The sequence below is a fragment of the Methylobacterium sp. 22177 genome, from assembly GCF_052045615.1.
Classification (GTDB): Bacteria; Pseudomonadota; Alphaproteobacteria; order Rhizobiales; family Beijerinckiaceae; genus Methylobacterium; species Methylobacterium radiotolerans.
Genome location: NZ_JBQEPK010000002.1, coordinates 395845 through 446237, shown reverse-complemented (window position 1 = coordinate 446237; position 50393 = coordinate 395845). Strand labels below are relative to the sequence as shown.

General features: G+C 73.1%; 33 protein-coding genes and 1 pseudogene. 18 read left to right on the top strand and 16 right to left on the bottom strand.

The features are described from left to right. A pseudogene (locus ACTJK8_RS04400) lies at positions 1–1274 on the bottom strand (glycosyltransferase); the annotation flags it as partial. 352 nt (positions 1275–1626) lie between these two features. Here ACTJK8_RS04400 and ACTJK8_RS04395 point away from each other — a divergent pair. From ACTJK8_RS04395 to ACTJK8_RS04380, 4 genes are all read left to right on the top strand, one after another. Further along, on the top strand, positions 1627–2259 hold the full coding sequence (locus ACTJK8_RS04395) for a PadR family transcriptional regulator (protein ID WP_012318560.1): 633 nt from the start codon (positions 1627–1629) through the stop codon (positions 2257–2259). Beyond that, the gene (locus ACTJK8_RS04390) at positions 2256–3212 is read left to right on the top strand and encodes a glycosyltransferase family 2 protein (RefSeq protein WP_083743829.1); all 957 of its coding nucleotides are present in this window, start codon (positions 2256–2258) and stop codon (positions 3210–3212) included. Before ACTJK8_RS04395 ends, ACTJK8_RS04390 begins: the two co-directional genes overlap by 4 nt. Continuing rightward, positions 3209–4165, top strand: coding sequence for a glycosyltransferase family 2 protein (locus ACTJK8_RS04385; protein ID WP_440761571.1), 957 nt, complete (start codon positions 3209–3211; stop codon positions 4163–4165). The genes ACTJK8_RS04390 and ACTJK8_RS04385 overlap by 4 nt, the downstream gene beginning before the upstream one ends. Positions 4166–4253: 88 nt before the next feature. Continuing rightward, positions 4254–5153, top strand: a complete 900-nt coding sequence (locus ACTJK8_RS04380) for a hypothetical protein (RefSeq protein ID WP_440761570.1) — start codon at positions 4254–4256, stop codon at positions 5151–5153. Between the two features lie 7 nt (positions 5154–5160). Here the strand turns inward: ACTJK8_RS04380 and rutD are convergent, their stop codons facing one another. The 4 genes from rutD to rutA all read right to left on the bottom strand — a co-directional run bounded on the left by rutD (position 5161) and on the right by rutA (position 8310). After that, entirely contained in the window at positions 5161–5943 is a 783-nt protein-coding gene (gene rutD / locus ACTJK8_RS04375; protein WP_162471043.1) for a pyrimidine utilization protein D, read from the bottom strand. Then, complete coding sequence (rutC, locus tag ACTJK8_RS04370) at positions 5940–6326, bottom strand: pyrimidine utilization protein C (RefSeq protein WP_012318565.1); 387 nt, start codon at positions 6324–6326, stop codon at positions 5940–5942. The genes rutD and rutC overlap by 4 nt, the downstream gene beginning before the upstream one ends. Positions 6327–6439: 113 nt before the next feature. Further along, positions 6440–7216 carry a pyrimidine utilization protein B gene (rutB, locus tag ACTJK8_RS04365; protein ID WP_440761569.1) on the bottom strand — a complete coding sequence of 259 codons (777 nt, stop codon included), beginning with the start codon at positions 7214–7216 and terminating at the stop codon, positions 6440–6442. Next, the gene (gene rutA, locus ACTJK8_RS04360; RefSeq protein WP_024830461.1) at positions 7216–8310 is read right to left on the bottom strand and encodes a pyrimidine utilization protein A; all 1095 of its coding nucleotides are present in this window, start codon (positions 8308–8310) and stop codon (positions 7216–7218) included. The genes rutB and rutA overlap by 1 nt, the downstream gene beginning before the upstream one ends. A gap of 389 nt (positions 8311–8699) precedes the next feature. On the opposite strand from rutA, the gene ACTJK8_RS04355 reads away from it, so the two are divergent. Beyond that, positions 8700–9113 carry a DUF4864 domain-containing protein gene (locus ACTJK8_RS04355; RefSeq protein WP_012318569.1) on the top strand — a complete coding sequence of 138 codons (414 nt, stop codon included), beginning with the start codon at positions 8700–8702 and terminating at the stop codon, positions 9111–9113. Between the two features lie 49 nt (positions 9114–9162). Here ACTJK8_RS04355 and ACTJK8_RS04350 read toward each other — a convergent pair whose 3' ends face one another. Further along, entirely contained in the window at positions 9163–9492 is a 330-nt protein-coding gene (locus tag ACTJK8_RS04350; RefSeq protein ID WP_012318570.1) for a hypothetical protein, read from the bottom strand. Positions 9493–9724: 232 nt separating this feature from the next. Here ACTJK8_RS04350 and thrC point away from each other — a divergent pair, with 232 nt between their 5' ends. The 6 genes from thrC to ACTJK8_RS04320 all read left to right on the top strand — a co-directional run bounded on the left by thrC (position 9725) and on the right by ACTJK8_RS04320 (position 18590). After that, positions 9725–11137 carry a threonine synthase gene (gene thrC, locus ACTJK8_RS04345; RefSeq protein ID WP_440761568.1) on the top strand — a complete coding sequence of 471 codons (1413 nt, stop codon included), beginning with the start codon at positions 9725–9727 and terminating at the stop codon, positions 11135–11137. Positions 11138–11225: 88 nt separating this feature from the next. Continuing rightward, positions 11226–12521 (top strand): M16 family metallopeptidase, encoded by a 1296-nt coding sequence (locus ACTJK8_RS04340; protein WP_024830459.1) that lies wholly within the window; start codon positions 11226–11228, stop codon positions 12519–12521. Positions 12522–12697: 176 nt separating this feature from the next. Then, positions 12698–15628: an EAL domain-containing protein gene (locus tag ACTJK8_RS04335; RefSeq protein ID WP_012318573.1), complete on the top strand. Its 2931-nt coding sequence runs from the start codon at positions 12698–12700 to the stop codon at positions 15626–15628. Between the two features lie 463 nt (positions 15629–16091). Further along, positions 16092–16472: a hypothetical protein gene (locus ACTJK8_RS04330; RefSeq protein ID WP_440761567.1), complete on the top strand. Its 381-nt coding sequence runs from the start codon at positions 16092–16094 to the stop codon at positions 16470–16472. Positions 16473–16501: 29 nt separating this feature from the next. After that, positions 16502–17437: a hypothetical protein gene (locus ACTJK8_RS04325; RefSeq protein ID WP_024830456.1), complete on the top strand. Its 936-nt coding sequence runs from the start codon at positions 16502–16504 to the stop codon at positions 17435–17437. A gap of 88 nt (positions 17438–17525) precedes the next feature. Then, positions 17526–18590: an SGNH/GDSL hydrolase family protein gene (locus ACTJK8_RS04320; RefSeq protein WP_440761566.1), complete on the top strand. Its 1065-nt coding sequence runs from the start codon at positions 17526–17528 to the stop codon at positions 18588–18590. Positions 18591–18674: 84 nt separating this feature from the next. Here the strand turns inward: ACTJK8_RS04320 and ACTJK8_RS04315 are convergent, their stop codons facing one another. Next, positions 18675–21209: a glycogen/starch/alpha-glucan phosphorylase gene (locus ACTJK8_RS04315; protein ID WP_063110531.1), complete on the bottom strand. Its 2535-nt coding sequence runs from the start codon at positions 21207–21209 to the stop codon at positions 18675–18677. A gap of 404 nt (positions 21210–21613) precedes the next feature. Between ACTJK8_RS04315 and ACTJK8_RS04310 the strand changes: the two genes are divergently transcribed. Continuing rightward, positions 21614–23200 (top strand): alpha-amylase family glycosyl hydrolase, encoded by a 1587-nt coding sequence (locus tag ACTJK8_RS04310; protein WP_012318578.1) that lies wholly within the window; start codon positions 21614–21616, stop codon positions 23198–23200. A gap of 348 nt (positions 23201–23548) precedes the next feature. Beyond that, positions 23549–25087: a glycogen synthase GlgA gene (gene glgA, locus ACTJK8_RS04305; protein WP_076730223.1), complete on the top strand. Its 1539-nt coding sequence runs from the start codon at positions 23549–23551 to the stop codon at positions 25085–25087. A gap of 172 nt (positions 25088–25259) precedes the next feature. Here glgA and glgB read toward each other — a convergent pair whose 3' ends face one another. The 5 genes from glgB to treZ form a co-directional block, all read right to left on the bottom strand. Continuing rightward, positions 25260–27542 (bottom strand): 1,4-alpha-glucan branching protein GlgB, encoded by a 2283-nt coding sequence (gene glgB / locus ACTJK8_RS04300; RefSeq protein WP_012318580.1) that lies wholly within the window; start codon positions 27540–27542, stop codon positions 25260–25262. After that, positions 27539–30817, bottom strand: coding sequence for a maltose alpha-D-glucosyltransferase (treS, locus tag ACTJK8_RS04295; RefSeq protein ID WP_012318581.1), 3279 nt, complete (start codon positions 30815–30817; stop codon positions 27539–27541). Before treS ends, glgB begins: the two co-directional genes overlap by 4 nt. A 164-nt stretch (positions 30818–30981) precedes the next feature. Further along, on the bottom strand, positions 30982–34362 hold the full coding sequence (locus tag ACTJK8_RS04290; protein ID WP_063110524.1) for a maltotransferase domain-containing protein: 3381 nt from the start codon (positions 34360–34362) through the stop codon (positions 30982–30984). 235 nt (positions 34363–34597) lie between these two features. Continuing rightward, the gene (locus ACTJK8_RS04285) at positions 34598–39499 is read right to left on the bottom strand and encodes a malto-oligosyltrehalose synthase (RefSeq protein WP_063110525.1); all 4902 of its coding nucleotides are present in this window, start codon (positions 39497–39499) and stop codon (positions 34598–34600) included. After that, positions 39496–41301 carry a malto-oligosyltrehalose trehalohydrolase gene (gene treZ, locus ACTJK8_RS04280; RefSeq protein ID WP_012318584.1) on the bottom strand — a complete coding sequence of 602 codons (1806 nt, stop codon included), beginning with the start codon at positions 41299–41301 and terminating at the stop codon, positions 39496–39498. Before treZ ends, ACTJK8_RS04285 begins: the two co-directional genes overlap by 4 nt. A 159-nt stretch (positions 41302–41460) precedes the next feature. Here treZ and ACTJK8_RS04275 point away from each other — a divergent pair, with 159 nt between their 5' ends. Continuing rightward, positions 41461–42465, top strand: coding sequence for a hypothetical protein (locus ACTJK8_RS04275; RefSeq protein WP_274852329.1), 1005 nt, complete (start codon positions 41461–41463; stop codon positions 42463–42465). A gap of 19 nt (positions 42466–42484) precedes the next feature. Here ACTJK8_RS04275 and ACTJK8_RS04270 read toward each other — a convergent pair whose 3' ends face one another. Both ACTJK8_RS04270 and ACTJK8_RS04265 read right to left on the bottom strand, forming a co-directional pair. Then, positions 42485–42760: a YiaA/YiaB family inner membrane protein gene (locus tag ACTJK8_RS04270; RefSeq protein ID WP_012318586.1), complete on the bottom strand. Its 276-nt coding sequence runs from the start codon at positions 42758–42760 to the stop codon at positions 42485–42487. A gap of 48 nt (positions 42761–42808) precedes the next feature. Continuing rightward, complete coding sequence (locus ACTJK8_RS04265; RefSeq protein ID WP_012318587.1) at positions 42809–43483, bottom strand: PspA/IM30 family protein; 675 nt, start codon at positions 43481–43483, stop codon at positions 42809–42811. A 105-nt stretch (positions 43484–43588) separates the two neighbouring features. Between ACTJK8_RS04265 and ACTJK8_RS04260 the strand changes: the two genes are divergently transcribed. After that, positions 43589–44215: a TetR/AcrR family transcriptional regulator gene (locus ACTJK8_RS04260; RefSeq protein ID WP_063110527.1), complete on the top strand. Its 627-nt coding sequence runs from the start codon at positions 43589–43591 to the stop codon at positions 44213–44215. A gap of 623 nt (positions 44216–44838) precedes the next feature. Further along, on the top strand, positions 44839–45879 hold the full coding sequence (locus tag ACTJK8_RS04255; protein WP_024830447.1) for an ABC transporter substrate-binding protein: 1041 nt from the start codon (positions 44839–44841) through the stop codon (positions 45877–45879). Positions 45880–45891: 12 nt separating this feature from the next. Here ACTJK8_RS04255 and ACTJK8_RS04250 read toward each other — a convergent pair whose 3' ends face one another. Together ACTJK8_RS04250 and ACTJK8_RS04245 are read right to left on the bottom strand one after the other, a co-directional pair. Then, positions 45892–47484, bottom strand: coding sequence for a DHA2 family efflux MFS transporter permease subunit (locus ACTJK8_RS04250; RefSeq protein ID WP_440761565.1), 1593 nt, complete (start codon positions 47482–47484; stop codon positions 45892–45894). An 11-nt stretch (positions 47485–47495) separates the two neighbouring features. Next, positions 47496–48680 (bottom strand): HlyD family secretion protein, encoded by a 1185-nt coding sequence (locus ACTJK8_RS04245; RefSeq protein ID WP_024830445.1) that lies wholly within the window; start codon positions 48678–48680, stop codon positions 47496–47498. Positions 48681–48770: 90 nt separating this feature from the next. Here ACTJK8_RS04245 and ACTJK8_RS04240 point away from each other — a divergent pair, with 90 nt between their 5' ends. Continuing rightward, positions 48771–49445 (top strand): TetR/AcrR family transcriptional regulator, encoded by a 675-nt coding sequence (locus ACTJK8_RS04240; RefSeq protein WP_012318592.1) that lies wholly within the window; start codon positions 48771–48773, stop codon positions 49443–49445. A 209-nt stretch (positions 49446–49654) separates the two neighbouring features. Then, complete coding sequence (locus ACTJK8_RS04235) at positions 49655–50365, top strand: DUF1013 domain-containing protein (protein WP_012318593.1); 711 nt, start codon at positions 49655–49657, stop codon at positions 50363–50365. The last annotated feature ends 28 nt before the right edge of the window (positions 50366–50393 follow it).

The following is a 50393-nucleotide window of genomic DNA, read 5'->3' as shown; positions in this document are numbered from 1 at the left end:
GCCTCGGACAGGCCGTAGCGCGCCCGGTAGAAGCCGTGGTCGAAATGCCCCGCCACCAGCCGCGCCTGCAGGTCCAGGAGCGCGTCCCGGTCGAGGGTCTCCCGCCCGATCGCCCCCAGCCAGCCGGTGTCCTCCACGGGCGCCCGCGCCGGCCGCAGCCCGCAGACCCGCAGCAGCGCCGCCAGCGTCGAGCGCCCCGGCCCGGGATCGCGCAGCTCCCGCCAGCCCGCCTCGGCGAAGTGCAGGAACGGCTCGCGCCCGCCCACGTCCGGGTAGGTCGCCCGGTACCAGTCCGCGTCCACCGCCGGCAGGTTCAGCCGGTGCGGCTCCGCGAACGGCTCGGCCCCGGAGAGCCGGGTCTCGGCGACGTAGCGGAAGAACGGGTCGTCGCTGACCGCCCGGCTGCCGGCCCGCGCCTGCACGTAGCCGGCCGGGTCGAAGTCCGGCCGCGGGCCGATCCGCGCCCGCCAGCCCTCCGCCACGTAGTGGCGCAGCAGCGCGGCGTCCGAGGCCCCGGCCAGAGCCTCGGCCTGCGGCTCGGGCAGGCGCTGCCGGTAGTGGGCGGCGTCGAAGTAGGGGGCGAGCGTCTCGATCCGCAGGGCGAGCGCGGCGTCCGGGTCGGGCCGGGCGGGACCGCCGTGGAGGACGTAGTGGACCAGCGGGTTCTGTGTGGCGAAGGTGATCCCGCGGGTGAGGCAGTAGGCCAGGGTGTCGAATTGCGGCGCCGGCTCGCGGCCCTCGCGCCAGCCCGAGGCCATGTAGTGGTCGACCGGGTCGACGCCGGCGGCGGCGAGGTCGGGATTGCCGGCGAGGTAGAAGGCGCCGTCGACGAGGCGGCGGGCGAGGCGGTGGGCCTCGGCCGTGTCGGGCCTCGGCAGGGCGGCCGCCTCCCCCTCCCCGCCCGCCCCGCCGCGCCGGCGCGCGAGGGCGTGCAGGAGCGGGTTGATGCCGGCGCGGGCGATGTGGGGATGGGCGGCGAGGTAGGCGGCGGAGTCGAAGTCGGGGCGCGGGTCGCGGCCCGCGCGCCAGCCGTGGACGAGGTAGTCGCGCACCGGGTCGGCCGCGATCCCGTACCAGCTCGCGTAGAACGCCGCGTCGACGTGCGGGGCCAGGACGGCGATCAGGCGCGCCTCCAGGTCCGCGCCGGTCGCCGCGCCCGCCCAGCGGCGGTGCAGCGCCGACGGCGTGGCCAGCGGGTCGCGCAGCCGGCCGAGGCGGCGTCGCATCCGCGTCAGGGCCGAGATCCGGCCGGTCCCGTCGGAGCCGCGGCGCATCTCAGGACTCTGCGGTGGGGCGTTCGCCGCGGGCCGTCACGGGGCGCGGGATCCGTCGGCCGCCCGCCAAGCGGGCGCGGTCGGGGCGCGGGGCTCTGATCGGGTCATGGGCGGCAGCTGGCGGGCAGCGTCGGAGGCGCGAGGCGGCGCGGGAACGATCGTCCTGTCGGACACCCGTCGCACTAACGGAACCGGCCGAGGCCGTAAACCGTGGGGCCCCATCGGCGCTGGCGCCGGAGGCCGCATCGGACGCCGCATCGGAGGCCGCGCCGCGCGACGGGCGCGACGGCCTTGCAGCCGACGGTATTTCGATATATCTTAAAATTAGTCATATCGAAATCGAGTCGAATCCATGCATCCCCGTCTCTCGGCCTTCCTCCGCGCCGATCCCTTCGACGCCTTCCGCGTCCGCGCCCATCGCGGCCCGATGGGCGGCGATCCACGCGGACGGCACGGGCCCCACGGCCACCCGGGTCGCGGGCCCGGCGAGCGCCGGATGTTCGGCCGCGGCGGCCGCGGCGACCTCGCGCGCTTCTTCGCCCACGGCGACCTGCGCCTCGTCATCCTCCACCTGATCGCCGAGAAGCCCCGCCACGGCTACGAGATCATCAAGGCGATCGAGGAGCGGGTCGGCGGCGCCTACAGCCCGAGCCCCGGAACCGTCTACCCGACGCTCACTCTCCTGGAAGAACTCGGCCACGTCACGGTGACCCCTGGGGAGGGCACCAAGCGGCTGCACACGATCACGCCGGAGGGGCAGGCCTTCCTGGACGGCAACCGCCCGATTCTCGAGGCGATCCTCGCCCGGATGGCGGAGGCCGAGGCCGCCCGGGGCGACGGTCCCCCGCCCTCGGTCGTGCGCGCCAAGGAGGGCCTGAAGCTCGCCCTGCAGATGCGGCTCGCCCGCGGCCCGCTCAGCGCCGAGCAGGCCGCCGCCATCACGGCCGCGCTGGAGGCGGCGACCGCCGCGGTGGAGCGGGCGTGACGGGCCGTCCCGCGACCGTCGCCGGGGCCTTTGCCGCACCCTTTACCGGGGCACGGCCGGTGCCCGATCCGCGGCCCGGCCGCCTCGTCCTCGGGATCACCCTGTTCCGGCCGCGGCCGGACCAGCTGGCGCGCGTCCGGGCCCTGGCCTCGGCCGGATACGCCGCGGTGATCGCCTTCGACAACGGCGGCCTCCCGGCCGGGACGGCCGATCAACTCGCCCGGTCCGGCGTGACCCTGCTGTCGGAGGGCGCGAATCTCGGCATCGCCGAGGCGCTCAACCGGATCGCCGCTTCCGCCCGCGCCGCGGGGGCCGGAACCCTGCTCCTTCTCGACCAGGACGCCGAGCCGCCCGCGGATCTCGCCGCCGCGCTGCTGACGGCGCGGGACCGGCTGCGGGAGGCCGGGATCCCGGCGGCGGTGGTCGGCCCGGTCCCGGCGCCGGCACCGGGCCACAAGGCGCCCGCCTACCCGCCGCGTCCCGGCGCGCCGGCACGCGACGACCTCGCCCCGGTGCAGTTCCTGGCGACCTCGGGCTCGCTCATCGACCTCGACGCCTTCGCGCGGGTCGGGCCCTTCCGCGGCGACTTCTTCATCGACGGGGTCGAGCTCGAATGGTGCTTCCGTGCCTGGAGCCTCGGCTACGGCTGCTACCAGACCGACGCCGTCGCGATCCCGCACCGCGTCGGCGGCGGGACGGTCCGGGCCTTCGGGATCACGATGCCGCGCCAGCCCCTGTTCCGCATGGCGACCTACCTGCGCAACGCGATCTACGCGTGGCGGCTGCCGCACGTGCCGCTGCGCTGGAAGCTCGCCCAGGCCGCCTACCTGCCGCTCCAGGCCGGGCTGTACTGGGCGGATTCGGGCTGGCGGCCCGCCGTGCTGCTCAGGCTCCTCGCGGCCGCCCGCGACGGCGCCCTCGGCCGCCTCGGGCCGCCCCGGGACCTGCCGTGACCGACCGCCCTGCCCTCGACGTGGTGATCGTCAACTGGAACGGCGGCTCGCTGCTGCGCGCCTGCCTCGCGAGCCTCGCGGCCGCGCGGGACGCCGCGGCCGTGCAGGTCACCGTGGTGGACAACGCCTCCACGGACGGCTCCGCCGAGACCCTGCCCGCCCTGCCCCGCCCGCTCCGGCTGATCCAGAACGCCGCGAATCTCGGCTTCGGCCGGGCCTGCGACCAGGGCGCCGCCGCCGGCGACGCCCCCGCGATCCTGTTCCTGAACCCGGACACGCAGGTCGCGCCCGACGCGCTCGGCGTGGCTCTGGCCGCCCTGACGGCCGATCGGCGGACCGGGATCGTCGGCGCGCGGCTCGTCGATCTGGACGGGCGGACCGCGCGCTCCTGCGCCCGGGCGCCCTCGGCGCTGGGCCTCGTCGGCCGCGCCCTGGCGCTGGACCGCCTGGGCCTCGTGCGGCCGCACTTCCTGCGCGAATGGGACCACGCGGAGGACCGCGCCGTCGACCAGGTGATGGGCGCCTTCCTGATGATCCGCCGCGACCTGTTCCGGGCGCTCGGCGGGTTCGACCCGCGCTTCTTCGTCTACTGGGAGGATGCCGACCTCTGCGCCCGGGCCCGGGCGGCGGGCTTCGCGGTGCGGCACGTGGCCGGGGCGGTCGCCCGCCATGTCGGCCAGGGTACGACCCGGCAGGTGCGGGCGCGGCGGCTGTTCTACTTCCTGCGCAGCCAGATCCTCTATGCCGGCAAGCACCACGGCGCCGGGACGGCCCTCGCCCTGGCGGCGGCGAGCTTCGGCGCGCAGGTGCCCCTGCGGCTCGCCCTGGCCCTAGCCCGTCGCTCCCCCCGGGAGGCCGTGGAGGTCCTCCGGGCGGCGGGCCTCCTGGCCGCGGCGCTGCCGGGGCTCGTGCCGGACCTCCTGCGCGCCGCGCGCGCGCGGCGCGCGGCTTGAGCGGGATGGCGATGCCGCGCGCCCTCGGCGCGGAGGCCGACCGCCCGGTCGACCCGGCCGGGGCCGCGGCGGCCCCCGGGATGCGGCCGTGAACCTGCCGGTCACCGGCGGCCGGTTCTGGGCCCGCGCCTTCCTGGGCCTCGGCCTCCCGGCCTGCCTCGCGCTGGCCTGGATCGGCCTGCCCGGCGAGCCGGCCGCCCTCGCCCTCGCCTTCGCCCGCATCGCGGCGTTCCTGAGCCTGGGGCTCGCCGCCCTGGCCCTGGCGACCCGGGGACGGGCCGCGCTGTTCGCGCTGCTGTGCTGCCCGGCCTCGCTCGCGGCCGCCTCCGGCCCGGACGGGCTCGTCCTGGCGCTGGCGGCGCTCGCGGCCGCGCTGCTCAGCCCCCGGCCGATGACGGGCCGGCGCAGATCGGCGCGCCGCGCCGGAGCGGCGCTGGCGATCGGCCTGGTGGTGCTGGCGCGGCCGGCCTGCGCGCCGCTCGCGGGGATGCTGCTGGTGCCGTTCCCACCTCCGGGGCGGCTGGCCCGCGCCTGCCGGGACCGGCTGCCGCTCGCCGTGTTCGCCCTGCTGCCGGCCCTCCCGGCCGCGAGCCTCGGACCGCCGCACCCCGCCGGCGCGGGGGGCGGATTCGGATCCCTGCCCGTCCCGCTGCCCGGGATCCTCTACGCGCTCTGGGCCGCCGCGCTGCTGGTGCCGCCCTTCGCGCTGCGGCGGGGGCCCCTTCCCCCGCTCGCGGAGCGGCTGTGGCTCTCGGGGGGCGCGCTGCTCGGCCTCTGGCTGACGGTGCTGGCGCAGGCCCTCGCCCCGGCGGCCGGCCACGGCGGGTTGCAGGTCCGGGACCTGCTGCCGCTGGTGCCGATGCTGATCCTGGCCTTCGCCCGGGGGCAGATCGGCACCGCGGCGACCCTGCGCTGGCCGGCCCTGCTCCCGGTGCTGGCCGCCGCCCTCGACGCGGTGGTGCTGCCGATGATCGCGCTGCGGGCGTAGCGGGCTCTCAGTCCCGGTCCAGGAAGTCCAGGAGCGCCCGGTTGAAGGCCTCGGGCCGGGTGACGCTGTGGGCGTGGCCGCCCTCCGGGGCGAGGGCGAGCCGGGCGTTGGGCAGCGCCGCCGCCAGCCGCTCGGACCGGGTGTAGGGCACCAGCACGTCGTCCCGGGCGGCCATCACCAGGGTCTCGTGGCCGATCGCTCCGAGGCGGTCGGCGATGGCGAAGCCCTCCAGGGCGGCGATGCGCGTCAGCACGGTCTCGGCGCCGGGAAAATGCGCCAGGGCCTGCGCCTCGTCGGCCTCGACCCGCTCGGCCTGCGCGGAGAGCCACGCCGCCGGGTACAGGAAGATCGCCTGCGCCCGCACGAAGGCCTCCGGTCCGCCCCCGGCCAGGATCGCCCGGCGGGCCGCGAAGCAGCGGCGCGTGGCCGGGTCCAGGGCGTCCCAGCCGTTGATCACCACGACCCGCCCGACCCGGTCGGGCGCGTCCAAAGCCATCTGGAGGGCGATCAGACCGCCCAGCGCGTGGCCGACCACGTCGGCCCGCTCGATCCCGGCCGCGTCCAGCACCGCGCGCGCGTCCCGCGCCATGGCGGGGACGTCGTGGTCCGGCGCGAGCCGGCCGGGCGAGCGCCCGGTGCCGCGATGGTCGTAGGTGACGACCCGGAACCGCGCGGTCAGGGCCGCCATCTGCGGCGCGAAGTAGCCCGCCGCGCCGCCGAGCCCCGGCGAGAGCAGCACCGGCCGACCGCCCGCCGGGCCCGCCACAGCGTGGTGGAGCGGGCCCATCAGCGGCCGATATGGGCGATCGCGGCGATCTCCACGCGGGCCTCGGGCTTCACGAGGCCGCACTGGATGCAGTAGCGCGCGGGCTTCTCGCCCGGGAAATACTCGGCGTAGACGGCGTTGATCGCCGCGTAGTCGGCCCAGTCCGCCAGGAAGACGTGGTTGAAGGTGACGTCGTCCATCGTGCCGCCCGCGGCCTCGACCACGCCCTTGATGGTCTCCAGCACGTGGCGGGTCTGGGCCGCCGCGTCGCCGACATGGACCACGTTGGCCTCCGCGTCCAGCGGCAGCGTGCCCGAGACGTACAGGACCCCGTCGGCCAGCGTGCCCGGCACGTAGGGGGCCAGCGGCTTGCCGGTTCCCGGCGGTATCACGACCTGCTTGGGCATTCCCCGCGCCTCCCGCGCTCGACCTGACGGCCGGGCCGGGCAGGCCGCGCGGAGGGCCGCGTCGCGGCGGTCCTCGCGCACCCTGCCGGTCACCGGCCGGGCGGGCGATGCACTTATCCGGCCAGATCGGCGCCGACCGGGGCGCGCGAGGGCACCCCGAGGGCGGACTCGAAGGCGGCGACGTCCGAGACCCAGCCGAAGAAGGTCTCGATATTGGCGAGCGCCGCGCGGTGCAGGCTCTCCGGTCCGGCCTGGTGCGTGGCGTCGGCCAGCACGATCCCGAAATACTCCCGGTGGAACCCGTCCCGCAGGGTCGACTCGACGCAGACGTTGGTGGCGATGCCGGTGAAGACCAGCGTGGTCACGCCCCGGGCCCGCAGGGTGCTGTCGAGGGGCGTGTTGTAGAAGCCGCTGTAGCGGGGCTTGCCCATCACGATGTCGCCGGGCTCCGGCGTCAGGGCATCCACCAGCGCGTAGTCCCAGGATCCCTTGGCGAGGAGCTGCGTGTTCGCTTCAGGATTCCGACGCATGGTCTTGAGGGCGTTGGATTTGTGCCAGTTCGGCGAGCCCGGGCCGCCGGCCTCGACATAGGCGGCGTCCCAGCCGTTCTGGAACCACAGGACCGGGATGCCGGCGGCGCGCGCCGCCGCCACCGCCCGGGCGATCCGGGCGATCACCGGGCCGGTGCCCGAGACGTCGAAGCCGGCCCGGTCGAGGTAGCCGCCCGGGCTCGCGTAGGCGTTCTGGACGTCCACGACGATGAGGAACGTGGTCGCGGGATCGAGGGCGATCGGCTCCGGGCGGGCCGGCAGGACGACGCCGCCGTGCCGACCCTGGGCGTCGCGGAAGCCGGCGGGCTGGTCCATCGGATAGGTCGTCGGGCGGTCCATCAGGCGACCTCGGGCAGAGCTGCCGCCGTCACGTGCCGGCGCGACCGCATCAGGGGCTGGATCCGGGTCCCGAAGGCGTCGAGGCCCTTGAGGAAATCGTCGAAGACCAGCAGCACGCCCTCCACCCCGTCGATGGTCATGACGGCGTCGAGCATCGCGGCCACGCTGGCGTAGCTGCCCACCAGGGTGCCCATGTTGAGGTTCACCGCCGAGGCCGGGTCGGCGAGCTGGCGCACGTTGGTGTCGCTGCCGGACCTGGTGTCGGCCGCGCCCTGCGCGCCGAGCCACGCGATCGCCTCGGCATCCGCGCCCGCCCTGTAGTGCGCCCAGGTCGCCATGGCGGCGTCGTCGGTCTCGTCGGCGATGATCATGAACAGCGCGAAGGCGGTCACCCGCCGCCCGGTCCGCGCGCTGGCCTCGGCGAGCTTCTCGACCACGGGCGCGAAGGCGGTCGGCGTGTTGAGCCCCTTGCCCAGGCAGAAATTGTAGTCGGCGTACTGGGCCGTGAAGGCCAGCCCGGCGCCGCTCTGGCCGGCGCAGATGATCTTCACCGGCGCCTGCGGCCGGGGGCTCAGCCGGCAATCGTTCATCTGGAAATACGCGCCCTTGCGGTCGCTGGCGCCCGTCTCCCACAGGTCGCGCAGGATCTGCGCGTACTCGGCCAGGTAATCGTAGCGATTGGCAAAATGCGCGTCGCCCGGCCACAGGCCCATCTGGTCGTATTCCGGCTTCTGCCAGCCGGTGACGAGGTTCAGGCCGAAGCGCCCGTCGGAGATCGAGTCGATGGTCGCCGCCATGCGGGCCACGATGGCGGGGGGCAGGCACAGGGTCGCCGCGGTGGCGAACAGCCGGATCCGGGTGGTGACGGCGGCGAGCCCCGCCATCAGGGTGAAGGATTCGAGGTTGTGGTCCCAGAACTCGGTCTTGCCGCCGAAGCCGCGGAGCTTGATCATCGACAGGGCGAAGTCGAGCCCGTAGCCCTCCGCCTTCAGGGTGATCGCCTTGTTGAGCGCGAAGCTCGGGCGGTACTGCGGGGCGTTCTCCGACAGCAGCCAGCCGTTGTTGCCGATCGGGATGAACACCCCGACGCTCATGGCCGGCGCCGGACGGGCCTCGGCGCTGTCGTCCGCGTGGCTTCGCATCATCGTCCCGCGCTCCGCCCGGTCGGTTCCCCGCCGGAACCGAGTCGGCCCACGGAGGCTCGCAAAACCGCGGCGGAGGGTCAAACCCGCGGCGCCCGACGGGCGCGAAAATGCCCATCTTTCCAGCGACTTGCACAACCAGGGCGCGATGTCTGCCCAACCCGTGCGCGCTTCCCGACCGGCCGCGCTTGCCCGCCGGGACGCGCTTCCGCGCGGCCCGGTGACCGGCGACGGCGCGGCGATCATCGTCGGCACCGCGGCCGACATTGTCGTGGGCGCGGCGGAGACCATCTTCATGGGACGATGACGGATCTCGGTCCGACTCTGCCGGAGTGACAGCGATGCGCGCCTGGTCCGTCCTGCTCCTCGTCCTGGGCCTCGCGGGGCCGGCGGCGGCCGACGAGGCGGGGCGCGCGGCGGCCCGGGCGGTCATCGCCAAGCAGGCGCAGGCGCTCGGCCGCGACGACGCGCAGACCGCCTACGAGCAGGCCGCGCCGGGGATCCGGGAGCTGTTCCCGAATGCCGACCTGTTCATCGGCATGGTCCGGAACCAGTACCGTCCGGTCTACCGTCACCGCAGCTTCGTGTTCGGCGAGGCGCGGGACACGGACGCGGCGGGCGTGGTCCAGTCGGTGGCGATCCAGGACGAGTACGGCGTCGACTGGACGGCCGAGTATAGCCTCGCCCGCGACGCGGACGGGCAGTGGCGCATCACCGGCTGCCGCCTGACCAGGGCGCCCGGCACGCGCGCCTGAGGGCGCCCCCGGGGGGCNNNNCGCCGGTGCGGCGGGCGCGGGAGGGGGCTCAGGGCCGGAAGGTCGCGAGCTTCTCGAGCATCTGCAGGGTGACGTCGGCGCAGGCCTTGGTCGTGTCGTCGTCGGCGCATCTCACGTCGACCCGCGCGTCGCCGCGCTCCAGCACGATGTGGGCGGCCCGCGACGGCGGCGGCGGTGGCGGCGGCGGACCGTCGGGGCCGCGCGCGCGCCGCGGCTCGCCGGGCGGCGGCGGCGGGAGCGGCGCGCCGGCCTCGGGGCCGGGCCTCGGGCCGCTGGGCGGCGGCGGCGGGGTCTGCGCGAGGGCGACGGTGCCGGACAGCAGCGCCGCGACGCCCGCGAGGGCGATGATTCGGGTCATGTCGGCTCTCTCCGAGACGGGATCCGCCCGGCAGCTCGGGGGCAGCGGGGCGGTCCGGCTCTAGGACGCGGCCGGGCAACCGGCCCTGAACCGGCCCGTTCAGCCCCGGTTAAACCGCCGGCTCCGTCCCGTGCGCGGACCGGTCCCGGGCCCGTGTCCCGGCGACGCATTCAGGGCTTTCGACAGGTCCGCCCGCATCGTGTAGAGGGGGCGCCTTCCCTCGGAGGACCCTGTGCTCCACGTCTCGACTCGCGGCGAGGCCGCGCCGCTCTCGTTCTCGGACGCGCTCCTGGCGGGCCTCGCCCGCGACGGCGGGCTCTACGTGCCGCAGACCTGGCCGCAGATCGGCCATTCGGAGATCGCCGCCCTGGCGGGCCGGCCCTACGCGGAGGCCGCCAAGCGGGTGCTGCGCCCGCTGATCGACGGCGACATCGCCGGGCCGGACCTCGACCGGATGATCGACGCCGCCTACGCGACGTTCCGTCACCCGGCGGTCTGCCCCCTGACCCAGCTCGACGACAACCTGTTCCTGCTGGAACTCTTCCACGGGCCGACGCTCGCCTTCAAGGACGTGGCGATGCAGCTGCTCGGGCGGCTGATGGACCACGTCCTGGCCGAGCGCGGCGCCCGCGCCACCATCGTGGGCGCGACCTCGGGCGACACCGGCTCGGCCGCCGTGGAGGCCTTCGGCGGCCTCGACCGGGTCGACGTGTTCATCCTCTACCCGCACGGGCGCGTCTCGGAGGTGCAGCGGCGGCAGATGACCTCGGTGCCGGCGCAGAACGTCCACGCGCTGGCCGTCGACGGCACGTTCGACGATTGCCAGAACCTCGTCAAAGCCCTGTTCCAGCACGCCGATTTCGCCGATGCGGTGCGGCTGTCGGGGGTCAACTCGATCAACTGGGCCCGGGTCGCCGCGCAGGCGGTCTACTACTTCACCAGCGCGGTGGCGCTGGGCGCGCCCCACCGGCCGGTCTCCTTCGCGGTGCCGACCGGCAATTTCGGCGACGTGCTCGCCGGCTGGGTCGCCAAGCAGATGGGCCTGCCAGTCGGGCGGCTGATGATCGGCACCAACGCCAACGACATCCTGGTGCGCACCCTGGAGCACGGCGCCTACGAGCTGCGCGGCGTGGTCCCCACCACCTCCCCCTCCATGGACATCCAGATTTCCTCGAATTTCGAGCGTCTGCTGTTCGAGGCGCTCGGGCGCGACGCCTCGTCCCTGTCGCGGCTGATGGCCGGGCTGAAGCAATCCGGCGGCTTCTCGCTGAGCCCCGAGGTGCTGGCCACGGTGCGCTCGGACTTCGATGCCGTGGCGGTGCCGGAGCCCGACGTCATGGCGGAGATCGCGCTGACCCAGGCCGCCACCGGCGTGGTGCTCGATCCCCACAGCGCCATCGGCGTGCGCGCCGGGCGCCGCCTCCTGGAGCAGGATCCGGCGACCCCGGTGGTGGCGCTGGCCACCGCGCATCCCGCGAAATTCCCGGACGCGGTCGCCAGGGCCACGGGCGGCCTGCGCCCCGCCCTACCCCCGCACCTCGCCGACCTGATGGACCGGCCCGAGCGCCTGACCCGGGTGGCCAACGACCAGGCCGCCCTGGAGGCGCTGATCCGCGAGCGCGCCCGCATCGCGAGGGGCGCGTGAGCTTGGCGCGGGTCACGCGCCCCTCCCCCTCTCCCGCACGGGAGAGGGGATCCGCGCCGCATCCGGCCCCCTCCGCGACGAGCCGTCGATGAACCAGCATTTCTCAACGCACGCCGCCTCGCCGTCCCTGCGCACCACGCGGCTTCCGAACGGCGTCACGGTGGTGACCGAGCCGATGCCCGGGGTCGCCACCGCCAGCCTGGGCGTCTGGGTCGGGGCCGGCTCGCGCAACGAGCGGGCCGACGAGGCGGGCCTGTCCCACCTCATCGAGCACATGGCGTTCAAGGGCACCCGCACCCGGTCGGCGCAGAAGATCGCGGAAGAGATCGAGAATGTCGGCGGCGAGATCAACGCCGCGACCTCCACGGAGGGGACGAGCTACACCGCCCGGGTGCTCGGCGAGGATGCCGGTCTCGCCCTCGACGTGATCGGCGACATCCTCACCGACTCGGTGTTCGACGCGGGCGAGCTCGCCCGGGAGAAGGGCGTCATCCTGCAGGAATACGCCGCCGTCGAGGACACCCCCGACGACGTGGTCTACGACGCGTTCACGGAGGCCGCCTTCCCGGACCAGCCGGTCGGCCGGCCGATCCTCGGGCGGCCCGAGACGATCCGGAGCTTCGACGAGGCCGGGATCCGCGCCTATCTCGACCGGGAGTACACGCCGGACCGCATCGTCGTGGCGGGCGCCGGCGCCGTCGCCCACGAGGCGATCGTGGCGGCGGCCGAGCGCCATTTCGGCGCGCTCCCCGCCAAGACCGCCCCCGCCTCCGTGCCGGGCGTCTACGGCGGCGGCGAGCGGCGGATGCCGCGCAAGCTCGAGCAGGCCAACGTGGTGATCGGCCTGCCGGGCCTCTCCTTCCGGGACGAGCGCTACTACGCGCTCCACATGTTCGCGCAGGTGCTGGGCGGCGGCCTGACCTCGCGGCTCTGGCAGGAGGTGCGCGAGACCCGCGGCCTCGCCTACGAGATCCAGGCCTTCCACTGGCCGTTCTCGGATTGCGGCCTGTTCGGCATCGGCGCCGGCACCGCCGGGGCGGACCTGCCCGAACTCGTCGACGTGACGCTGGCGGCCACCGCCCGGGCGGCCCGGGACCTCGACGCCACCGAGATCGCCCGCGCCAAGGCGCAGCTGAAGGTCTCGCTGCTCTCCGCCCTGGAGACGCCGGGCGGGCGCATCGAGCGCAACGCCCGCCAGATCCTGGCCTGGGGCCGGGTGATTCCCGCCGGGGAGGTGATCGACAAGGTCGACGCCGTCACGGTGGCGGATGTCCGGGCCGCGGCGGCCGCGATGCTGCAGGGCACGCCGACCCTGGCGGCGATCGGCCCGATCCGCAAGCTGCCCGCCCTCGACAGGATCGCGGGCGCGCTCCGGGCCGCCTGAGACCGACGCCGTCTCCGCGCTCGCGATGACGGAGAGGGCGGCAGAACGGCCGCCCCCGCCCCGCCCAACTTGATTTGGCCGCAAAGGGGCGCGATCCGCGGGCGGTGGACCGGCCCCGGGGCGACCTTGCCCCAGGTCGGGCCCGCGCCTATCGATCGAGGCCGCCCGGGCGGCCGATGCCGAAGCTCGCACGGCCGGAAGTCAAGACACCCTTGCGCATCCTCGCCCTCCTCCTGACCCTGGTCGGCGGTCTCGTCGGTGCCCTCGCGCTCACGCTCGCCGCGAGCGCGCCCGCCCGGGCCGTGGAGGCGGTCCGCGTCACCCTCGACGCGCCGGTGATCGACCTGACGACCGCGATCGAGCGCTACCGCTCCGACGGCGACCTGATCCAGATCTCCACGGCGCCCGGCAAGGACGGCATCGTCCGGCGCATCGTCGTCAAGGCGCGCGACGCCGGCGCCCGGCCCGACTGGATCGTGTTCGCGCTCACCAACGACACCGACGAGCAGATCGACCGCATCCTGGTCGCCCCGCATTTCCGGCTGGTCGATTCCGGGGTGATCTGGCCCGATCTCGGCGGCTCGCGCATCGCCGCCATCACGGCGAGCCAGGGCATCCGGCCCGAGCGGGACGAGAACCCGGAGGCCGACCAGTTCACCATCACGCTGGATCCCGGCGCCACCGTCACCTACGTGGCCGAGCTGCGCGGCTCCAACGTCCCCCAGCTCCGCCTCTGGGACCAGGACGCCTACCGGCGCAAGACCGCCGGCCTGACCCTCTACAAGGGCATCATCATCGGGATCAGCGGCCTGCTCGCCCTGTTCCTGACCATCGTGTTCGTGGTCAAGGGCGCGATCATCTTCCCGGCCGCCGCCGCGCTCGCGTGGTCGGTGCTGGCCTATGCCTGCATCGATTTCGGGTTCCTGCAGCGGGTCTTCCCGGTCACCGAGCTCGCCGAGCGGGTCTACCGGGCCTCCGCGGAGGCGGTGCTCGGGGCGACGCTGCTGGTCTTCCTGTTCGCCTATCTCAACCTCGCCCGCTGGCACGTGCGCTACAGCCACGTGGCGTTCTTCTGGCTCGCCTTCCTGGCGGGCCTCGTCGGGCTCGCGGTGTTCGACCCGCCGGTGGCGGCGGGCGTGGCGCGGATCTCGATCGCCGCGGTGGCCGGCATCGGCCTGCTGCTGATCGTCTACCTCGCCGCCCATAACGGCTACGACCGCGCCATCCTGCTGGTGCCGACCTGGCTGCTTCTGGTGGTCTGGGTCACGGCGGCGGGCTTCGCGGTCACCGGCCAGATCGGCAGCGACCTCGTGCAGCCCGCCCTGATCGGCGGCCTCGTGCTGATCGTGATGCTGATCGGCTTCACGGTGCTCCAGCACGCCTTCGCGGGGGGCGGCCTCAGCCACGCCCTCGTGTCCGACACGGAGCGGCGCGCGCTGGCGCTGACCGGCGCCGGCGACGTCGTGTTCGACTGGGACGTGCCCGCCGACCGCGTCTTCGTCGGCCCGGAGATCGAGGGCCAGCTCGGCCTCGCCCGCGGCACCCTGGAGGGGCCGGCGACCAACTGGCTCGGCGCGCTCCACCCCTTCGACGTGGAGCGCTACTCGGCGGCCCTCGACACGGTGATCGAGGAGCGGCGCGGGCGCATCGTCCACGATTTCCGCCTGCGCTCGGAGGCCGGCACGTTCTTCTGGTACCGGCTGAAGGCGCGGCCGGTGATCGGCGCCGACGGCGAGGTGATCCGGGTGGTCGGCACCATCGCGGACGTCACCGAGATCAAGACCGCCGAGGAGCGCCTGCTCCACGACGCCGTGCACGACAGCCTGACCGGCCTGCCGAACCGCGAGCTGTTCGGCGACCGCCTCGACGCGGCGCTCGCCTTCGCCGGCCAGGACCAGCGCCTCAAGCCCACCGTGATCGTCCTCGACGTCGACCGGTTCAAGGGCATCAACGACGCGATCGGCCTGTCGGCGGGCGACTCGATCCTGCTGACCCTGTCGCGGCGCCTCGGCCGCCTGCTGCGGCCGCAGGACACGCTGGCCCGGGTCGCCGGCGACGAGTTCGCGGTGATCCTCCTCTCCGAGCGCGACCCCGACCGGATCCTGGCCTTCGCCGAGATGATCCGCCGGGCGATCGCCACGCCGATCACCTACGCGGACCGGGAGATCTTCCTGACCGTCTCGATCGGGCTCGCGCTCTACGAGGCGGGCGCCAACCTGAAGCGCGACGAGGTGTTCAAGAGCGCCGAGATCGCCATGATCCAGGCCAAGCGCAACGGCGGCGACCGGATCGAGGTGTTCCGCGCCCACATGCGCACCGACCGCTCGGACCGGCTGATGCTGGAGAGCGACCTGCGCAAGGCGATCGAGCGCAACGAGATGCGGGTGCTGTTCCTGCCGGTGGTGCGCCTCGAGGACCGCACCGTGGCGGGGTTCGAGACCGTGCTGCGCTGGGACCATCCGAAGCTCGGGCGCATCCCCGCCTCGACCTTCCTGCCGCTCGCCGAGGAGAGCGGCTTCGTGGTCAATCTCGGCATCTTCGCCCTGGAGCGCACCGCCCTGGAACTCGCGGCGTGGCAGCGCTCCCTGGAGGTCGAGCCGCCGATCTTCGCGGCCTGCAACCTGTCCTCGCGCCAGCTCCTGCGCCACGACCTCCTGCACGACGTGAAGACCGTGCTGGCCCGCTCGGGGGCCCTGCCCGGCTCGCTCAAGCTGGAATTCAGCGAGAGCCTCGTGATGGAGAACCCGGAATACGCCGCCCAGATGCTGGCGCGGATCCACGACCTCGGGGCGGGCCTGTGCCTGTCGGATTTCGGGACCGGCTACTCGGCCCTCTCCTACCTGCAGCGCTTCCCGTTCGACACGATCAAGGTCGACGCGACCTTCGTGCGCCAGATCGGCACCGGGCAGACCGCGATCCTGCGCTCGATCGTGCGGATGGCGAGCGAGCTGAACCTCGCCATCGTGGCGGAGGGCTGCGAGTCCGAGGCCGACGCCCAGGCCCTCGCCGGGCTCGGCTGCGAGTACGCCCTGGGCCCGGCCTTCGGCGAGCCGATGACCATGCTGCAGGCCCGCCAGATCGTCGGCGCCGCCCCGGAAGCGGCCTGAGATCCGGTCCGGACCGGCTTGCCCGGCAACACGGCCGACCGACGATCCGCGCGGCGACGGGTGACGCGCCGAGGCCGGCCCAGATCGGGCGCCTGCAGCACCGTTTCGCGAAGCTGCGGCCGGCCTGAGCCGTCCGGCGGCCGCGGTGCCGGCGCTCCGGGATCTCGGGCGCCAGCCTGGCGGCTACGGCACGCGGGACGCCCACCACGCGCCGGTGGGGCGACCCGGCCGGGATCCAGGAGCCGGGCCTCGGCGCGGGGACTTCACCCCGAAGGTCCGGGGGCCTGGACCGAGACCTGCGCGCCGGTCGCCGGCGTGCGCGGCGCGTGCGGATGGCCCGAGGGCCGCCTCAGGGCTCCGACGCGGCGAAAGTCGCGGATCGGTTTAAGTCCGCCTTAACCATGTCCGATCAAGCTCCTGTTGATAGGCGGGCCCTTCAGCGCCCGCGATGGGGATGGGTCGGATGGCCGAGGCGGCACGGCGTTACCAGCAGGCAGGCGGCTCGGACCTCGTGCGCCGCCTGATGGCCCGGCCGGTCCGGCTGGAGCAGCAGGTCCGGACCCGGATGCCCCTCCGCGACCCGCGTCCCGTCGACGCGCGCGCCGAGACGTATGCCGAGACGTTCGCCGACGACGCGGAGGCGCGGGACGAGGCCGACGAGATCGCCCGCCTCGAGGCCGAGCTGCAGGTGATGAAGGCGGTGCTCCGGGCCCAGCGGCAGGAGGTCGAGTCGCTGCGGGCGCAGCGCCAGCTCCTCACCGAATCGGCCCCGACCGACGATGTCCGCGCGACCCGCGAGCGCTGGGCGGCCCTGGTCGACTCGCTCCTGATCCGCGCCCGCTGATCCGTCACCAGGGCATGCGGGGGAGAGCCATGGGCGCGCGCTGCTCGCTCGTCGTCAACGGTCGGTCGGTCCGCGTCTCGACCGGCGACACGCCGCTGGAGGCGGCGCTGGCCGAGGGCATGATCGCGCCGCTGCAGGCGCAGCCCGGCAACCTGCTCGCCGGCCAGAATCTGGCCCAGGGCGGCGCCGCGCCGTCCGGCCGCCGGCACCCGGTCCGCCGGGCCCGGGCCGAGGCCCTGCGGCCGGCCCTCCCCGGCGCCCCGATCCAGGGCCAGGAGGAGGCGCCGCCGCCGCCCGTCGCCGTCCGCAAGGGGACGGTCACGGAGATCCGCCGGCTCAGCCCCGGCATCCTCGAGATCGTCGCGACCCTGACCCGGCGCCCGACCGGCGAGCCCGGCCACCAGGCGCTGGTGACCTTCGCGGGGCTGCCGACGCGGACGCTGTCCCCGACCCTGCGGGTCGACGGCACCACCGAGATCAACGACGCGGTGTTCCACGTCGCCCGCGATCCCGAGGGCGATCCCCTCGACGGGCTCCGCCTCGACCAGCCGGTGCGGCTCAAGGGGCCCGTCGGCCGGGGACAGTACCGCCCCGGGGGCGGCCGGCTCGTGCTGGTGGCGGCCGGCGCCGGCTTCGGCGCGATCTGGGCGATCGCCCGGGCGGCCCGCTACGTCGAGCCCGCCCGCGAGATGGCCCTCGCCGTCGGCGCCCGCGACGCCCTGGACCTCTACATGCGCGAGAGCCTGGACTGGCTGCGCCGCACCGGCGTCGGCCGGATCGTGCTCTGCGCCGATCGCGGCCGCCATCGGCCGCCGGACGTGCGCTCCGGCCCGCTCAGCGCCCACCTGCCGAGCCTGCGCGCCACCGACGTGGTCCACGTGGCGGGCGACGTCTCGACGGTCGGCGCCGTGCAGGTGCTCGCCGCCTCGGTGGGCGCCCGCTGCTACCCGATCGTGGTCGACTGACCGCCGTCGCCTCGACGCGGCGGCGCCCGGCTGCTACCGGCGCCGGGCCGGCCGCACGGGGCCGATCCTGAGCCCGATCCGAGCCCCGATGGTCCGCGTCCTCTGCCTCGGCTACAGCGTCACGGAGCTGCCGGGCTACGTCGAGCGGGCCAACGCCCTGGCCGCGGCCGAGGGCCGCCCGGTCACGTTCCTCCGCAGCGGCTGGGGCGGCCATTCCCTGCCCTCCATCGCCGCCCTGATCGACGAGATCCTGGACGCGCTCCCCTGCGACCGCGTCCTCCTCGAGCTGTTCACCGGCAACGTCCGCTACTTCGACGGCGCGACGATGCGGGCCTATCTCGACGACATCCTCGCGGCGACCGCCCGGCGGGACCTGCCCGTCGCCTTCCTCAACCTCCACCAGGGCGGGGTCGACTACGCGGCCGAGCCCGTCGCCGGCCTGCTGGCGGAGTACCGCGCCCTCTACGGGATCCCCTATCTCGACATCGCCGCCCCGGTGGCGGCCGCGGGCGCGGGCGACATCACCTACCTGCTGAAGGACGCGACCCACGTCACGCCGGCGGGCGCCGACCTCTACGGCACCCTGGTCTACAGCTTCCTGCGCGCGCCGCCGCCGGGCCGGGCCTACATCGACCGGTTCCGGACCCTGCCGGGCCGGTTCGAGGCCCTGCCGCTGCGCGCCCTCCCCGGCCTGACCTGCGGGTTCGCCCTGCGCCGCAACGGCATCCCGCTGGACTTCCTGGAGATCCCGGAGGGCACGGGCGTCGCCGTTCCCCTCGGGTGCCCCCGCGACGTGATCGGGCTCCTCGTGACCTACGGGCCGCAGGCGGGCACGCTGACGGTCGCGGACCCGGCGACCGGGCGGGCACAGGCCCTCGTCGCCTACGACGCGTTCTCCTACTACACGCGCTCGATGTTCCGCAGCGTGACCTTCCCGGGGGCGCGCGCGCTGACGCTCGCGCAATCGGCGGAGCGCCCGGACATCGCCCTGCGCAAGGGCGCGCCGGATCCGGGCCCGCGGGTCGGGCGGGTGTCGCACGTCGTCTGCCGGCGCAGACTGGGCCTCGCCCCGCGCGCCGCCCGCCTGCTTCACCGGTTGCGGCGCGGCCTGCGCCGCGTCGGGCTGCGGGTCGGCCTCGTCCGCGGGGCCTGAGAGCCCGCGCCGGGCACCAGACAGGCCGCGGGGCGGGGATCGGTCCGATCCCCGCCCCGGCGGTTTGTCGGTCCGACCGGCGGTTCAGCCGAGCCGGACCCGCCAGATCTCCTCGGCGTACTCGCGCATCGCCCGGTCGGAGGAGAACCACGCCATGCGGGCGGTGTTGCGGATCGCCTTGGCCCACCAGCCGCGCGGGTCGCGCCACGCGGCGTCGATGGCGCGCTGCACCCGCCAGTAATCGTCGAAATCGGCGGTGAGCAGGTACTGGTCGCGCCGGCGCAGGTCGTCGGTGAGCGGCCGGAACCGGCCCGGCTCCTCCGGCGAGAACCGCCCCGCGGCGATCATGTCGAGCGCCGCCGCCAGCCGCGGCGAGGCCTGGATCGCCCGGGCCGCGTAGTCCGGCTCGGCCTGCCGGGCGCGGACGCCGTCGGCCTCCAGGCCGAAGATGAAGATGTTCTCCGCCCCGACATGGTCGCGGATCTCGATGTTGGCGCCGTCGAGGGTGCCCACCGTGAGCGCGCCGTTGAGGGCGAACTTCATGTTGCCGGTACCCGAGGCCTCCATGCCGGCGGTGGAGATCTGCTCGGACAGGTCGGCGGCCGGGATGATCGATTCGGCGAGGCTCACCGAGTAGTTCGGCAGGAACACCACCTTCAGCCGGTCCGCGACCTCGGGATCGTCGTTCACCGCCTTGGCGACGTCGCAGGCGAGCTTGATGATCAGCTTGGCCTGGACGTAGCTCGGCGCCGCCTTGCCGGCGAAGATCTTCACCCGGGGCGTCCAGTCCCGGTGGGGCTCGGCCTTGATCGCCTGGTAGAGCGCGACCGTCTCGACCACGTTGAGGAGCTGGCGCTTGTACTCGTGGATGCGCTTGACCTGGACGTCGAACAGCGCGGCCGGATCGACGTCGATGCCGGTGCGCTCGGCGATGAGCGCCGCCAGGGCCTCCTTGCGCTCCCGGCGCACGGCGGCGTAGCGCGCCACGAAGGCCGGATCCTCGGCGCGGGCCTCCAGGCCCCGGAGCAGCTCGGGATCGTCCAGCACGCCGGCGCCCACGGTCTCCACCGCGAGCCGGGTGAGGCCGGGATTGGCGTTGTGGAACCAGCGGCGAAAGGTGATGCCGTTGGTCTTGTTGACGATCTTGTCCGGGTCCAGCGCGTGCAGGTCGGAGAAGACCGTCGAGCGCATCAGGTCGGTGTGCAGGGCCGAGACGCCGTTGACCCGGCGCGCGCCGTGGAAGGCGAGGTGCCCCATCCGCACCCGCCGCCCGTGCGACTCGTCGATCAGCGAGATCGACGCGAGGTAGGCCGCATCCTGGCGGCCGTGCTTGGCCTGCTCCTCCAGGTGCATCCAGTTGATCAGGTAGATGATCTGCATGTGGCGCGGCAGCAGCCGCTCCATCAGCTCCACCGGCCAGGTCTCCAGCGCCTCGGGCAGGAGGGTGTGGTTCGTGTAGTGCAGCGTGTGCGTGGTGACGTGCCACGCGTCCTCCCAGGAGAGGCCGTGCCCGTCGAGCAGGACGCGCATCAGCTCCGGCACCGCGATCGCCGGGTGGGTGTCGTTGAGCTGGATCGCCGCGTGGTCCGGCAGGGACCGGACGTCGCCGCGCTCGGCCACGTGGCGGGCCACGAGATCCTGGATCGAGGCCGCGGTGAAGAAGTATTCCTGGCGCAGGCGCAGCTCCTGGCCCTCGGCCGAGGAATCGCTCGGATAGAGCACCCGCGAGATCGCCTCGGCGCGCATCCGCGCCGCCACCGCGCCGACGTGGTCGCCGCCGTTGAAGCGGGCGAGGTCCACCGGCTCGCCGGCCTCGGCCTTCCACAGGCGCAGGCCGTTGACGTGGCGGCCGCGCCAGCCGACCACCGGCACGTCGTGGGCCACCGCCCGCACGGTCTCGGCCGGCTGCCAGTGGCGCCGGATCACCCCCTCCTCCGGCGACGACAGCGTGACGCTGCCGCCGAAGCCGATCGTGTAGGTCGCCTCGGGCCGGGCGAATTCCCAGGGGTTGCCCTCGGCGAGCCAGGTCTCCGGCGCCTCGCGCTGCCAGCCGTCCTCGAAGGACTGGCGGAACAGGCCGTGGTCGTAGCGGATGCCGTAGCCCATGGCCGGGATGCCGATGCTGGCCATGCTCTCCATGAAGCAGGCGGCGAGCCGCCCGAGGCCGCCGTTGCCCAGAGCCGCGTCCGGCTCGGCCTCCTGCACGGCGTCGAGATCGATCCCGAGCTCCCGGAGCGCGCTGCGGGTCGTCTCGGTGAGGCCGAGATTGTTCAGCGCGTCCGACATCAGCCGGCCGATCAGGAATTCCAGCGACAGGTAGTAGACGCGCTTGTTCGGCACGCCGCGCTCCGAGGCCAGCGCGGCGGCCACGATCCGCTCGCGCAGGGCCAGCGCGGTCGCGGCGAACCAGTCGCGCGGGCGGGCGGTCTCGGGCGTGCGGCCCAGCGCGAAGGTGAGCTTGGCGCGGATCGCCTCGCGCAGGTCCACCACCGCGTCGCCGCTGCCGGACAGCACCGGGGCGGTCCAGGCGGCCGGGGCGGGCGCCTCGGCGGCGCGCTCGTCGCGCTCGTCGCGCGCGACATCTTGTGGCACAGGCCGGGTCAGAACATCGTTCAACACGTGCGGGTCCCCCAAAGTCGTCGCCCCGGATTCTAGCGCCGGGGGTATCGTGGGCGGATTATCTCTTTTGATGGATTGCCGCCGCATGAACGGACGGGCGATCCGTGCCCCGAAGCGTCCGACGATGCGGTCGGCTTCCGGCGAAGTCGTGGCAGCGCCGCTCCGGCGGAGCGCACGGGCACGCCGGAGCAGATATGGCACGGCGGCGTGACATTCCAGACACAGCCGCGCGCCGTCGCCCTGCGTGAGGGGCATGCGCACAGGTTTTGCGGGCCGCAGCCATTCCCTCGGCGACGCTGCGCCGCGGCGTTCCGCGCGCGGCGCGCGCTCTGAGCGCATCCATCGCCGGTCGCCAGCGCGCGGGTCAGCGGTTAAGCGTGGGCCGCCGATGCGAGGGGCGCAGCATGACCGACACCGTCTGGTGGAAGCGCGGGACCGTCTATCAGGTCTACCCGCGGTCCTTTCAGGACACGAACGGCGACGGCGTCGGCGACCTGCCGGGCATCACGGCGCGGCTGGACTACCTCGCATGGCTGGGGGTCGACGCCGTGTGGATCTCGCCGGTCTACCCCTCGCCCATGGCGGATTTCGGCTACGACGTGGCGGATTACTGCGGGATCGACCCGCTGTTCGGCACGCTGGCCGATTTCGACGCCCTCGTGGCGGAGGCCCATCGGCGCCGGCTGAAGGTGATCCTCGACTTCGTGCCGAACCACTCCTCGATCGCCCATCCCTGGTTCGCCGAGAGCCGGTCGTCGCGCGCGAGCCCGAAGCGGGACTGGTACATCTGGCGCGACCCGGCGCCCGGCGGCGGCCCGCCCAACAACTGGCTGTCGAATTTCGGCGGCCCGGCCTGGACGCTGGATGAGGCCACCGGCCAGTACTACTACCACGCCTTCCTGGCCGAGCAGCCGGACCTGAACTGGCGCAACCCCGCCGTGCGGGCGGCCATGCACGACGTGCTCCGCTTCTGGCTGGAGCGCGGGGTCGACGGGTTCCGGGTCGACGTGATCTGGCACCTGATGAAGGACGCGGGTTTCCGCGACAACCCGGCCAATCCCGACTACGCGCCGGGCTCGCCCGAGATCAACCGTTTCACCCAGGTCTACTCCGCCGACCGGCCCGAGATCTTCGACGTGATCGCCGGGATGCGGGCGGTGCTGCGCCAGTACGGCGAGCGGGTGCTGATCGGCGAGATCTACCTGCCGGTGGAGCGGCTCGTCGCCTATTACGGTCCGGACCTCACCGGCGCCGACCTGCCGTTCAATTTCCAGCTGATCCAGACGCCCTGGCGGGCCGACGCGGTGGCCGACCTCGTGGCGCAGTACGAGGCGGCCCTGCCCGAGGGCGGCTGGCCGAACTGGGTGCTGGGCAACCACGACCAGCCGCGCATCGCCGCCCGGGTCGGTCCGGCGCAGGCCCGCATCGCCGCGATGCTGCTGCTGACCCTGCGGGGCACGCCGACCCTCTATTACGGCGACGAGATCGGGCTCGGCCACGTGCCGATTCCTCCGGACCGCGCCCGGGATCCCTGGGAGCACAACGAGCCGGGACACGGCCGCGACCCGGAGCGCACGCCGATGCAGTGGGACGACAATCCCCAGGCGGGGTTCTCCACGGCCGAGCCCTGGCTGCCGCTGGCGGCGGATTGGGCAACCTGCAACGTCGAGAACCAGCGCTCGGACCCGGGCTCGATGCTCACGCTGCACCGGCGGCTGCTCGCCCTGCGCCGCGACCACGCGGCGCTCGCCGTGGGCGGCTACCGGGAGGTGCCGCTGGGGATCGCCGAGGTGTTCGCCTACGAGCGCTTCGCCGACGGGGCCGTCCTGCGGGTGCTCCTGAACTTCGGCGCGGCGTCGCAGGACCTGCCGCTGCCCGAGGGGGCCTGGACCGTGCTGCTCTCGACCCGCCCGGGGCGCGCGGGCGAGCCGGCCGGCCTGACCCTCGCGCTCGAGCCCGCCGAGGGGGTGATCCTGCGCCGCGCCGGGTGAGGCGAGCCGGCGCCCGGCCCCGGCGCGTCAGTCCGGGAACCGAACCGGGTGCCCGGCGCGCGCCGCCTGTCGGGCGGGGTCGCTCGGCCGAGCCCGCCGGGCGGGGCCCGGCGCCGTCGTCCCCGGCCGGAGCGCCGTATCCAGCGGCCGAAATCTGCCTCGGCGGCGCGATTTCTCGCTGCGATGCCACATAGGTAAGTGACGCTTAATCACCACGGTGGCCTATTTTGTGCGTCGCAACGGAACCGTCGCGGCGAAGGAGCATTGGCCGTGGTTGAGATCGTGACAGCCGTGCCTGCCCGGTCGACTGCCAGACCGGGGCATTCCGCCCGGCCAGGATCAATGCTGATGCTCGATGCGCGCCGTGGTGGTTCCTTCGCCGAGTGGTCGTCCGGCGAGGGGAACGGCGCCGGTCCCGTACCGGTTCCGGCCCGGCCGGCCTCGCTGCGCCGCCGCATCCTCTACGCGACGCCCGAGATGGCGGATTTCGTGAAGACCGGCGGCCTCGGGGAGGTCTCGGCCGCCCTGCCCCGGGCCCTGGTCCCGCACTACGACATCCGCGTCCTGATCCCGGGCTACCGGCAGGTCCGCGCCGCCTTCCCGGAGATCCCGGTCGTCGCCCGCCTCGAGGGATTCGCGGGCATCCCGGCCTGCGACCTCGGCCTGGTCGAGGCGGCCGACGGCCTGCGCATCTACGTCCTGCTCAGCCCCGACCTCTACGAGCGCGACGGCACGCCCTACGGCGACCAGCACGGCGATTTCGGCGACAACGACCTGCGATTCGCCCGCCTCAGCCTCGCGGCGGCGGACCTCGCCACGGGCGCCGATCCCGACTGGGCGGCCGACCTCCTGCACCTCAACGACTGGCAGGCGGCCCTGGCCCCGGCCTATCTCGCGTGGCGCGGCCGGCGGGTCCCGAGCGTGCTGACGATCCATAACCTCGCCTACCAGGGCCTGTTCCCCCGGGACGCCCTGCCCCGGCTCGGCGTGCCGGACGCGGCCTTCCAGGTCGACGGCGCGGAGTTCTACGGGCAGCTCTCCTTCCTCAAGGCCGGCATCTTCTACGCCTCGCAGGTCACCACGGTGAGCGAGACCTACGCCCGGGAGATCCAGACGCCCGAGCTGGGCTGCGGCCTCGACGGGCTCCTGCGCACCCGCGCCGGACAGGGCCGGCTCGCCGGCATCCTCAACGGCATCGACGAGACCTGGGATCCGACCACCGACCCGCACCTCGCCACGCGGTTCGAGATCGACGACTGGAAGGGCAAGCGCGCCAATGCCGAGGCGGTGCGCCGGCAGTTCGGCCTCGCGGTCTCCCGCGGGCCGCTCTTCGCGATCGTGTCGCGCCTCGTGCACCAGAAGGGCATCGACCTGAGCCTGCAGGCGGCCGAGACCATCGTGGCCGGGGGCGGCCAGCTGGTGGTGATCGGCCAGGGCGAGGGCCGGTTCGAGCAGGCGCTCCGGGGCTTGGCCAAGCGCCATCCCGACGCGGTCGGCGTGCATGTCGGCTTCGAGGAGGCGCAGGCCCGGCGGATGTTCGCCGGCAGCGATTTCCTGCTGATGCCCTCGCGCTTCGAGCCCTGCGGCCTCGCCCAGATGTACGCGCAGCGCTTCGGCTCCCTGCCGATCGTGCGGCGGACCGGGGGCCTCGCCGACACGGTCGAGGACGGCGTGACGGGCTTCACCTTCGGGGAGGCCTCGGCCGCGTCCTTCGGGGCGGCGGTCCGCCGGGCGCTGGAGGCCTTCGGCCAGAAGAAGCGCCTCAACGCCATGCGGCGGCGGGCCATGGCGGCCCGCTTCGGCTGGGATCAGGCCGCCGACAACTACGCGGGCCTGTACGGCCGCGCCATCGGCAACAGCGTGGGACTGCGCTGGCGGGCGGCGTAGGGTCGACGTAGGCTGCACATCGGGCCGGGATGGCGGAGCGCGACGCGCCCTGTCTCCCGCGCGGGAGAGGGGATCCGAGCCGCACCCTGCCGTGCCGCCGCGCCCGCACCCGCGCTCCGGCTTCGCCGCGCGTGGCCCGCGGGGGGCGCACCCCGCGGGCGGGACGAGGGGCTCACCCCTCCAGCAGGAAGATCATCGTCGCCAGCGGCGGCAGGGTCAGCGACAGGCTCTGCTTCTGGCCGTGGCTCGCCTGATCGTCGGTATGGCGCCCACCCTGGTTGCCCAGGTTGGAGCCACCGTAGACCCCGGCATCCGAGTTGAACGCCTCGCGGTAGAAGCCCGCCTGCGGCACGCCGATCCGGTAGCCCTCCCGCGGCACCGGCGTGAAGTTCGACACCACGATGGCGACCTCGCCGGACTGCGCGCCCTTGCGGGCCCAGGCGATGACGCTGTTGTCCTGGTCGTCGGCCACCAGCCACTGGAAGCCGGTGTGCTCGACGTCGCGGCTGTAGAGGGCCGGCGTCGACACGTAGAGCCGGTTCAGGTCGCGGATCACGCTCTGGACGCCCTTGTGCAGGGGATCCTCCAGCAGGTGCCAGTCCAGGCTGTTGTCGTGGTTCCACTCCCGCTCCTGGCCGAACTCGCCGCCCATGAACAGCAGCTTCTTGCCGGGATGCCCCCACATGAAGCCGTAATAGGCCCGGAGATTCGCGAATTTCTGCCAGCGGTCGCCCGGCATCTTGCCGAGCAGCGAGCCCTTCCCGTGCACGACCTCGTCGTGGGAGAGCGGCAGGATGAAATTCTCCGAGAAGGCGTAGAGCAGCCCGAAGGTCAGGTTGTGGTGGTGGTAGCGGCGGTGGATCGGATCCTCCTGCATGAAATGCAGGGTGTCGTGCATCCAGCCCATGTTCCACTTGAAGCCGAAGCCCAGGCCGCCCGTGTAGGTCGGGTGCGAGACGCCCGGCCAGGAGGTCGATTCCTCCGCGACCGTGATCGTCCCCGGGGCGTGGCTGTAGGTCGCCTCGTTGGTCTTGCGCAGGAAGTCGATGGCGTCGAGGTTCTCGTTGCCGCCGTAGCGGTTCGGGATCCACTCGCCCTGGCGGCGCGAGTAGTCGAGGTAGAGCATCGACGCGACGGCGTCCACGCGCAGGCCGTCGAGGTGGTAGTGCTCCAGCCAGAACCGGGCGTTGGCGGCGAGGAACGTCGCGACCTCGGTGCGCCCGAAATTGTAGATGTAGGTGCCCCAGTCCTGGTGGAAGCCCTGGCGCGGGTCGGCGTGCTCGTAGAGGTGCGTGCCGTCGAACAGGCCGAGCCCGTGGGCGTCGAGGGGGAAGTGGCCCGGCACCCAGTCGAGCAGCACGCCGATGCCGGCCGCGTGGGCCGCGTCCACGAAGGCCGCGAAATCCTCGGGCGTGCCGAAGCGGCTCGTCGGCGCGAACAGCGAGACCGGCTGGTAGCCCCAGGACCCGTCGAACGGGAACTCGGTGATCGGCAGCATCTCGATATGGGTGAAGCCCAGATCCTTCACGTAGGGGATCAGCCGCTCGGCGAGCTCCCGGTAGGTCAGGTAGCGGTTCCCCTCCTCGGGCACCCGCGCCCAGGAGCCGAGATGGACCTCGTAGACCGAGATCGCCGCGTGGCGCGGGTCCTTGGCGCCGCGGGTGCTCATCCAGCCGGAATCGCGCCAGTCGAAGTCGCCCGACCCGTGGGTGACCGAGGCGGTCTCCGGCGGGTGCTGGGCCGCGAAGGCGACCGGGTCGGCCTTGAGGGGCACCAGGGACCCGTCGGGGCCGCGGATCTCGAACTTGTAGCGGACCCCGGCCTTGAGGCCCGGCACGAACAGCTCCCAGATGCCGCCGTCCTGCCAGAGGCGCATCGGGTGGCGCCGCCCGTCCCAGTCGTTGAAGTCGCCGACGACGCTGACCTTGCGGGCGTTGGGCGCCCAGACGGCGAAGCGGAAACCGTCGATGCCGTCGAGCTGACCCGACTGGGCGCCGAGCATCCGGTAGACGAGGTTGGTGCCGACCTCGCGGAGCGCCGCCACGTCGTACTGCTCGATCGAGGAGCCGAAGCCGTAGGGGTCGTAGCGGCGGCGCTTGGCGCCGTCCCAGGACTCGACCTCGATCTCGTAGAGCGGCCGGTGCTCGCCCTCGACCCGGGCGACCCAGAACCCGTCCGGATGGCGCTTCTCGAACGGCGCGGTGCGGCCGTCCATGACCAGGGTGGCGGCCCGCGCCTCGGGCAGCACGGCGCGCACCTCCCAGGCCCTGGGCCCGACGCGGTGGGGGCCGAGCACCGCGAAGGGGTCGCCGTGATTGGCCGCCATCAGCGCGGCGATCGCGTCCGGGTGGACGCTCGGCGGCTGCGCGGCGCCGGAGCCCGGGACATCCGCGGACCGCGCCGTCGCCCCCTCCGGGTCGACCCGCGTTGCGAAGGTCTCGTCGATCGCCGTCATTCAGATGCTCCGGGCTCGTGTCCGTCCGTGTCCAGAATGGTGAGAACCCCACGGGCGGGGATTTCGATCCAGTCCGGCCGGTTGTTGGCCTCGTAGTCGACCTCGTAGAGGGCCTTGGTCAGCAGGCAGAGGCGCAGCAGCCGGGCCCTGGAATCCGCGTCGGTCACCGCCGCCCGGGAGCCCTCGACCGCGGTCTCGTAGCCCGCCAGGAACGCCGCCTCGATCATGCCGCGCCACGCGGTCGCCGCGTCCCGCGCCCGCTCCTCGGAGTCGGCGAACCGCGCGGTGATCTCCCGGATCACCGTCTCGGCGCCGTACGCGAAGGAGCGCATCAGCCCGGCGACGTCCCGCAGGGGCATCGACTTGGCCCGGCGCTCGTCGGCCGGGCGCGAGGGCTCGCCCTCGAAGTCGACGATGATCAGGTCGTTCTCGGCGACCAGCACCTGGCCCAGGTGGTAGTCGCCGTGGATGCGGGTCTTGTGGGCGCCCCGGACCGGCGCGGCGGTGAGCGACCCGATCAGCGCCTCGACCTCGCCCCGGCGCCGGCCGAGCTCCGCGCAGGCCGGCTTGCCGGCGTCGAGGCCCCGGTCGGCGAGGCCCTTGAGCGCCCGGAAGGCGCGCTCGGCCTGGTGGCGGGCGTCGCGCGCCAGCACGGCGAGGTCGTCCCCGGTGAACGGCTCGGCCGCGAAGGCCGGGTCGTCGGTCTCGATGGCGAGCGCCGCGTGCAGCTCGGCGGTGCGCCGGCCCAGCAGGTCGGCCCAGGGCCGGTGGGCCTGGAACGCCTCCTCGGGGGTCGCGGCCTCGCTCTCCGGGGTCAGCACCACGGTCTCGAAGTCCCGGCGCAGGCCCTCCAGCATCAGGGTCCAGGCGTCGCCCTGGTTCATGACGAACTTCTGCAGGACCGCGAGGGCCGTGCGGGTGCCGTCCTCGGCGACATGCTCCAGGGTGCCGAGCAGGGCCGGGGTGTTGGAGAAGCCCGCCTGCTCGGTGAGGAAGCGCCCGACCTCGATCTCGGGGTGCAGGCCCGGCTGCAGGCGGCGCAGCAGCTTGAGCATCATCTTCGAGCCGATGGCGATCGAGGTGTTGCTCTGCTCGCCCGAGAGCCGGCGGATGTCGGCCACGTCGACCGTGACGTCCGGGTCGAAGGCCGAGGTGACGGCGAAGACGAGCCGCCCGGTCTCCGTGGGGATCTCGCGGGCCTGCCGCATGTCGTCGATCAGGCAGGCGGCGAAGTCGTTGGAGCCGGCCGCGCCGTAGAGCAGGCCGGTGCGCGGTCCCCGGCGCACCCGCGCCACCGCGAAGGGCATGAGGGTCTCGTCCTCGCGGCCCTCCTCGACGCCCACGGGCACGAAGTATTCCTGGGTCTCGCCGCTGGCGAGCTGCACCTGCAGCCGCGGCAGCAGGAAGCGCGCGCTGCCGTCGACGTCCTTCAGGGCGGCGCAGTCGACGACCTTCGTGGCCTTGATCCGCGAGCCCTTGGCGCCGAACCAGCGCCGGCTCGTCAGGAACGGCGGCACCACGGTGCGCTCGAAGGCGACGCGCTCGCGCCCGCTCATCAGGGTCTCGATCCCGCCGGTGAGCACCAGGGTGAACAGCTCCGGCGGCTCCTGCTGCGGGCCGACCACCCCGGAGCGCGCGGCGCTCAAGCTGAACCAGTAGAAGCCGTAGGACGGCAGGGTCAGCAGGTAGGGCAGGTCGCCGATCGGCGGGAACTCGGTGCCGCCGGTGAGCTCGATCGGCACCGCGGTGCGCAGTTCCGACAGGTCGAGCTGCACCGCCTGCGGCGCCCGCGACAGGTTCGCCACGCACAGGATCCGCTCGTCCTCGTGCTCGCGGATCCAAGCCAGGACCTTGCGGTTCGACGGGTACAGGAACTGGATCGTGCCGCGTCCCAGCGCGACGCTGTTGTTGCGGATCGCGATCATGCGCCGCGTCCAGTTCAGGAGGCTCGTCTGGGCCTGGGTCTGCGCCTCGACGTTGATGGCGTCGAAGCCGTAGATCGGGTCCTGGATCGCCGGCAGGAACAGCTTCTGCGGGTTCGCCCGGGAGAAGCCGCCGTTGCGGTCGGGGCTCCACTGCATCGGCGTGCGCACGCCGTCGCGGTCGCCGAGATAGATGTTGTCGCCCATGCCGACCTCGTCGCCGTAGTAGAGCACCGGCGTGCCGGGCATCGACAGGACGAGGGACTTCATCAATTCGATCTTGCGCCGGTCGTTCTCGAGGAGCGGCGCGAGGCGGCGGCGGATGCCGAGGTTGATCCGGGCCCGCCGCTCGGCGGCGTAGAACGACCAGAGATAGTCACGCTCCTCGGCCGTGACCATCTCGAGCGTCAGCTCGTCGTGGTTGCGCAGGAAGATGGCCCACTGGCAGCCCTCCGGGATCTCCGGGGTCTGGCGCATGATGTCGGTGATCGGGTGCCGGTCCTCCCGGGCGATCGCCATGTACATCCGCGGCATCAGCGGGAAGTGGAACGCCATGTGGCACTCGTCGCCGTCGCCGAAGTACTGGGCGGTCTCCTCCGGCCACTGGTTGGCCTCGGCGAGCAGCATCCGGTCCGGATACTCGGCGTCCAGCGCGGCGCGGATCTTCTTGATGACCTCGTGGGTCTCGGCGAGGTTCTCGCAGTTCGTGCCGTCGCGCTCGATCAGGTAGGGGATCGCGTCGAGCCGCAGCCCGTCGACGCCCATGTCGAGCCAGTAGCGCATCACCTCGATCACGGCCTCCAGCACGGCCGGGTTGTCGAAGTTCAGGTCCGGCTGGTGGCTGTAGAACCGGTGCCAGAAATACTGCTTGGCGACCGGGTCCCAGGTCCAGTTCGACGCCTCGGTGTCGAGGAAGATGATGCGTGTGTCCTTGTACGGCTCGTCGGTGTCCGACCAGACGTAGAAGTTGCGCTCCGGCGAGCCGGGCGGCGCCTCGCGGGCGGCCTGGAACCAGGGATGCTGGTCGCTGGTGTGGTTGATGACGAGCTCGGTGATGACCCGCAGGCCGCGCTCGTGCGCCGCCTCCACGAAGGCCTTGAAGTCCTCCATGGTCCCGTAGGACGGGTTGATGTCCCGGTAATCGGCGATGTCGTAGCCGTCGTCGCGCAGGGGCGAGGGGTAGAACGGCATCAGCCAGATCGCCGTGACGCCGAGGTCGCGCACGTAGTCGAGGCGCTGGGTCAGGCCCACGAAATCCCCGATCCCGTCGTTGTTCGAGTCGAAGAACGACTTGACGTGGATCTGGTAGATGATGGCGTCACGGTACCATTGCGGGTCGCTGCGATCGATCATCGCGTCGCTGCCTCATCGGTCGGATCGGACGGGACCGGCGCGGTGACCGGCCGGGGCGCGGGCGGGGGGCCGCCGCGCGGGTGCGGGGGGTGGCGACGGGCAGGCCCGCCGCCGGATTCAACGGCCATGGCCGCGTGCCGGAGGGTCGAGTGCCACGGGCGGCCTCAGCCCGCAACCCGCCGCGGCGCCCGGAGGCGCCAGATCACGCAGGATCGCTCGGCCGGATCGAGGGCGATGCGGTGGGTCTTGCCGCGCAGCTCGAACCGGTAGCCCTGCAGCAGGTCCTCGACCTCGACGGCGCCGTCATCGGGCAGACCGAACAGCCAGAGCGGCACCTCGTAGGTGCATTCCTGGCGGTTCTTCGGGTCGAGGTTGACCATGGTGAAGACGCAGTTGTCGCGCTCCGGCGTCGCCTTGGCGTAGGCGATGATGGCGTCGTTCCAGGCGCCCGTGAAGGTGACGTTGCGGAAGTCCCAGAGGGCGGGGTTCTCGCGCCGGATCCTGTTCAACTTGACGATGTGCTCGCGGATGTTGCCCGGCCGGTCGTAGTCCCAGGCCTTCAGCTCGTATTTCTCGGAGTTGAGATACTCCTCCTTGCCCGGGTACGGCGCCGCCTCGCACAGCTCGAAGCCGTTGTAGATGCCGTAGACCGACGAGAGGGTCGCGGCGAGCGTGCCGCGGATGACGAAGCCCGCGCGCCCGCTGGTCTGGAGGAAGTAGGGATTGATGTCGGGCGTGTTGGCGAAGAAGTTGGGGCGGTAGTACTCGCCCATCTCGCCGGCCAGCTCCAGGGCGTAGTCGGTGAGCTCCTGCTTGGTGTTGCGCCACGTGAAGTAGGTGTAGCTCTGCTGGTAGCCGGCCTTGGCGAGCTTCTTCATCATCTTCGGGCGGGTGAAGGCCTCGGCGAGGAAGATCGCGTCCGGGTAGCGGCCGTTGACCTCGCCGATCACCCATTCCCAGAACGGGATCGGCTTGGTGTGCGGGTTGTCGACCCGGAAGATGCGCACGCCCCGCGCGCACCAGCCGAGCAGGATGTCGCGCAGCTCGATCCAGAGCGAGGGCAGGGCCCCCCCGTAGAAGTGGACGTTCGAGATGTCCTCGTACTTCTTCGGCGGATTCTCGGCGAATTTCAGCGTGCCGTCGGGGCGCCACTCGAACCATTCCGGGTGGTTCTTGATCCAGGGATGGTCCGGCGAGCACTGGATCGCGAAGTCGAGGGCGATCTCCATCCCGTAGGCGTGGCTCGCCGCGACCAGCCGCTCGAAATCCGCGAGCGTGCCCAGCTCGGGATGCACGGCCTCGTGGCCGCCCTCCTCCGCGCCCACCGCGTAGACCGAACCGACGTCGCCGGGCTCGGCCTTGAGGGTGTTGTTCTTCCCCTTGCGGTTGGTGCGGCCCACGGGGTGGATCGGCGTGAAATAGAGGACGTCGAAGCCGAGTTCGCGGATCTCGGGCAGGCGCCGGATGACGTCGTCGAAGGTGCCGTGGCGGTTGACGTCCATCGATTGCGAGCGCGGGAAGATCTCGTACCAGGCGGAGAACCGGGCCGCGAGGCGGTCGGCGATCACCGGCAGGGTCACGGGATAGCGGGTCAGGTTCACCCGCTCGGCGTTGCGGCGCACGAGGCTCGACGCGTCGGGCTGGAGGATCCGGTCGAGCTGGGCGGCCGAGCCGGTCTCCTCGGCGGCGAGCGCGGCGACGAGCGCGGCGAGCCGGTCGGCGTCGCGGCCGCCCCGGGTCCGGGCCAGCGAGGCGGCGGTCCCGACCAGCGCCACGCCCTCGATCGTCTCCAGGCGGACATCGACGCCGGCGGCGCGCTTCTTGAGGGTGTCGCGCACCCAGGACGAGAAGGCGTCGCGCCACGCGATCAGGGTGAACTCGTAGCGGGCATTCCGCTCCAGGGGGAATTGCCCGGCCCAGCGGTCGTTGTCGACGAAGACCATCGGGTCCTCGCGCCACGCGTCGCTGCCGGCGACCCGCGACAGGATCGCGGCGTCGATGATCTCGTGGCCGTCGGAGAAGATGTCGGCCTCGACCCGCAGGGACTCGCCGACGATCCGCTTCACCGGCGAGCGGCCGCCGTCGATCTCAGGCGCCACGGCCTCGATCACGACCCGCCCCTCCCCGTCCGGCGCCCCGCGCTCGGGGAACCGGGCGACTTCCTGGGCGGTGGCCGCGAGGATGCGCAGCTCGCCCGGCATCAGGTCGATGGCGCTGCCGGGATGGAACGCGATCGGCTCGGCCTCCGGGGTCCGGTCGACGAAGGCGCCCAGCATCCCGCCGGTGCGGGCGATGAGCGCGCCGGCCTCGACCGGCACCGGCCTGTCGGTCGGGTTGTAGAGCACGATCAGCCCGTGCCGCGCCGAGGCCGGGTGGCCGGTGTCGAAGCGGGCGAGCGCCACCAGATCGCTGTCGGGGGACGAGATGCGGATCTGCGCGCCCTCGACATTGGCGGCCGGCAGCTCCGCCCGCAGGGCGTTGATGGCCCGGATGGACGCGGAGATGTCGATGCCGGTCTCGTTCTCGCGGTCGCCCGGGGTGGTCTCGACCACGTGCAGCGCCCGGCGGTAGCCCCACTCGTAGCCGATCGGCATCAGCACGCCCGCCGAGAAGAAGGCGGCGAGCGCGTAGCGGGTGCGCAGATGCGCCGCCACCGCGTCCGGGCCGCCGCCGATCTCGGCGGCGAGCCGCTTCATGTCGTGGTTCTCGGGGAAGGCGATGGAGGGGGCCAGCACCCGCAGGCGCTCGTACTGCTCGAGCGCCCAGGGCTTCCTCAGGTCCCACCACGCGAAGGAGTTGAACAGGTAGTCGAAGCCGGCGCCGGCCGTGGCCCGGGCCTCCTCGAAGGTGCAGCCGAGGGTCTCGGCGGCGAACAGGCAGGCGGGATCTCGGCTCTTGGCCTGCCCGATCAGGACGCGCCACGTCTCCGGCGGCACCTTGTAGGCGGCGTCGCACCGGAAGCCCTTCGCGCCGAGGCTCTGGAGATGCGCCACGTAGGCGCCCCAGATCCGGGTCAGCTCGTCCCGGGCGGAGGGGGTGTGGTAGTCGAGCTCGGCGAGGTCGCCCCAGACGGTGCGGATCGACGGGTCGTCCGGATCGACGGCGGCCGGGTGCATGATCGAGCCGTCGGGCTCCTTCATGAACAGGTCGGGCCGCTCGGTGGCGAGCCGCGCGTTGTCGGCGGTGTGGTTGATCACGAGGTCGGTCATCACCGACAGGCCCAGCGCCTCGGCGGCGGTGCAGAAGCGGCGGATCTGCTCGTCGTCGGGCGTGCCGTCGGGATCGCGGAACCGCTCGTCGAGGCGGTCCGGGTCGGCCACCGCGTAGAGGCTCCGGGAGCCGCCGGTCTGGTGGAACGGGTTGAGGTAGACCCAGTCGAAGCCGAGCGCGGCGATCCGCGGCAGCTCGGCGGTCCAGTCCGAGACGCGCCCGACCAGGAGCGGGAACAGGTTGTAGATCCGCGGCCCCTCGGCCCGGGGCGCCAGCGCGGCCGGCAGGACGGCCTCGGCCCCGGACGTCGCAGCGGCTTTGGTCGGTGCGTTCATGCTGCCTCTCGGCTCCCGTTCCCAGTGTCGTAACGCCCGAACCGCGCGGGCGTGCCTCGCGATCCGGTCCGACGTGTCTCAGCAGACGCGCGTGACAAGGCCGCGGCGGCGGCATCGAATGAACTGCCCGGATCGCCCCCGTCTCTGCGAGCGCAGCGCAGAGATCCAGCAGCGCCACGTCCGCGAACGTCGCGCTGCCCTGGGTCGCGTCGCTGCGCGCGCGACGACGGCGCGGTCACGGTTCCCGCCGCAGCACCGCGTAGGGCAGGTCGCGCAGGAGGATCCCGAGATCGGCCCCCTCCCCCTCGACCACCCGTCCCGAGGCGAGGTCCCGCCAGCGGCTGCCGGCCCCGAGATCGACCCGGGTGCCCGCGAAGGCCTCGCCCGACCAGACGGCCTCGCCGACGGAGCCCGCCACCAGCCGCGGCACCGCCACGAACAGGTCGCCGCCTTCCTGGACGGGATCGGTCCGCCGGTAGGCGATGACGTGGTCGGCCCGTGCGCCGGTCGCCGCGACGGGCTCGTAGGCGGCGCTCGCGTAGAAGTCCGGGCGCTCGGCCCGCTCGGCGAGCAGCCGCGTCAGCGTCGCCTGCTTGACCCGCCCGTCCGGCCAGTGGCCCAGCAGCTCGGCGGGCGCCCCGCCCTCTTCCAGCATCCGCTCCAGGGCCGGGTAGTCCACCGGGCGGCGGTTGTCGGGATCGACGAAGGAGAAGTCCCAGATCTCCGTGCCCTGGTAGGTGTCGGGCAGGCCCGGCAGGGTGCATTTCAGGACCGTCCGGCCGAGGCTCGCCAGCATGCCGAGATGGGCGAGCCGCCGGGCGAAGGGCCGGAGTTCCCGGAGGAAATCCGAGCCGGGGGCGATCAGCGCCGTGAACAGCTTCTTGACCGCGCCCTCGTAGACCGCGTCGACGTTGACCCAGCTCGACCGGCGCTTGCCCTCGCGCATGGCCTTCTCGCCGTAGGCGATCAGCCGATTGCGGAAATCCTCGATCGCGCCTGCCTCGTCCCGCTCCAGCAGCTCCAGGGGCCAGGCGCCGAGGATGGCTTGAAGGAACATCCACTGGTCGTTGGCGTCGGGGGCCGGCTCGCCGTCGATCCGGGCGAGGTGCGGGCCGGCGACCCGCTGCCACAGGTCCCAGGCCTTGGCCCATTCCTCGGGGATCTCCGAAAGGGCGAGCAGCCGGGTGCGGGCATCCTCGCCGCGCTTGGTGTCGTGGGTCGCCGTGGTGATCATGGCGTTCGGCCAGTCCCGGGCGCGGGCGACCTGCAGATCGTGGAAATGCTCCGCGTCGATCCCGTACTCGCCCGGATCGCCGCCGACCTCGTTGAGGCCGAGCAGACAGGCGTACCGGTAGAACAGCGTGTCCTCCAGGCTCTTGGCCATGACCGGGCCGGTGAGCTGCTGGAACCGGCGGCGGAAGCGCAGCACCACCCGCGGGTCCGGCCGGCCGGGTCCCGCCGTCTCGATCCGCCCGAGCAGGACCTCGGCGGCGAAATCGTGGACCGAGCGGTCGGGCAGGCTCGACCAGCGCTTGGCCTTGGCCACCGCCCCCTCGATCAGCCGGACATCCTCGGGCTCGACCTCGCCCTCCTCCAGCTCCGGCGGCAGGTAGCTCCGGTAGGTCGGGAAGCGCGCGATGATCTCGATCAGCGCCCGGCGCAGGGCGTTGACGGTGAAGTCGCGGGTGCGCCGGTCGCCATCGGCGACCTCCTTGAGGTCGGAGGTCAGCACCTCCAATTCGCTCGCGAAGCTGATCTCCAGGATCTCGGCCTTGGCGGCGCGGAGTTGGAAACCGTAGGGCTCGTCGAAGCCCGTGGCCCAGGTGTAGAGCCGCTCGATCTTCGCGCGCTTTCCCTTGTCGACCAGGATCCCGTCGAGCTGGTTGAGCACGTCGTAGCCCGTGGTCCCGGCCACCGGCCAGGGCCGCAGCCGCTCCCCCGGCTCCAGGATCTTCTCCACCACCACGTAGAAGCCGGGGCCGACCGCCGCCTGCAGCGCCCGCGCGTAGCCCAGCGGGTCGGCGAGGCCGTCGATGTGGTCGATGCGCAGCCCGTCGATCCGGCCCTCGCGGACGTGCCGGAACACGGTCTCGTGGGAGCGGTGGAAGATGTCGGACAGCTCGACCCGCAGGCCGGCGAGCGAGTTCACGTCGAAGAAGCGGCGGTAGTTGATGTCGCTCGAGGCCACCCGCCAGTGGGCGAGCCGGTAGGCCTGGGCCTCCAAGAGCCGGTGCAGCGGCCCGAAGCTGTCCGGGCGGCCCTTGAAGCCGTTGAGCAGCGCCAGGGTGCTGGCGGTGGCCTCCTGGATCAGCGGCGACACGCCGTAGATCTCGGCGAGCCGGCGCTTCAGCCCCTCGGCCTCCTCGGGGAAGGTCTTGCGGCGGGTCTCGTCGGTGTCGATCGCCATGGCCCGCAGCCGCTCGGAGATGGCGAGCAGCTCCGCGGTGGTGTCGTCGTCCACGGCCCCGATGGCGGCGATCACCCGGTTGAGGATGGTCGGGTAGCTCAAGGGGCGGATCGGCAGCTGGTGCTCGTAGTGCCAGACGCTGAAGGCGCCCTTGTCGGGGTCGAACCTCAGCTCCAGCGTGCCCTTCTCCAGGGCCTCGCCGTAGCGGTCGCCGAGGAACGGGATCACGAGGTTGCGCCCGGCGCCGAGCCGCTGCCAGTCGATGTCGAAGGCGTCGGCGAAGGGCGACAGGGAGCCCCACTCGAGCACCGACAGCCACCACGGATTGTCGGACCCGCCGACGCCCATGTGGTTCGGGACGATGTCGAGCAGCAGCTTCATCCCGTGGGCGTGGAGCGTCTCGGAGAGCGCGATGAAGCCCTCCTCGCCGCCGAGTTCCGGGTTGATCGCGCCGTGGTCGACGATGTCGTAGCCGTGGGTCGAGCCGGGCCGCGCCTTCTGGAGCGGCGAGGCGTAGACGTGGCTGATCCCGAGCCGGTGCAGGTACGGGATGATCTTCCCCGCATCCGCGAAGGTGAAGTCCTTGTGGAACTGCAGCCGGTAGGTCGCGCGCGGCGGCGGCGCGGCGAGCCGCGCGGCGCCCGAGCGCGGGCCCCGCGCCTCGGCCGAGAGGGCGGCCGCGAGCTTCGCCAGCGGCCCGCCGGGGGCGGCGATGTCGGCCAGGTCCCGGTCGAGCTTGCGCCGCCAGTTCGGGTAGCCCTCGGTCGAGCCCGGGACGTTGGCCTGGGCGAGTTCCGAGACCACGTCCTCGTACTGGACGGCCGTGAGCATCGCGGGGGCCCGGGCGAGATAGCGGGCGGCGGCCTCGAAGGGCGCGGCGTCCGGGGGCTCGGCGGAGGGGATGAGCTGCTCGGCCGCCAGCGCCTCGGCGAGGCGGCGGCGCTCCACCACCCGCTCGCCCCGCTCGGCCTCGGCCCGCTCCTGGTCGTAGAGACCCAGCGACTGGCGGGTGTCGGTGTCGACCCCGCGCCACCAACCGACGAAGGTCGGCAGGTCGTGGGTGGTGATGGCGGTGAGCGCGTCGCGCGGGTAGGCCGCGGGCGGCTTGAACCGTCCGTCGCCCTCGCGCTCGAAGGCGAGGATCCGGTAGCTGAGCACCCCGGCCCGCATCAGCGCGTCGGAGAAGCCCTCCGGGGCGGTTCCGAGATCCTCCGCGATGACGAGGCACTTGTTGCGGTGGCTCTCCAGCCGCAGCACCGCCAGCATCGGCTCGAACGGCATCGCCACGTAGGCGCCGGCCTGGGCGCCGGCGCCCAGCGGGATCAGGAACAGCCGGGCGAGCTGGAAGGCGTGGTCGATTCGGATCGCGCCGGCGTGGCGCATGTTGGCCTGCACCAGGGCCCGGAAGGCCGCGAGCCCGTCGCGCTCCATCGCCAGCGGGTCGAAGGCTGGCAGGCCCCAGTTCTGGCCCTTCGGCGCCAACAGGTCCGGCGGCGCGCCGATCGAGACCCTGTCGGCGAAGCGCTCGGGATGCGACCAGATCTCGGAGCCGCCCCGGTCGGCGCCGACCGCGAGGTCGCGGTAGAGCCCGACCCGCATGCCGGCGCCGAGCGCCGCCGCGGAGGCCTCGGCGAGCTGCCGGTCGGCGAGGTACTGCAGCCACGCGTGGTAGCCGACGAGGTCCGCGTTCTCCGCCGCGAAGGCCCGCACCGCGTCCGTGCCGGCCCGGCGATAATCCTCCGGCCAGTCGCCCAGCCAGTGGGCGCCCCGCTGCCGGAAATGCTCGGACAGCGCCTCGAACAGGGCGTGCGATTCGAGATCCTCGCCGCCCTCCTGGCGGAACTGCTCGAAGCCCGCATCGGTGCCGGCGCGGGCCGGCGACTCGGCCCAGAGCGCCCGGAGCACCGGGTCGAGCACGTCGTGGACGCCCTGGTGGTCGACGAGGGCCGCCTCGCGCAAGGCCGTGATCGCGTCCGCGCGCTCGGCGAGCAGCGCCTCGGCCCGGGACCCGGCGAGGCCCGGCAGGCTGCGCGGGGCGATGAACAGCGTCTCCAGGAACAGGCGCGAGGAGGGCGAGTAGGGCGAGATCTTGGTCCGGTCGGAGCCGAACAGGGCGTGGACCGGGCTCAAGCCCAGGAAGGCCGCCCCGCGCAGGGCGGCCTCGCGGGCGGCCTCGCCGGCATCCGCGTAGGTGCCGATGCCGATATTGGTCGCCGAGCGCAGGCCGTAGAGCTGGGCGGCCAGACCCCAGTCGGAGGCCCCCTCCTCCGTGTAGGGGCGCGGGCGCCAGCAGCGCTGGGGTGCGGCGATCACCCAGGATTCGGTGCGGGTCGGCCCGGCCTGCACGATGAGGCGGTGGTAGCCCGGCGTCAGCGGCGGCAGCTCGAAGCTCGGCTCCGACCCCTGCGGGTTGGCGCGTCCCTCGCGGGCGGTGCCGCGCTCGTCCACGAGACGCCAGACCAGCGTGTGCGGCGCGCCGTTCTGCGGCCGCACCGGGACGCGGGCGGCCCGGCGGGCCTCCACGGGCAGGAGCGGCGGGATCAGGCCGCGGCGCAGGCGCTCGACCTCGGCCAGGCTCCCGGCGATCGCGGCCTCGTCCTCCACCGCGAAGCCCAGCGCGGCGAGCAGGCCGCGGCGCACCTCGAGCGGCGTCTCGACGGGCTTGCCGAAGGCGTCGGTGTAGCCGGCGGCGACGCCGACGAGGTCGGCCAGCTGTTCCAGGGCGCTCACGAGCGGGACTCCGTCAGGAACACGCCGGTCCAGGATGGGAGATCGCGTCCGGCGCCGTCCGGGGCATTGGTCCAGACCGGCTCGGCACCGCCCGGATCCAGCGCGAAGGGCTCGGTCCCGACATTGGCCACGAAGCGCAGGGTCCCGGCGCCGAAGCGCCACGTGCAGTCGACCACGTCCGGGCGCGGCAGGGTGGCGGCGGCGCCCTCGTAGCCGGACTTCGCCAGGGGCACGACCGCGTCGCGGCGCAGCCCCAGGAGCCGGGTCGTCTCGGCCAGCACCTCGCGGTGGGGCGAGCGTTCCCGCTCGGACCAGTCGAGCTTGGACGCCGCGAAGGTCTCGGCCTCGGTCGGGTCGGGGATCTTGGAGGTGTCGTCCGCGAACGCCGCGAAGCTCTTGAACTCCCGGCGGCGGCCGTCGCGCACCGCCTTGTTCAGGTCCGCGTCGGGCGCGAAGTCGACGAAGAACAGGAACGGCGCCGAGGCCGACCATTCCTCGCCCATCCAGAGCATCGGGATCTGCGGCGCCAGCAGGAGCCCGGCCCGGGCGAGGTCGAGTTTCCGGGGATCGGCCAGGTGGTTGAGCCGCTCGCCGAGCGCCCGGTTGCCGACCTGATCGTGGTTCTGGAGGAAGGTCACGAAGGCGGAGGGCGGCAGGTGCCCGGAAGGCTCGCCCCGCGGGTGATTGTCGAGGGTCGGGAACGGCTCGCCCTGGTAGGCGAAGCCCTCGGCGAGGCAGCGGGCGAGGTGGGCGACCGGTTTGTCGGCAAAGCTTTTATAGTAGCCGGCGTCCTCGCCCGTCAGCAGGACGTGCCAGCAATGGTGCAGGTCGTCGGCCCACTGGGCGTCGTGCATCTTCGGGCGCCCGGCGGCGTCCCGCTCGAGCCAGCGGGCCTGGTTGGCCTCGTTCTCCAGCATCAGGTGGATCTGCCGGTCCGGGAAGGTCTTGCGGACCGTCTCGCCGAGCTCGGCCAGGAAGTGGCGGGGCGAATCGTCGAGGATCGCGTGGACGGCGTCGAAGCGCAGGCCGTCGAAGCGGTACTCCTCCAGCCAGTACAGGGCGTTCTGGATGAAGAACTGCCGCACCGTGGCGCCGCTCTCCTTGCCGTCGAAGTTGATCCCCGCGCCCCACGGCGTCTGGTGCCGCTCGGTGAAGAAGGTCTTGGCGTAGGCGTGGAGGTAGTTCCCGGCCGGGCCGAAGTGGTTGTAGACCGCGTCGAGATAGACCATCAGCCCGAGACCGTGGGCGGCGTCGACCAGGCGCTTGAGATCGTCCGGGCGACCGTAGGCGCCGTCCGGCGCGTAGGGCTGGACGCCGTCGTAGCCCCAGTTGCGCGAGCCCTTGAAGTCGGCGAGCGGCAGCAATTCGATGGCGGTGACGCCGAGCGCCTTGAGGTCGGGCAGCCGGGCCTGCAGGCCGGCATAGGTGCCCTCCGGCGTCGCGGTGCCGACATGGCACTCGTAGATCACCGCCTCCTCGAAGGGCCGCCCGGTCCAGCCCGCGTCGGACCACTCGAAGCTCCGCGGGTCGATCACCTCGCTGAGGCCCGAGACGTCGTCCGGCTGGAAGCGCGAGGCGGGATCGGGGGCGACGAGGTCGCCGTCGATGCGGAAACCGTAGCGGGCGCCGGGCTTCACCCCGGGCAGGGCGGTGCGGCGCCAGCCGCCGCCGGATTCGGGCAGGGGGTGGTCGGCGCCGTCGACGACGAGGTCGACGCTCTCGGCGGTGGGCGCCCAGAGGGCGAAGCGGACGCCGCCCTCGACCATCTCGGCCCCAAATTCCATGCTGTGGGCGCGCCGCATCGGGCCACCGTCCTCGTCATTGGCCGCGCGCACCGGGACGCAAGCGCGGCAGGATCATCTGTCGTGGGAGAAGGCCCCGGGCCCGATCCGGTTCCCGCAGCGCAGCTATGGCGGAGCGGCCGCGTGGCAATGGGGTGACGGCGGGGGGGACGGCGGGGCGTGACGGCGGGGGACGGCTGGGGCTGCGGGCGGCGGCAGGGATCACGGGCCGCGCGGAAACTAAGCCGCAGTTCCGTCGGCGCGGGGCGGCCCTATCTTGCCCGGCCGGCACTCTCGTCGGTCTGGGAGCGGACACTGGGTCGGGCGCACATCATCGGCATCCACGGGCTCGCCAACAAGCCGCCCCGGGATGAGAAGGCCGCCTGGTGGCGCGCCGCGATCCGCGAGGGGCTCGACCGCAATCTCGGGCTCCGGGTGGCGGAGGCCGACCTGTCCTTCACCTTCGTGTACTGGGCGGACCTGCGCTACCCGCAGCCGCTCGCGGGCGACCGCAACCGCGAGCCCTACCGCCCCGATCACGGCCTCGGGCCGTTCCCCTCCCCGGCGGGGCAGCCGGACCGCGCCGAGCCGACCCTCACCGACCGGATCTACCGCGGCCTGTCGCACCTGCAGGAGGCCGCCGGGCTGACGCCGGTGGACGACCTGATCCTGGAATACCGCCTCGACGACCTGTGGGGCTACTACGAGGACGCGGCGTTCCGGGCGGCGGCGCGGGCGCGCCTGCGCGACGCCCTGGCGGCGGCCGCGGCGGACCGCGTGCTGATCGCCGCGCACTCGATGGGCGGCCTGATCGCCTACGACGTGCTGCGCGCCGCCGAGGCGGACGGGACGCCGATGCCCCGCTGCGACCTCGTCACCCTCGGCGCCCCCCTCGGGCTCGCCGAATTGAAGCTGAAGCTCGCCGACGAGCACGGCGATCTCCGGGTGCCGGCGGCGCTCGCCGCCTGGACCAACCTGATGGACCGCCAGGACATCGCCACGGTGGGCGACGACCTCGCGGCCCTCTACGCGCCGAACGCCGCCGGCGTGCGGGTGCGGGACGTGCCGGTGATCAACGCCTACCGGAGGCCGGACGGCGCCGAGAACCGGCACAAGTCCTACGGCTACCTGCGGACCCCGGAATTTTCCCGGGTGCTCGCCGCGTTCCTGGACGCCCCGGGCTGAACGGGCCTCCGGGATCCGGTCAGAGCCGGCCCGGCACCGCCTCGCGCAGGACGCGCTCGGTGGCGGCGTCCTCGATCTTGTTGATCAGTCGCTTCGCCTCGTGCTCGTCGCGCAGGGTCTTGGCCAGGGTGAAGGTCGTGCCCGTGAGGAACAGCGACGCCATGGCGAGGTAGCCCTTGATCCAGATCTCGGCGGGCAGGAAGAAGATGCCGATCGTCAGCATGGCGGCGGCGGCGGCGAAGCTGACCAGCGTGAAGGTCTTCCAGGCGCCGGTATGGGGCATCTGCGGTGTCATGGTGCGGTCTCCAGTGGAATCTTCGGACGGGAAAACGTGCGGCGCCGGTCAGGCCCCGGCCCTGAGGCGGTCGAGCACCGCCCGCGGGTCCGTGCGGGGGCGGCCGTAGCCCGCCGCCTCGAGGTCGGCCTCAATCCCGCCCGCGGCCTCGGCCTCGAGCTCGGTCAGCGCGGCGGCGACGTCCGCCTCGGCCGCCTGCCGCTCGCGCAGGCGCGCCAGCGTCCGCTCGGCCTCCCCCAGCGCCCCCGCCGACAGGGTCGTGACCCGGCGGCCCTCGAGGCCGGCCCGCCGCAGCGCCTCGGTGGTGCGGGCGGTCTGGAGCCCGCGGTCGAGGTCCCGCAGCCGCTCGCCGCCCTCGGCGACGAGGCGCTTCAGCCGCTCGACCTCCGCGGCGAAGCGCTCGGCGGCGGCCCGGCGGTCGGCCCGCTCGTCCTCCAGGGCGGCGATGTGGATCGCCGCCTCGGTCCCGAGATCCTCGCGGCCGTCGCCGAGCGCCCGGCGCGCCCCATCCGACAGGGTGTCGATCCGGCCGCCGATCGCCGCCAGGGCGCGCGCCTCGGCGGCGTGGTAGGCCATGGCGACGGCCAGTTCCCGCCGGGCGGTCGCCAGGGCGCCGGCGGCGTCCCGGATCTGCTGGCGCAGGATCGTCACGGCGTGGGCGTCGTGGATCGCCTGGGCGTTGTCGGCGATCACGCCGCGCATCAGGAAGGAGAGGGTCCTCATCACGGTTCACCTCGCGGGAACGACGGGCCGGACCGCGTCCGGATTTGATTGAACGTCGTTCATAAAACAATTGAACACGGGACGCGCCGGGCCGCAAGGGATAAAATGAACGACGTTCATAAAAAAGTGAGGGGGCGGCCGCGGAAGGAGCCGGGCGACCGGGCGGCCGATCGCCGGGCCCTGATCCAGGCCGCGGTGGCGATCCTGAACGCGGGCGGCGCGGCGGCGCTGACCGCCCGCGGCGTCGCGGAGCGGGCCGGCACGGCGGTCGGCTCGGTCTACGCGCAGTTCGACAGCCTGGAAGCGCTGCGGCTGGAGGCGAACGCCGTCACCATGCGCCGCCTCCGCGACACCCTCGCGGGGGCGCTGGCGGCCTGTCCGTCGCGGGAGACGGAGGCGCGGCTCCTGTGCCTGGCCGACGCGTACCTCGCCTTCGCGGGCGAGCACCACGCGGCCTGGGCGGCGATCTTCGAGCGCCGCACGGTGCCGGCGCCGGACTCGGTGCAGGCCGACATCGCGGCCCTGTTCGGGATCCTGGAGGGGGTGCTGCGCGACGGCGGCCGCCTCGCCGAGGCGGCGATCCCCGTGATGGCGCGGGCGCTGTGGTCCAGCGTCCACGGCATGACCTATCTCGCCGATCTCGGCGGCCTCGGGCCCCTCGGCGTGGACGACGTGCGGCCGATGATCGACGCGCTGGTGCGGGCGGCCGTGCGGGGTTTTTCGGCGGGCTGAGCGCCCGGCCCCCGCCCAGGCCGCCGGGACCTCCGCCAGGACGCTTTCACCCCTTGGTCGAGCTCGTCCGAACCCGGGGCGAGGCCGCGGGCGGCCGCCAGCACCTGCGCGGAGGCGGTCCCGGTCTGGGCGGCGCCCCGGCGCAGGCCGACGGCGTTCTCCGACACGCCCTGGACACGCCCTGGACACGCCCTGCGCCCCGTGGCGGCGCTCGCCACCCCGCGGACGATCTCCTGGATGGCCGCGCTCGGGAGGCCCCGGCTCAGCGCGCCGGCCCGCGCCTCGCCCTCGAAATAGGCCGCGATCCCGTAGGCCACGTCCGTCAGGTTCCGCGCCTTGGCCATGCGGGCCTGCGCGACCTGGGATTTCAGGCTGACGAGGCCGATGCCCGAGACCGCGACGATGCCGAACGGCGCGGCGGCCGCGATGGTGTGGAGCTTCGCTCCGCGCCCGATCTTCGCCCGCGCCCCCGCGCAGATGATTTCAACAGGCAGGATTTTGCAGCTTCTGCGTTCGCGGACCGTGAGGACGGCCTTGCGCGCACCGGCCCGAGCCTGTCCACTCCCCGTCCAACGAAAGCCCGGCTCCGCTCAGGATGATGCCGGGCCACAGGGAGAAGCGTCATGGTGCGTACGTCGCGGACGAGCTCGTTTCTGCCGGGCCGCCGCCGGCTCCTGCGGACGGGATCGGCCCTCCTGCTGGCCGGGCTGGCGCTGGCCGCCCCCGCCCGGGCCGACGATGCCAAGGTCCGGATCAGCCGGCAGCCGGGTTTCGTCTACCTGCCCGCCGTGTTGGCCGAGCAGCACAAGCTGATCGAGAAGCACGCCAAGGCCGCGGGCCTCGGGGACGTCACCGTGGAGTGGGTCAACCTGACGAGCGGCGCCGCCGGCAACGACGCGCTGCTCTCGGGCAACATCGACATCGTCGACAGCGGCTCGACCAACATGCTGCTGCTCAACGACCGCACCAAGGGCGACGTGAAGGGCCTGTGCGGGGTCGGCACCACGCCGATGATGCTGCTCACCCGCAACCCGGACGTGAAGGAACTCAAGGACTTCTCCACCAAGGACAAGATCGCCCTGCCCTCCGTGAAGGTCTCGTCCCAGGCGGTGCTCCTCCAGATCGCCGCCAAGAAAGCGTTCGGGCCCGAGAACGCCACCAAGCTCGACCCGCTCACCGTCCAGCTCGGCCACCCGGACGCGGTGGCGGCCCTGGCGAGCCCGCACAACGAGGTCAACAGCCACTTCTCGCTGCCGCCGTTCCAGCAGCGCGAGCTGCAGGACCCGGCGATCCACAAGGTGCTCAACTCCTACGAGCTGGTCGGCGAGCCGGTGAGCAACGCGATCTTCTACGCCCGGACCGGCTGGTACAACCGCAATCCCAAGCTCGCCGCCGCCATCGTGGCCGCCATCGACGAGGCCAACGCCGAGATCGCCCGGGACCCGCTGAAGGCCGCCAGGGACTACGTGGCGGCGACCAACGAGAAGACCCCGCCCGAGACGCTGGTCGAGATCATGAAGGAGCCGGGGACGAACTTCTCCACCACCCCCTACGGCATCATGCTCCAGGCCCGGCACTTCTACGCGATGAAGACCATCAAGGCCGAGCCCAAGGACTGGAAGGACACGTTCTTCCCGATCGTCCACAACCTGCCGGGGAAGTAGGCCCCGGGCCGGTCAGTGCGCCTCCACGGGTCCGGCGGCGCGCTGCGGCTTCTTGAGGACCGCCACCACCGCGAGGCTCGCCACGAGGCTCACCCCCACCAGCCAGAACCCGTCCGCGTAGGCCATCACGTAGGCCTCGCGGCGGACCTGCGCGGCGAGCTGGCCGAGCGCGACGGCCTTGGCGGCGAGGGGGTCAGCGATCCGGGCGTGCATCCCGGCGGCGAGCGCCGCGAGCCGGTCCTGGGTGCGGGTGGCGTTGACGGTGATCGCCTCGGCCAGCATCGAGAAATGGAAGTGCTCCCGCCGATCGATCATGGTCGACAGCATGGCGATGCCGATCGAGCCGCCGAGGTTGCGCATCATGTTCGACAGCGCCGAGGCGTCCGCGGTGTCGCGCGGCGCGAGGCCGGCCGTCGAGAGCTGCGAGAGCGGGATCGTGAACAGCGGCTGGCCGATGGCGCGCATGATCTGCGGCAGGATCAGCTGGTCGGCGCCGACGTCGTGGGTCAGGCCGACATTGATCCAGCAGCTCGCGATGAAGAACAGCGTGCCGGTGACCACGAGCAGCCGCGCGTCCACGGCGCGCATGATCAGCGGCATCATCGGGAACAGCAGCAGCTGCGGCAGGCCCGACCACATCACCACGTAGCCGATCTGCTGGGCGTTGTAGCCCTGGATCTGCGCGCAGTAGACCGGGATGATGTAGATCGACCCGTACGAGACCGCGCCCAGCACGGTCATCAGCACGCAGGCGCCGCCGACCGAGCGGTTGGCCAGCACCCGCAGGTTGATGAACGGCCGCGCCGCCGTCAGCTCGCGGACGATGAACCCGGCGATGCCGGCCGCCGCGATCCAGCTCGCCTCGATGATCACGGGCGAGCCGAACCAGTCCTTGCGCTGGCCCTCCTCCAGCACGAAGGTCAGGGCCGGCAGGCCCGTCGCCATCAGGCCGATGCCGATCCAGTCGCCCTTGAGCAGCTCGCCCCAGCGGGCGGGCGCCTTCTCGAAGGCGCCGAGCTGGATCGCGGCCGCGATCGGACCGAAGATCAGGTTCAGGTAGAAGATGTAGTGCCAGGACAGGTTGTCGGTGAGCCAGCCGCCGACCGTCGGGCCGATGGCCGGCGCGAAGGTGGCGGTCAGCCCGAACATGGCGATGCCGACCGCCTGCTGGCTCTTGGGCAGCCGCGTGCGCACGATCACGATCGCGGTGGGGATCAGCACGCCGCCCGTGAAGCCCTGCCCGGCGCGGAACAGGATCATCTGGCTCAAGGACGTCGAGAGCGCGCAGGCCAGCGAGAAGGCGGTGAACAGGATGGTGTTCACCGCGAGGTAGCGGCGCAGGCCGATCACCGAGGACAGCCAGCCGGTGAGCGGGATCACGATGATCTCGGCCATCAGGTAGGCGGTCGAGATCCAGCTCCCCTCCTCGGTGGAGGCGCCGAGCGCCCCCTGGATGTCGGCGAGCGAGGCGTTGGTGATCTGGATGTCGAGGATCGCCGTGAAGGCGCCGAGGATCGCGCCGAACACGGCGAGCCAGTCCCGGGCGCTCGCCTTCGCCTCGGCCACCGCCACGGCCGGGACCGGGCTCATCGGGGCCGGGCTCATCGCGGCCGGGCTCATCGCGGCAGGGCCTCGCTGACCAGCGCCGGGGCGGGCCTCGGCCGGCGGCGGGCGGGATCCACCGGCTCCACCGGGTCGGCGGTGTGGACCGTGGCCTCCACCGACAGGCCCGGACGCAGGCGGGCGATGAGCGGGTCCGACGGGTCGAGGGCGACGCGCACGGGCACGCGCTGCACCACCTTGGTGAAGTTGCCGGTGGCGTTCTCGGGCGGCAACAGGGCGAACTGCGAGCCGGTGCCCGGGGAGAAGCTCTCGACCCGGCCCTGGAATTCATGATCGCCGAAGGCGTCGACCGTGAAGGTCACGTGCTGCCCCTCGACCATGCGGCCGGTCTGGGTCTCCTTGAAGTTCGCCACGAGGTAGATGTCGCGGCCCATCGGCACGAGGGTCAGGAGCCCGGTGCCGGCCGAGACGACCTGCCCGATCCGCAGCGCCCGGTCGCCGGCCACGCCGTCGATCGGTGCCACGATGGTGGTGTAGCTGAGGTCGAGCCTCACGCCCTCGACCTTCGCCTGCGCGCCCTCCAGGCTCGCCCGGGTGCTCGCCTCGAGGGCCTTCAGGCTGTCGATCTGCTTCTGCGCGGCGTCGAGCGAGGCGGCGGCCTTGTCGCGGGCGGCGTGGCGCTGGCGGAGGTCGGCATCCGCCTGCTGCTGGCGCTGCACCGTGCCCGAGCCGGTCTGCAGCAGGTTCTGGTAGCGGGTGTATTCCTGCTGCGCGAAGGTCAGGGCGGCCTCGGCGTTGGCGAGGTCGGCCCGCGACGAGGCGACCTGCGCCCGCTGCTGGACGATCGCCGAGGCGACGCCCAGGATCTGCGCCCGGTCCTTCTCGACCTCGGCCTCGGCCTGCTTGAGCTGGACCCGGTAGGACCGGTCGTCGAGGCGCGCGATCACCTCGCCGGCCTTCACCGGCTGGTTGTCGCCGACCAGCACCGCCGCGACGGTGCCGGCGATGCGCGGCGCCACCGTGACCTTGTCGGACTGGAGATAGGCGTCGTCGGTCACCTCGAGGAAGCGCCCCACGGTCCACCAGTGCCAGCCGTAGGTCCCGGCCCCGCCGAGCGCGAGCAGGCCGAGGAGGGGCAGCACGGTCCGCGCGCGGCGGCGGCGCGGCGCCGGGGGCGAGACGGGGGCGCCCGCGACCGGGTCGGCGCTCTTGAAGCTGTCGCTGCGACGTGCGTCCATCGGGTCTGGCCAGAATCAAAACGGTACGGTATCGTTTTGATAGGACGAACGGCGCCGGGGAGCAAGCCGGTGAGCAGGGAGGATCGCGGGGTGACGGTCACGGAGATCGAGCGGGCGGAGGCGGGCCCGCGGCGCGGCGGCCGGCCGACCCGCGCGGAGGCGGCCCGGCGCGAGGCGCACCTGATCGCCGTGGCGACGACCCTGTTCCTCGAGCGCGGCTTCGACGCCACCTCCATCGACGCGGTGGCCGAGGCCGCCGGGATGAGCAAGCCGACGGTCTACGCGCGCTACCGCGACAAGCGGGCCCTGTTCGAGGCGGTCCTGCGCGAGCGGATCGCCGCGTGGCTGGCGCCGCTCTCCGCCGCGGCCGAGGCCCAGGCCGCGCAGGGCGGGAGCGACGACGTCGAGACCGCCCTGGAGGATCTCAGCCGCACCCTGCTGGCCCACGGCCAGTCGCCGGGCGCGGCGATGCTCAAGCGCAACCTCGTGGCCCAGGCGCTGCAGTTTCCCGAACTCGCCCGCCTCGCCCACGAGGAGGGCTGGCTGCGCGGCGTGCGCGCCGTGGCGCGGCTGCTCGACGCCTTCGCCCGGCGCGGGCGGATCGCCGTGGCGGATCCCGAGATCGCGGCCGACCTGTTCCTCAGCCTCGTCCTCGGCCGGTCGTCCCAGGCGACCCTCTACGGCATCGCCACCGACCCGGAGGCGCAGGAGCGGCGGCGGCAGGCGGCGGTGCGGCTGTTCCTCGACGGGGTGCGCCCCCGCTGAGGGCGACCAGTCGGCGCCGGTGATCCGGCCGCCGGTGAATCGGCACGCCGGGCTCCGAACGGGCCCAACCCGCGATTGCGCCCCTCCCCGCCCGGGCCTATAGTGCCTCATCCCCATTCGACAGCGTGAGACGGGACATCCGGATCGGTCATCCGGAGCCCGCGGCCCGATGCCCGGCCCCCGTCCCGCCAGGCCGGAGCACGAGAAGCATGTCCCAGGGTCCGTTGATGCCCAAGGCGACCGCCGTCTGGCTGGTCGAGAACACCTCGCTCGCCTTCGAGCAGATCGCCGATTTCTGCAAGCTGCACCCGCTGGAGGTGAAGGGCATCGCCGACGGCGAGGTCGCGGCCGGCATCAAGGGGCTCGACCCGGTCTCCACCGGCCAGCTCACCCGCGACGAGATCGAGAAGGCCCAGAAGGCGCCGCACTACAAGCTGAAGCCCGCCGTCTCGAAGGTGAAGCTGCCGGAGGTGAAGCGCACCACCAAGGGCCCGCGCTACACCCCCCTCTCCCGCCGCCAGGACCGGCCGAACGCCATCCTGTGGCTGCTGCGCAACCACCCCGAGCTGAAGGACTCGCAGATCATCCGGCTGGTCGGCACCACCAAGTCGACGATCCAGCAGATCCGCGAGCGCACCCACTGGAACTCGGGCTCGCTCCAGCCGATGGACCCGGTGACCCTGGGGCTGACCACCCAGATCAACCTCGACTTCGAGGTCCAGCGCGCGGCGGCCGACCGCCCGGCCGCGGTGGCGGCCGAGTCCGGCGCCTCGCTGCTGCCGACCGAGGTCTCCACGGCCCGCGACGCCGACGAGCGGGAGCACGAGGACGATCACGGCGGCCGCGAGGAGCGGCTCGACGCCGATTCGGTCTTCGCCAAGCTCAAGGGCCGGCACCACGACGAGGACGACGAGGACTAGGAGCCGGCCGGCGCCCGCCCGGCCGAAG

Coding starts and splice junctions, on each gene's coding strand:
- ACTJK8_RS04395 (WP_012318560.1), top strand. CDS start 1,627: ATGCATCCCCGTCTCTCGGCCTTCCTCCGCGCCGATCCCTTCGACGCC.
- rutC (WP_012318565.1), bottom strand. CDS start 6,326: ATGCCCAAGCAGGTCGTGATACCGCCGGGAACCGGCAAGCCGCTGGCC.
- rutB (WP_440761569.1), bottom strand. CDS start 7,216: ATGGACCGCCCGACGACCTATCCGATGGACCAGCCCGCCGGCTTCCGC.
- rutA (WP_024830461.1), bottom strand. CDS start 8,310: ATGAGCGTCGGGGTGTTCATCCCGATCGGCAACAACGGCTGGCTGCTG.
- ACTJK8_RS04355 (WP_012318569.1), top strand. CDS start 8,700: ATGCGCGCCTGGTCCGTCCTGCTCCTCGTCCTGGGCCTCGCGGGGCCG.
- ACTJK8_RS04350 (WP_012318570.1), bottom strand. CDS start 9,492: ATGACCCGAATCATCGCCCTCGCGGGCGTCGCGGCGCTGCTGTCCGGC.
- ACTJK8_RS04340 (WP_024830459.1), top strand. CDS start 11,226: ATGAACCAGCATTTCTCAACGCACGCCGCCTCGCCGTCCCTGCGCACC.
- ACTJK8_RS04335 (WP_012318573.1), top strand. CDS start 12,698: ATGCCGAAGCTCGCACGGCCGGAAGTCAAGACACCCTTGCGCATCCTC.
- ACTJK8_RS04330 (WP_440761567.1), top strand. CDS start 16,092: ATGGCCGAGGCGGCACGGCGTTACCAGCAGGCAGGCGGCTCGGACCTC.
- ACTJK8_RS04325 (WP_024830456.1), top strand. CDS start 16,502: ATGGGCGCGCGCTGCTCGCTCGTCGTCAACGGTCGGTCGGTCCGCGTC.
- ACTJK8_RS04320 (WP_440761566.1), top strand. CDS start 17,526: ATGGTCCGCGTCCTCTGCCTCGGCTACAGCGTCACGGAGCTGCCGGGC.
- ACTJK8_RS04310 (WP_012318578.1), top strand. CDS start 21,614: ATGACCGACACCGTCTGGTGGAAGCGCGGGACCGTCTATCAGGTCTAC.
- glgA (WP_076730223.1), top strand. CDS start 23,549: ATGCTCGATGCGCGCCGTGGTGGTTCCTTCGCCGAGTGGTCGTCCGGC.
- glgB (WP_012318580.1), bottom strand. CDS start 27,542: ATGACGGCGATCGACGAGACCTTCGCAACGCGGGTCGACCCGGAGGGG.
- treS (WP_012318581.1), bottom strand. CDS start 30,817: ATGATCGATCGCAGCGACCCGCAATGGTACCGTGACGCCATCATCTAC.
- ACTJK8_RS04290 (WP_063110524.1), bottom strand. CDS start 34,362: ATGAACGCACCGACCAAAGCCGCTGCGACGTCCGGGGCCGAGGCCGTC.
- treZ (WP_012318584.1), bottom strand. CDS start 41,301: ATGCGGCGCGCCCACAGCATGGAATTTGGGGCCGAGATGGTCGAGGGC.
- ACTJK8_RS04270 (WP_012318586.1), bottom strand. CDS start 42,760: ATGACACCGCAGATGCCCCATACCGGCGCCTGGAAGACCTTCACGCTG.
- ACTJK8_RS04265 (WP_012318587.1), bottom strand. CDS start 43,483: ATGAGGACCCTCTCCTTCCTGATGCGCGGCGTGATCGCCGACAACGCC.
- ACTJK8_RS04260 (WP_063110527.1), top strand. CDS start 43,589: ATGAACGACGTTCATAAAAAAGTGAGGGGGCGGCCGCGGAAGGAGCCG.
- ACTJK8_RS04255 (WP_024830447.1), top strand. CDS start 44,839: ATGGTGCGTACGTCGCGGACGAGCTCGTTTCTGCCGGGCCGCCGCCGG.
- ACTJK8_RS04250 (WP_440761565.1), bottom strand. CDS start 47,484: ATGAGCCCGGCCCCGATGAGCCCGGTCCCGGCCGTGGCGGTGGCCGAG.
- ACTJK8_RS04245 (WP_024830445.1), bottom strand. CDS start 48,680: ATGGACGCACGTCGCAGCGACAGCTTCAAGAGCGCCGACCCGGTCGCG.
- ACTJK8_RS04235 (WP_012318593.1), top strand. CDS start 49,655: ATGTCCCAGGGTCCGTTGATGCCCAAGGCGACCGCCGTCTGGCTGGTC.